At 63.5% G+C, this 57,671-nt stretch carries 44 protein-coding genes and 1 pseudogene (1 of these 45 running past the window's edge); 15 read left to right on the top strand and 30 right to left on the bottom strand.

The features are described 5' to 3' along the window. The 11 genes from Q358_RS0110390 to Q358_RS0110350 form a co-directional block, all read right to left on the bottom strand. Window positions 1-462: the 5' portion of an efflux RND transporter permease subunit gene (locus Q358_RS0110390; protein WP_027961970.1), read on the bottom strand. The gene continues 2,577 nt to the left of window position 1, outside the view; only the first 462 of its 3,039 coding nucleotides appear in the window; the start codon lies at window positions 460-462; its stop codon lies beyond the left edge, outside the window. Further along, window positions 459-1,520 carry an efflux RND transporter periplasmic adaptor subunit gene (locus Q358_RS0110385; RefSeq protein ID WP_027961969.1) on the bottom strand — a complete coding sequence of 354 codons (1,062 nt, stop codon included), beginning with the start codon at window positions 1,518-1,520 and terminating at the stop codon, window positions 459-461. Before Q358_RS0110385 ends, Q358_RS0110390 begins: the two co-directional genes overlap by 4 nt. Window positions 1,521-1,679: 159 nt before the next feature. Further along, a complete protein-coding gene (locus tag Q358_RS0110380) occupies window positions 1,680-3,905 on the bottom strand; it encodes an OsmC domain/YcaO domain-containing protein (protein ID WP_027961968.1) in 2,226 nt (741 codons plus the stop codon). Between the two features lie 207 nt (window positions 3,906-4,112). After that, complete coding sequence (locus tag Q358_RS17170; RefSeq protein WP_084286518.1) at window positions 4,113-7,151, bottom strand: DEAD/DEAH box helicase; 3,039 nt, start codon at window positions 7,149-7,151, stop codon at window positions 4,113-4,115. Beyond that, complete coding sequence (locus tag Q358_RS17165; protein ID WP_156940888.1) at window positions 7,141-8,970, bottom strand: EH signature domain-containing protein; 1,830 nt, start codon at window positions 8,968-8,970, stop codon at window positions 7,141-7,143. The genes Q358_RS17170 and Q358_RS17165 overlap by 11 nt, the downstream gene beginning before the upstream one ends. Next, window positions 8,967-9,731, bottom strand: coding sequence for an OmpA/MotB family protein (locus Q358_RS0110365; protein WP_027961967.1), 765 nt, complete (start codon window positions 9,729-9,731; stop codon window positions 8,967-8,969). Before Q358_RS0110365 ends, Q358_RS17165 begins: the two co-directional genes overlap by 4 nt. Continuing rightward, the gene (gene zorA / locus Q358_RS0110360) at window positions 9,731-11,701 is read right to left on the bottom strand and encodes an anti-phage ZorAB system protein ZorA (protein WP_169735512.1); all 1,971 of its coding nucleotides are present in this window, start codon (window positions 11,699-11,701) and stop codon (window positions 9,731-9,733) included. The genes Q358_RS0110365 and zorA overlap by 1 nt, the downstream gene beginning before the upstream one ends. A gap of 596 nt (window positions 11,702-12,297) precedes the next feature. Beyond that, window positions 12,298-12,423, bottom strand: coding sequence for a hypothetical protein (locus tag Q358_RS19050; protein ID WP_281172980.1), 126 nt, complete (start codon window positions 12,421-12,423; stop codon window positions 12,298-12,300). A gap of 223 nt (window positions 12,424-12,646) precedes the next feature. Beyond that, window positions 12,647-12,778 carry a DUF2628 domain-containing protein gene (locus Q358_RS19120; RefSeq protein WP_084286517.1) on the bottom strand — a complete coding sequence of 44 codons (132 nt, stop codon included), beginning with the start codon at window positions 12,776-12,778 and terminating at the stop codon, window positions 12,647-12,649. A gap of 194 nt (window positions 12,779-12,972) precedes the next feature. Continuing rightward, a complete protein-coding gene (locus Q358_RS18585; protein ID WP_156940887.1) occupies window positions 12,973-13,404 on the bottom strand; it encodes a hypothetical protein in 432 nt (143 codons plus the stop codon). A 2-nt stretch (window positions 13,405-13,406) separates the two neighbouring features. After that, entirely contained in the window at window positions 13,407-13,925 is a 519-nt protein-coding gene (locus Q358_RS0110350) for a hypothetical protein (protein ID WP_245598309.1), read from the bottom strand. Between the two features lie 624 nt (window positions 13,926-14,549). On the opposite strand from Q358_RS0110350, the gene Q358_RS0110345 reads away from it, so the two are divergent. Further along, the gene (locus Q358_RS0110345; protein WP_043488090.1) at window positions 14,550-15,050 is read left to right on the top strand and encodes a CIA30 family protein; all 501 of its coding nucleotides are present in this window, start codon (window positions 14,550-14,552) and stop codon (window positions 15,048-15,050) included. 2 nt (window positions 15,051-15,052) lie between these two features. On the opposite strand, the gene Q358_RS0110340 is transcribed toward Q358_RS0110345, so the two are convergent. After that, window positions 15,053-18,520 (bottom strand): DEAD/DEAH box helicase, encoded by a 3,468-nt coding sequence (locus Q358_RS0110340; protein ID WP_051530304.1) that lies wholly within the window; start codon window positions 18,518-18,520, stop codon window positions 15,053-15,055. A 358-nt stretch (window positions 18,521-18,878) separates the two neighbouring features. Between Q358_RS0110340 and Q358_RS0110335 the strand changes: the two genes are divergently transcribed. Next, window positions 18,879-20,186, top strand: a complete 1,308-nt coding sequence (locus Q358_RS0110335; RefSeq protein WP_027961962.1) for an NRAMP family divalent metal transporter — start codon at window positions 18,879-18,881, stop codon at window positions 20,184-20,186. Between the two features lie 98 nt (window positions 20,187-20,284). Here the strand turns inward: Q358_RS0110335 and Q358_RS0110330 are convergent, their stop codons facing one another. Further along, on the bottom strand, window positions 20,285-20,962 hold the full coding sequence (locus Q358_RS0110330; RefSeq protein ID WP_027961961.1) for a TVP38/TMEM64 family protein: 678 nt from the start codon (window positions 20,960-20,962) through the stop codon (window positions 20,285-20,287). A 149-nt stretch (window positions 20,963-21,111) separates the two neighbouring features. On the opposite strand from Q358_RS0110330, the gene Q358_RS17160 reads away from it, so the two are divergent. Both Q358_RS17160 and Q358_RS0110320 read left to right on the top strand, forming a co-directional pair. Then, window positions 21,112-22,701 carry a BCCT family transporter gene (locus tag Q358_RS17160; RefSeq protein ID WP_051530303.1) on the top strand — a complete coding sequence of 530 codons (1,590 nt, stop codon included), beginning with the start codon at window positions 21,112-21,114 and terminating at the stop codon, window positions 22,699-22,701. Between the two features lie 151 nt (window positions 22,702-22,852). Continuing rightward, complete coding sequence (locus Q358_RS0110320; protein ID WP_027961960.1) at window positions 22,853-23,563, top strand: SIMPL domain-containing protein; 711 nt, start codon at window positions 22,853-22,855, stop codon at window positions 23,561-23,563. Here Q358_RS0110320 and Q358_RS0110315 read toward each other — a convergent pair. The 7 genes from Q358_RS0110315 to Q358_RS0110285 all read right to left on the bottom strand — a co-directional run bounded on the left by Q358_RS0110315 (window position 23,560) and on the right by Q358_RS0110285 (window position 32,675). Further along, window positions 23,560-25,104, bottom strand: coding sequence for a glutamate synthase-related protein (locus Q358_RS0110315; RefSeq protein ID WP_027961959.1), 1,545 nt, complete (start codon window positions 25,102-25,104; stop codon window positions 23,560-23,562). The genes Q358_RS0110320 and Q358_RS0110315 overlap by 4 nt on opposite strands. 136 nt (window positions 25,105-25,240) lie before the next feature. Then, window positions 25,241-26,920 carry an MBL fold metallo-hydrolase gene (locus Q358_RS0110310; protein WP_027961958.1) on the bottom strand — a complete coding sequence of 560 codons (1,680 nt, stop codon included), beginning with the start codon at window positions 26,918-26,920 and terminating at the stop codon, window positions 25,241-25,243. Window positions 26,921-26,946: 26 nt separating this feature from the next. Continuing rightward, window positions 26,947-28,644 carry a mechanosensitive ion channel family protein gene (locus tag Q358_RS0110305; RefSeq protein WP_027961957.1) on the bottom strand — a complete coding sequence of 566 codons (1,698 nt, stop codon included), beginning with the start codon at window positions 28,642-28,644 and terminating at the stop codon, window positions 26,947-26,949. A 103-nt stretch (window positions 28,645-28,747) separates the two neighbouring features. Next, window positions 28,748-29,671, bottom strand: a complete 924-nt coding sequence (locus Q358_RS0110300) for a metal ABC transporter permease (RefSeq protein ID WP_027961956.1) — start codon at window positions 29,669-29,671, stop codon at window positions 28,748-28,750. Next, complete coding sequence (locus tag Q358_RS0110295; RefSeq protein WP_027961955.1) at window positions 29,668-30,876, bottom strand: metal ABC transporter permease; 1,209 nt, start codon at window positions 30,874-30,876, stop codon at window positions 29,668-29,670. The genes Q358_RS0110300 and Q358_RS0110295 overlap by 4 nt, the downstream gene beginning before the upstream one ends. After that, a complete protein-coding gene (locus Q358_RS17155) occupies window positions 30,876-31,688 on the bottom strand; it encodes a metal ABC transporter ATP-binding protein (protein WP_051530302.1) in 813 nt (270 codons plus the stop codon). The genes Q358_RS0110295 and Q358_RS17155 overlap by 1 nt, the downstream gene beginning before the upstream one ends. A gap of 3 nt (window positions 31,689-31,691) precedes the next feature. Then, a complete protein-coding gene (locus tag Q358_RS0110285; RefSeq protein WP_027961954.1) occupies window positions 31,692-32,675 on the bottom strand; it encodes a metal ABC transporter solute-binding protein, Zn/Mn family in 984 nt (327 codons plus the stop codon). Between the two features lie 168 nt (window positions 32,676-32,843). Between Q358_RS0110285 and Q358_RS17150 the strand changes: the two genes are divergently transcribed. From Q358_RS17150 to Q358_RS17145, 4 genes are all read left to right on the top strand, one after another. Further along, window positions 32,844-33,755: a ChaN family lipoprotein gene (locus tag Q358_RS17150; RefSeq protein WP_043488088.1), complete on the top strand. Its 912-nt coding sequence runs from the start codon at window positions 32,844-32,846 to the stop codon at window positions 33,753-33,755. 143 nt (window positions 33,756-33,898) lie between these two features. Further along, the gene (locus Q358_RS0110275; RefSeq protein WP_027961953.1) at window positions 33,899-34,291 is read left to right on the top strand and encodes a glutaredoxin family protein; all 393 of its coding nucleotides are present in this window, start codon (window positions 33,899-33,901) and stop codon (window positions 34,289-34,291) included. A 92-nt stretch (window positions 34,292-34,383) separates the two neighbouring features. Continuing rightward, entirely contained in the window at window positions 34,384-36,135 is a 1,752-nt protein-coding gene (locus Q358_RS0110270) for a chloride channel protein (RefSeq protein ID WP_084286515.1), read from the top strand. After that, complete coding sequence (locus tag Q358_RS17145; protein ID WP_245598308.1) at window positions 36,128-37,297, top strand: extracellular solute-binding protein; 1,170 nt, start codon at window positions 36,128-36,130, stop codon at window positions 37,295-37,297. The genes Q358_RS0110270 and Q358_RS17145 overlap by 8 nt, the downstream gene beginning before the upstream one ends. A 27-nt stretch (window positions 37,298-37,324) precedes the next feature. Here Q358_RS17145 and Q358_RS19045 read toward each other — a convergent pair whose 3' ends face one another. Both Q358_RS19045 and Q358_RS0110255 read right to left on the bottom strand, forming a co-directional pair. Beyond that, window positions 37,325-38,539, bottom strand: a complete 1,215-nt coding sequence (locus tag Q358_RS19045; RefSeq protein ID WP_027961951.1) for a methyltransferase — start codon at window positions 38,537-38,539, stop codon at window positions 37,325-37,327. A gap of 25 nt (window positions 38,540-38,564) precedes the next feature. Next, window positions 38,565-39,536, bottom strand: a complete 972-nt coding sequence (locus tag Q358_RS0110255) for a YbgA family protein (protein ID WP_027961950.1) — start codon at window positions 39,534-39,536, stop codon at window positions 38,565-38,567. 159 nt (window positions 39,537-39,695) lie between these two features. On the opposite strand from Q358_RS0110255, the gene rraA reads away from it, so the two are divergent. Continuing rightward, window positions 39,696-40,223 carry a ribonuclease E activity regulator RraA gene (gene rraA, locus Q358_RS0110250; protein ID WP_051530309.1) on the top strand — a complete coding sequence of 176 codons (528 nt, stop codon included), beginning with the start codon at window positions 39,696-39,698 and terminating at the stop codon, window positions 40,221-40,223. Then, a complete protein-coding gene (locus Q358_RS0110245) occupies window positions 40,224-42,122 on the top strand; it encodes a glycerophosphodiester phosphodiesterase family protein (protein WP_027961948.1) in 1,899 nt (632 codons plus the stop codon). Here Q358_RS0110245 and Q358_RS0110240 read toward each other — a convergent pair. Together Q358_RS0110240 and ppsA are read right to left on the bottom strand one after the other, a co-directional pair. Then, the gene (locus Q358_RS0110240) at window positions 42,119-43,963 is read right to left on the bottom strand and encodes a gamma-glutamyltransferase family protein (protein ID WP_084286513.1); all 1,845 of its coding nucleotides are present in this window, start codon (window positions 43,961-43,963) and stop codon (window positions 42,119-42,121) included. The genes Q358_RS0110245 and Q358_RS0110240 overlap by 4 nt on opposite strands. A 114-nt stretch (window positions 43,964-44,077) precedes the next feature. Beyond that, the gene (ppsA, locus tag Q358_RS0110235) at window positions 44,078-46,462 is read right to left on the bottom strand and encodes a phosphoenolpyruvate synthase (RefSeq protein WP_027961946.1); all 2,385 of its coding nucleotides are present in this window, start codon (window positions 46,460-46,462) and stop codon (window positions 44,078-44,080) included. 531 nt (window positions 46,463-46,993) lie between these two features. Here ppsA and ppsR point away from each other — a divergent pair. Beyond that, the gene (ppsR, locus tag Q358_RS0110230; protein ID WP_027961945.1) at window positions 46,994-47,827 is read left to right on the top strand and encodes a posphoenolpyruvate synthetase regulatory kinase/phosphorylase PpsR; all 834 of its coding nucleotides are present in this window, start codon (window positions 46,994-46,996) and stop codon (window positions 47,825-47,827) included. A 107-nt stretch (window positions 47,828-47,934) separates the two neighbouring features. Here the strand turns inward: ppsR and Q358_RS0110220 are convergent, their stop codons facing one another. The 5 genes from Q358_RS0110220 to purU all read right to left on the bottom strand — a co-directional run bounded on the left by Q358_RS0110220 (window position 47,935) and on the right by purU (window position 53,581). Beyond that, a complete protein-coding gene (locus Q358_RS0110220) occupies window positions 47,935-49,140 on the bottom strand; it encodes a CaiB/BaiF CoA transferase family protein (protein WP_027961944.1) in 1,206 nt (401 codons plus the stop codon). Window positions 49,141-49,391: 251 nt separating this feature from the next. Further along, window positions 49,392-50,573: an acyl-CoA dehydrogenase gene (locus tag Q358_RS0110215; RefSeq protein WP_027961943.1), complete on the bottom strand. Its 1,182-nt coding sequence runs from the start codon at window positions 50,571-50,573 to the stop codon at window positions 49,392-49,394. 99 nt (window positions 50,574-50,672) lie between these two features. Next, window positions 50,673-52,037 carry an MATE family efflux transporter gene (locus Q358_RS0110210; RefSeq protein ID WP_027961942.1) on the bottom strand — a complete coding sequence of 455 codons (1,365 nt, stop codon included), beginning with the start codon at window positions 52,035-52,037 and terminating at the stop codon, window positions 50,673-50,675. Window positions 52,038-52,042: 5 nt separating this feature from the next. Beyond that, window positions 52,043-52,714 (bottom strand): energy-coupling factor ABC transporter permease, encoded by a 672-nt coding sequence (locus tag Q358_RS0110205; RefSeq protein WP_027961941.1) that lies wholly within the window; start codon window positions 52,712-52,714, stop codon window positions 52,043-52,045. Between the two features lie 12 nt (window positions 52,715-52,726). Next, window positions 52,727-53,581, bottom strand: coding sequence for a formyltetrahydrofolate deformylase (purU, locus tag Q358_RS0110200; RefSeq protein WP_027961940.1), 855 nt, complete (start codon window positions 53,579-53,581; stop codon window positions 52,727-52,729). Window positions 53,582-53,803: 222 nt separating this feature from the next. Here purU and Q358_RS0110195 point away from each other — a divergent pair, with 222 nt between their 5' ends. From Q358_RS0110195 to Q358_RS17140, 4 genes and pseudogenes are all read left to right on the top strand, one after another. After that, window positions 53,804-54,559, top strand: coding sequence for an amino acid ABC transporter substrate-binding protein (locus Q358_RS0110195; protein ID WP_027961939.1), 756 nt, complete (start codon window positions 53,804-53,806; stop codon window positions 54,557-54,559). A 17-nt stretch (window positions 54,560-54,576) separates the two neighbouring features. Then, window positions 54,577-55,251: an amino acid ABC transporter permease gene (locus Q358_RS0110190; RefSeq protein ID WP_027961938.1), complete on the top strand. Its 675-nt coding sequence runs from the start codon at window positions 54,577-54,579 to the stop codon at window positions 55,249-55,251. Beyond that, window positions 55,248-56,009, top strand: a complete 762-nt coding sequence (locus tag Q358_RS0110185; protein WP_027961937.1) for an amino acid ABC transporter ATP-binding protein — start codon at window positions 55,248-55,250, stop codon at window positions 56,007-56,009. The genes Q358_RS0110190 and Q358_RS0110185 overlap by 4 nt, the downstream gene beginning before the upstream one ends. 157 nt (window positions 56,010-56,166) lie before the next feature. Further along, window positions 56,167-57,342 (top strand): annotated as a pseudogene (locus tag Q358_RS17140) (ribonuclease J); the annotation flags it as partial. Window positions 57,343-57,379: 37 nt separating this feature from the next. On the opposite strand, the gene Q358_RS0110175 reads toward Q358_RS17140, so the two are convergent. Next, the coding region (locus tag Q358_RS0110175; protein ID WP_027961936.1) for an integrase core domain-containing protein at window positions 57,380-57,671 on the bottom strand (292 nt) is incomplete at its 5' end.

Genomic DNA, 57,671 nt, shown 5'->3' with positions numbered 1-57,671 from the left:
CGGCATGCCCGGGGCGCTCAAGGCCGCCAGGGAGAAGTAGACGTCGCCGAAGTCCTCGTTGATCATCGGCCCCATCACGCCCTCGGGAAGACCGGGAGCGGCATCCTGCATCCGACGGCGCACCTGATAGAAGCGCTCCGTGATCGCCTGACCGGGCACGGTATCTTCGAACTCCACCTTGAGGTCGGCGCGTCCGGGTCGAATGGTCGTCTCGATGCGGTAGAGATCATCGACCTCCTGGATATCCTTCTCCAGCGGGTCCACCACGCTTGCCTGGATCTCCTGCGGCGAGGCACCGGGCCAGGCCGCGGAGACCATCATCACGCGCACGGTAAAGTCCGGGTCTTCCGCTCGCCCCAGGGAGGCGAAGGCATAGAGGCCACCCAGCAGCGCGATCACCAGGAAGAACAGCGTGACGGCGCGCTCGCGAACCGCCAGCGCCGAGAGGTTGGGAAAGCTCAAGGCGCGCCCTCCTCGCCCAGTGGCCGCACCGCCTTGCCGGCCGTGAGCAGATGGGTGCCCAGGCTGATCACCGCCTGCCCGGCCTCGAGTCCCTCGCCGCTGACCCAGGCGTATTCCCGGGTGACCCGCTCCAGGGTCACCGGCAGCGGCCGGGCCTCTCCCTCAACGATGCGCCACAGCCTGGGGCCGTCCCCGCGCTCATCCAGCGCCGCCACCGGTACCCGAAAGCGCCCCTGGGCGGCGGTGCTCGGCAGGGTAAACCGCGTCTGGACCACCTCCCCCAGGCTATGCGCCTCGAGCGGCGACTCGAGGCGATAGCGGGCGCGCCAGGTGCGGCTGGCGGGGTCGGCCGCCCCCGCCACCTCGCGGCGGGTCAGGGCGATGCGCTTCTCCCCTGCCAGCAGCTCACCCGCCTGGGGTGGCCGCGACCGGGCGGGGAAGTTGACCTCCACCTCCCGCGGCCCCTCCTGGGCCAGCCGGGCGACCGCCTGACCGACCCCCACCACCTGCCCCGGCTCGCCGCTCACATCGATCAGCACGCCATCGGCGTCGGCACGCAGGCTCGCATGACCCAGGGCGTTACGCGCCTGGGTGACCCTGGCACTGGCCGCCTCGCGGCGCGTCCTGTTCTCGCGTACCCCCAGCTCGGCACGCTCGAAGGCCTGGCGGCTGAGATACCCCTTCTCCAGCAGCTGCCGGTCGCGAGAGAGATCCGCCTGGGCCACATCCAGCGCCGCCTCAGCCGCGGCAAGCTCCGCCCGGGCGGCGGCAAGGGCCTCTTCCAGATCGCTGGGATCGAGGGTAAACAGCACCTCGCCCTGGCGAACCCGCTGCCCGGCATCGACGTGACGCGTGGCGATCTGGCCGCTGACCCGAAAGGCCAGGGGCGTTTCATAGCGAGCGCGCAGCACCCCGGTGAGCGACAGCGTATGCGCCGAGCTCGCCGCCAGCGTGGCCGTCTTGACCCAGCGCGGCGAGTCCGTCGCCGATGGCGCCGACGAGTCCTGGCAGCCGGCCATGAGTACCAGCGGCAACAATAGGAGGAGCAGATATCGCATTGGGCATCCCGGAATTTCAAACGATTATTTGAAACGATCATACCAGATGATTCCGGTGCCAACCGCTGGCCGGCTCGCCCCGGAGCTACAAGGCATCGCCCCACGCCAGGCAACCGACGCGGGGGATATCACTCGGCTAACACTGAGTAACTACGCTGACTAGGCCGGCGTCACGGCGATCCCGGCCCGGGCCGCGCGGGCGGCATGCAGCTTGCGGTAGCTCTCGATCAGGCGGTGGTGCTTTTCCAGCCCCTCCAGTGCCATGCTGGTCGGCGTGAGGCCATGGAAGCGCACGCTGCCGCTCACCGAGCCGATCACCGCCTCGATAGTCGCTTCGCCGAACATGCGCCCCAGGTTGTAACGGAAGTCCGCCACCTCGAGCGCGTCGTCCAGCACGATCTCCAGCACCGCCTGCACCGCCTGGTAGAAGAGATTGCGCTCCACGCTGTTGTCGTTGTATTGCAGGAACATCTCGACCCGCTCCAGCGCGTCCTCGTGCTGGCCCAGCGCCAGGTTGATCAGAAGCTTGAGCTCGAGGATGGTGAGCTGGCCCCAGGTGGTGTTCTCGTCGAACTCGATGCCGATCAGCGAGATGATCGTCATATGCTCGTCGAGCTGGCTCTCCTCCAGGCGCTCGAGCAGATCGGAAAGCGCCGCATCGCTCAACCGGTGCAGGTTGAGGATATCCTCGCGGTAGTCGAGGGCCATGTTGGTGTTGTCCCACACCAGGTCCTCCACCGGGTAGACCTCGGAGAAGCCGGGCACCAGGATGCGACACACCGGCGCGCCGAGCTCCTCGCGGACGGCGACATAGGCCTCCAGCTCCAACTCTTCCAGGATGCCGAACAGCGCCGCGCTCTCCTCCTCGTTGCTGAAGGTGCCGTTGCCGGTGAAGTCCCAGTCGCAGAACGCGATGTCCGAGCGCGAACTGAAGAAGCGCCAGGACATCACCCCGGACGAATCGATGAAGTGCTCCACGCCGTTGTTGGGCTCGGTGACCGCCATGGAGTTGAAGGTGGGCGGCAGGAAGTCGTTGAAGCCCTCGAAGCTGCGCCCCTGCAGCAGCTCGGTGAAGGTCCGTTCCAGGGCCACATGAAAGCTCGGGTGGGCGCCGAAGCAGGCGAATACCCCGCCGGTCTTGGGGTTCATCAGGGTCACGCAGATGAGCGGGAACTGGCCGCCCAGGGAGGCGTCCTTGACCAGCACCGGGAAGCCCTGGGCCTCCAGCGCCTCGAGGCCTTCGACGATCGCCGGGTAACGCGCCAGCACAGCCTGGGGGATGTCGGGCAGCACCATTTCCTCTTCGATGATCTGGCGCTTCACCGCCCGTTCGAGGATCTCCGAGAGGCACTGCACCTGGGCCTCGGCCAGGGTGTTGCCGGCGCTCATGCCGTTGCTGAGGTAGAGGTTCTCGATCAGGTTCGAGGGGAAGTAGACCGTCTCGCCGTCGGAGTGGCGCTCGAAGGGCAAGGCCACGATGCCGCGGTCCGCCCGGCCGGAATTGGTGTCGACCAGGTTCGAGGCACACAGCTCCCCTTCCGGATCGTAGACCTCGCGACAGTAGGCATCGAGGATGCCCTCGGGCAGGGCATCGTCGGGCCCCGGCTGGAACCACTTCTCGTTGGGGTAGTGAACGAACTCGGCATCGGCGATCTCCTCGCCGAAGAACTGGTCGTTATAGAAGAAGTTGAAGTTGGTCCGCTCGATGAACTCGCCCAGCGCCGAGCACAGCGCGCTCTCCTTGGTGGCGCCCTTGCCGTTGGTAAAGCACATCGGCGAAGCGGCGTCGCGGATATGCAGCGACCAGACGTGGGGCACGATATTGCGCCAGGAGGCGATCTCGATCTTCATGCCCAGCTCGGCCAGGATGCCGGTCATGTTGGCGATGGTCTGCTCCAGCGGCAGATCCTTGCCCTCGATCCAGGTGCCATCATCGCCGTCCGCTTCGCCCAACGCCTTGCCCATCAGCAGGGCCTGGGCGTCCTCGTCGATGTTCTCCACCGCCTCGACCTGGAACTCGGGGCCGGTCTGCACCACCTTCTTGACCGTGCAGCGATCGATGGAGCGCAGGATGCCCTGGCGGTCCTTGTCGGAGATATCCTCGGGCAGCTCGACCTGTATGCGGAAGATCTGCTTGTAGCGATTTTCCGGGTCGACGATGTTGTTCTGCGACAGGCGGATGTTCTCGGTGGGAATATCCCGGGCCTTGCAGTAGACCTTGACGAAGTAGGCCGCGCACATCGCCGAGGACGCCAGGAAGTAATCGAAGGGCCCCGGCGCCGAGCCGTCACCCTTGTAGCGGATGGGCTGGTCGGAAACGACCGCGAAGTCGTCGAACCTGGCCTCCAGGCGGAGGTTGTCGAGATAATTGACCTTGATTTCCATGGGGCACCGGGGAGCGTTGAGCGTGAACGAACGAAACCGCGCATTATCCCAGCTCTACCGCCGGGCGTCATGCCCAATCCCCCAGGTGCCAGGGCTATCGCAGATGGCCTGCATTGCTCGGGACCGCTCTGGCGGTGCCTGATTAGGCTTAATCATCCGCAACCGTGAGCGTGACTGCACCGTTGGCCAGTGGCTTGCTGGGTAAGTTCAATCCAGACCAAGAGACCTCATCACCTCACTTTCACTGACCACGTCTGTAGTGACAACTGCATCCTTCAAAAGCAGTTTTCCACTAAGCAGCCTATCTAGATGGACATCAAATGAAGCAAATTCAGGGTGCAAGGCGGTTGGAATATGGATGTACACGTCCTTTTTCTGACCAATCCGGTAAATCCTGTCAGTAGCCTGTGCCTCTTTGGCTGGATTCCAGTGGCGCTCCAGGTGAATGACATGGTTGGCGCCCACAACTGTCAGACCAACACCGGCGGCTACCGGCGACATGATGATGATATTAAAGCCGTCAACGGATTCGAACTGCTCGATCAGCCCCTTCCTTGTCAGGCTTTCACCTTTTCTTTCTACTGCGGAAGTGTCCCCATTGATAACGCTGACATCAAGGCCATAAATTTTATCGAGCCATACCTTCATAAAGCGCTGCACATTTTTTGAAAGTATAAATATAATAACTTTCTGCTGCGCTGACCTTATCTCATCAAGGACATCAAGAGTCACTTTCATTTTTGCCGACTCTGACATGATCATACGATATGAGTCAGGTTTGGAAACAAGAGATTGCAACGGTTCATTTGCTCGCGGATGAAGGGATATCGCCCTCATACTCTGAAGCGTTGACAGAGCAAATCCACGAACATCTTCTTCTTTTGCGCGACGCTTTCGATACAGGTCAATTGCCTCATTGTAAGCCGAGAGCTGGAAACCACTCATGGAGGAAGACAGCTTCGGGTTATAGGAAGCCCCATGGGAGGCATCGGGAACGCCACTAAAAATGCTTTTCGTAGGCAAGGCTGATAGCTGGTCTTCCTTAATACGACGCAGCATGAATTCACCGGCAGCCTTGCGTAAGTCGTTCCCAACCGACCCACGAACGGAATCTTTTTCGTTCTCCTCGGCACGAAGTATCGGAGTTATCCAACGATCCCTGAAATAGACCCAATCCCCCAGAAGCCCTGGCTGAGCAGTATCCATCAGGCACCAGAAGTCACCCAGCGAATTCTCAACAGGCGTACCAGTTGCCAGTATCTTGATGTCGCTATTAAGGCCTTTTGCCGCATGGGTCTGCAGGGTGTTAGGATTTTTTATATTTTGCGCCTCATCAAAGATCACCATGCCCCAATCAATGAGGCAGAAAGAGAATTGATAGTCACGAAGCGTTTGGTAGGTAGTAATCACGAGGCGCCTGTTGATATCCAGCCTCTTCACACCTGCATCAGGTCCTACATGAAGAGCAAAGCGTATCTTGTCGGACTCCATCTGCCCCTCCTCGTCCAAGAGTTCAGATGCCTGAACGGACTCCCGCTTCTCTCCCTTTTTTTTGAATTCAGCAAGATCCCTGCCGGCCTGCAATACCTTGATATCTTTGAAGGGGATGCTCTTGTAGGTCAGTGAAACCTCCTGTTCCCAATTCTCCATAAGGCTGAGGGGAGCAATGATCAGAATAGGTTTCTCCGGTAGACCTTGCAGTTTTCTGTGAGACAGATACTCATTGATGCCAACAAGTGTCATGTATGTCTTGCCCAGGCCCATGTCATCGGCGAGAATCCCTCCCTGAATGCGCTCAAAGTTCTCAGTGTCGTCGAGAGTACTTAGTTCAATTAGCCGAAGCATCCAATTCACGCCCTCTTCTTGATGAGGGAAGGGCTGCCTGGCATAAGCTTCCCAGTCAGGCTGGCGCTGAGGGTTATGGCGCTTGAGCTTATCTAATAATGTCTCGCCGATATCTCCGGCATCTTTTACAATAACACCAACCCGAGTTTCACTTGTCTCGGCAGAGTCTTTAGCAGCAGCTGCTGACTCCTCTGGCTTATTAAGCGAATTCGCCACCTTGCCAAGAATGCTTTTCACTATACCAGGATCAGACACATCGACATTCTCTCCTTGAAAGTCAACAGTCTGGGCTCCCTGAGAGTATGCTGTATCAATCTTACCCTGAAGTTCCGAAAGTTCTTCATGGCTTTTAACAAGTTTATTGATAATTTCAGGGGGTGAAGCCGAGCTTTTGACACCGAACCAGTCGCTTTCTCCTTGCCCCAGTCCCCCGAAGTCCATGTGCTTGATTTTACCTACCCCAAGCACCCGCACCGAGAAGCCAAGATCTAGATTAACAAGAGAGGCGTCAAGGAACGCAGAAGGAGATTTTATAAAATCGGCAACACTCTCTGAGGGAATTCGCCGATTATCCATAACCTCCTTGATGCCACTCATTTTCTCCTCGTCAAGTATTACAACGTTATTTTTTATTCTAATAACACCGCCACGTTCATCCAGGTCCAACTGACCTAACCGCCCCTCTATCTCATCAAGCCCATAACCATCACCTACACTGGGAAAAAGCTCCAGGCTGCCATCGGGCAATTGCTTGGCAATAACACCAACCTCTTCGGCCATTTCTACATTAATTCTTTCAAAGTGGCTAAGGTCAATATTCATTCCACTGCGTTTGGCCAATTGCAATGTTGCCAGAAGCAACAGATTCTCACTGCTTGTCTTCAAGGCTTCGGGAAGCAGTGAATGTCTATCAAGGGCCTGAAAAGCTTGAATCTGCGGCTGATCCAGCAGATAGCGGTGACCAGACCCAACTTCCATCAACGCACCTTTGCTACGACAAGGGACTTGGGCCCCATCATGCTCTGGAAATATCTTTACTGAGAAAACCTTGCTGTTGGAGTGCCCATCAATGGAAACTTTGAACTCACCAGAAAAACGTGGTGGAAGCCCCAGAATTTCTGCCTGTTCATTATCAAGAGAGCCAGCAACACTAGCATCAAGGCTAAATCCATTAGGAAAACGCGAGGCAAGACCCTGCTCTTCAAGCATCCGAAGGACAACGCCCTGTAGATTAATATTGGGCGCACCTCCTCCGGAAAGAAATCTTTCAAACTCCATCTTTTCAAGGTACAGCTTGACACCATCAGCATCAAATCTAATCTCAAAGCTTTCCGGTCCGCCTTGCTGATCGCCAGCGTCAGGAAGAAATCTCTTGATGATTTGAGCAAGTCTATTCTTCATCACCCAGCACCTCGCTATTTCTCAGCACTTTCTCGCCTTCTGCCGAGATGATCCAGTTAAAGTTGGAGACTTGTATACAGTACCCCTTCAGGTCCAAATGCATCACATGATTGATGGCCTTTAATGGAAGGCCAAAGTGCTTTGAAATATCCCTCGACTTGCTATCAGGATACCTATAAAGATAATATAATATCTTTATAGCTAGATCTGAAATAGAGCTCTGACCTTGACTCACACTTGAAGTATCACCATTTTTTTTAGCGTCAAAAGAAGCATGAAAAACACGTGCATCATTCTGTATTACAGGCCTCACAGTAGGTAGTCCAAACCTCGCAATATACTTCCTATAATCCTCCTTGCAAAGGAGAGCCTCAACATCGAGACTAATGCCATTTTTCGCTAGAAATTCAAAAACCTTATTCTGCCAATTCGAAGGACTGTGAACAACGGCAGCATACTCCAGGCTAGGGTTCTCTTGCTTGTAGACCTTAGGCACTATATTTGTTAACTCAAAGTGCGACAAACTGATCACCTCATAGCTAAGATGCTTAAGGCTTGGCGGAGCCAAGTATACCCAAAGCTTGAAGCTATGCGAGCCTTCAATCAAGTAAAAATCACCACAATCCAGATAGATAACTGCTTTATCAGAAAGCTGACCATCCAATTTTATATAATTTACTTTCAACTCATTTTTTAAAATATTCCTGACTGAGTACTCGGCCTTTTTTCCAAGCATCAGTCTGGTATTCTTGATCATCTTGAGTCGAAAAAGTCCTTCTAGAAAAGCTTTTCTAGCAGGGAACATTCTCTTCAAATCATCATTATTAGTTGACTCACCATACTGTTCTAACGCCTGAAGAAAAAGACGGAGATCCTGCTTGGAAAACCAGCCGCGCACTTTTTCCACCCTTTGCTCACCAAGGGGCGCCCACCATTCCCGGTAGCTCTTGACCCTACTTGAGACACGAGGGTCGCCGGCCAAGCTCAACATAAAATCCTGCCAAGCTTCACTAGCCTCTGTAACACGGTCAATCAACACCTCCAGAGCGGCATGGCCTATTCGCTTCCCTTCTCTTCCATATGGCGCCTTGGAGACATCGTGATGCAACAACTCATCAAAGACAGGAGACCATTCTTGTTCATCGATCTCATGAAGTTTTTCTATATAATAATATGCACGACAGACATCAGCATATCGACCGTTATCAAACCCCTTTAAGCCAAATCTTGAGAACGCATCCTCTAGTGTTATACCATTCTTTATGGCGACTCTGACAACCTGAGCCGGCCCATCAATCTTCAAAATCCAGCCGCCATATTGCTTGACAACTGAAATCAAATCATTTGTTAATAGCTCTTCATCCAGAAGTTCAACTTTCTCTACCTGGTCAACAAGGACACTCTCAAACTGTTCCCTTAGAGTGCCATCGCTTTGCGAGGCATAACGATCCAGTCTGTCAAATTCTTGAAGGTAGAGCTGGAGCATATTGAGAAGTGGCACCCTGCCTAGCCTGGGCCGCTGAGCTTCAACAATAACTTCAAGCAGCCTGGGGCTCATCAGCCTCTTGAGTACGTCCGAGTCATCGAGCCAAAGCTGGGTCAGGGCCCGAACGGACACCCTTTTCTTGAGCAAGGTCGGTAAAACTCCGAAATTTCGACTTCTTGCCACATCCAGTAACTTCTCTTCTGCCTTAAGGTAAGCATCACCGCGACCGACATCGTCTTCAATTTTCTTTGTCGATTCAATAAGTACTACCCAAGGCTCAAGAGACGAGGAACCCCAGTTTATATTGATAACTTCAAGAGGAGGCAATATCACTGAGAACCACCTACAAATGTATCCTGAACTTCTCGATAATCTTCCATCGTAGGGCGACGGATGGTAAATCTTATATCAATCCTCCTGTTAGCCCTGAGCTCTTCCTCAGTATCTTGAAACTCTGTGACAGAACGACTTTCGGCATAACCACTAACGGAAAATATCGGATGCCCATCCTGATTTATCAAGCTATCCAGTCGGCGACCCTCCGGAAGGACATCCAGCCAGTGTTGCCAAAGAGAAATGGCACGGAAAGCTGAAAGCCCCCAGTTACCCTTTCCCATCATCCCCTGATAAGGCCGATTATCGGTATGTCCCTCAACAAAAACGGTATCAATGTATTCTACTCGATTTTCCCGGAGGATCACGTCAGAAAGAACATTACCAATTTGAGTGGCAGTTTTCTGATACTGCGGACCAAGATCAAATTCAGCCGTCTCAAAGCCAAGAATATCATTGGGTATACTCAACACAGTGTCGTTTTCGCTGACGGAAACTTGTATTCCTCTCCGCTTCAGCTCCTCAGCAGCTTCATGCAATATAGTCCTCCTGACTTCCTCAGCCTGACGTAGCATCTGAATTTCTTCAGTAAACTCTTGCTGCTGCTCTTCCAGCTGCTCCCTAATCTCTATCAGCTGCACAATAAGAACGACCGACGCCAGTATGAAAATTATCAGCAGCACCGACATGATGTCTGAAAAAGACATCCAATATGGATTCTCTTCGTCTACTTGAGACTTTCCACGCCTATTAAGACTCATCAGCGACGCTCCAGGTCATCCACAACACCACTGATTGCTGTGACAGTTCTCTTCATCTGATCGGCAAACGATAGCGTATTGGTATTCCAAGCTTCCATTCTCTCCGAAACTTGCTCACGAACTTCTTGGCTATATGTCCTAAGCCACTCTTCAGCTTGCTTCTCAATATTTTCCACCTGTTCACTCAGTGAGTCACCCAGCTGCGTAAACTCATCACGCAACTTACGGATAAATTCGTCATTACTGCTTCCAAGCTCGCTGAACCCTTCATTGGCGAATTTAGCAGCAGCATCAAGCTGACGAGCAGCGTCACTGATGGCTTCCTGCATGCTCACAAGTGTGCGCGCGTGCTCGGAGATACCAGAAAGCACTTCACTATTCTTATCTGACACTTGCTCCAGACTTTCTGTAACGGAATTTATCCTCTCATCAAGAAGCACTGCGGTCTTGTGAAGATTGGCTGACAAGGTGCCTAGCTGGGCAGAGCTATTTGTCATGTTCTGGCTACTACGTTCAGCATAATGTGCCACTTCGCTTAGCGAAGTGGACAGCATTTCGTATTGGGACGATATGCTTGTCAAATGCTGATTGGCACTTCTGGATGCCTCCCCCACCTGTCGCATCAACTCTTGCTGTTCATTGACAAGCTTTTCTACAAGACCACCGAACCGTTCTTCGATAGCTTTTTGCTGCTCATCAAACTGAGCTGCACGTACCTGATCCCGCTCCTCTGCCAAGGCAACTTGATTTTTAATCGCTGCAGCCTGGTCGTCAGATAACTTCTGTAGACTTTCTTCATGTGCTCGCTTCCGTTGCTCATCCCGCTCAGATGCTTGATGAAACTGGGTGTCCATCGACTCTGACATGCGCTCCATGAAGGACTCAAACTTTTCCGCCAACGCAGACTGCTGCTCCAATGATGTCTCTCGCTGTCTATAAATCTGCTCAGCCAGCTCGCGCGATGTACTCTCGACATGCTCACCGCTTTTCTGTTGCTGCTCGGTTAGCTTTGTAAAGAGTTCGTCCATCCTTGTACTCATTGAATTAACCGCTTGGTTTACCTCCTCAGAAGCAGTTCCAAGCGCCTTGCTTTGCTCACTTCCAGCCGTCTTCATGCCCTCCATAAAACTGGAAACAAGCTTCTCAAGAGTTTCAGTTGACTGAGTGCTTGCATTATCAACAAGTGACTGTATGGCTGGAGCCATGACATTGTTAAGCGAATCTGAAATAGCCTGCTGCATGGCCTCGCTCATTCCAGACACGGTTTCCTGAAGCCTGTCTCCAATACGCTCGTGAAGTTCCTGGAGTGCCTCCTTGCTTGCCTGACTGGACTCGGCAATATGAATAAGGGAATGCTCGGCAGGCATACGCGGATAAAGAAAATCGATTTCATGCTGAAGCTTATTAATACGCCTCAACGCACGCCTTTCCACCAGTTTCTCTATAACATTCAAGAAAAGACTTAGCCCAACCCCCCATACTGATGTCAAAAAAGCAATAGCGGCTCCGTTTATCATGCTCGCGATACCCACCCTGAGGGTATCGACATCATCAGCGTCGACCTGAAGGCCTCTCAAGCCAATTGTTAGGCCAATAAAGGTACCCAGAACACCGATCGCAGTAAGAAAGGTTGGTGCGGCTGCCAGCAGCCGACTTGATGTCAATCCGTAAGCTAATGTTTTTCCATTGAAAAAATGGTCGGCGTCCAAAGTATTGTAAAGCTTATCCTTATCAGAAGAATATACTAGACTCTCGTCAAATTCTTCCCACAGATTTCCGGCCTTGATACCTGACCTTTGAGCCTTTTCAAGAATTTCCTGACGTTTCCAGGCCAGTTCTTCTCGTGTCTGCCCTTTTATTAAACTTTCAACAAGACTTACATTCTTTCGATATTTATTGCAATAGTATAAAATTGAAGAAGTGGCGATAACCATGATCACCATCATTCCCAGCCAGAAAAAATCGCTCACCACTAGCTCTTGGTACCGGGAAAGATTCATGGCGTAAAAATTGGGAAGAAGATGCGAAACTGACTCAATCATTCTGTATACTACCCGATAGCTTTAAAATAAAAATCATCCAATATTGATGTACAGTATCGAATTGATACTACCCTTCTCGAACCACCCTGACACATCCATGCCCTTATATCTATCTTTCTCACGCTCGCTAGCCACTTTACCCATGAACTCCCAGCGACCGTCGGTGCAGACATCGCTGAAAGCTATCGTAAGGTACGGAGTGGAGCCTGCCGGGTGTAAGGTGCCTGGCGCACCTCTTCCAGGTGATAGAGGCGCCAGCCAGCCAAGGTTGGCAGGATTGAGGATGCCTTGCCCTGTTCGTTCCAGATGCCCACTCTATACTCCAGTCAGGCAAGCTCGAAGTTCCCCACGACCTCCCTCCCCCCTTGCCATCCTCCACGTCCTACCCGATGACCGGCTCAGGCAGATCCTTGTCGACAATCCACTCTACAACAGACAGAGCCACCATATCGTCCAGGTGGTGCGCCCAGGTGGGAGGCACCACCAAGGGGGGTCATCAAGAATCTTTTAAGCCACATAGTGCCTCAGGTGTAGTGGTCAATTTCCTCGAACACTAGATAGCCGGCACGATTCCATACACATTCGCGCTGGAATCCGGGTAGAGCTGTCTGGCCGTTATCGATCTGGTCGAGTAGCGTCGAAATCTTCATGATGATCCAATTCCCTGCGGATCAGTTCTTTCCATAGTTATTAATCTGCATACCGCCCCTTCAAATAAAGAGCCACGGCCCTTCAGAGTTTAAAGCGGAGACGGTACCCACATGATCATAGCCACGGTTTGAAAGGTTCTTTTCCCTCCAGCAGTTGCCGTTGATCCCGCAAGCGACGTAGATCCCGAGCGAAACCATGGGAGCTAAGGCACCAATACTGCTGTCAACGGGTAACATAAGCCAGCACAATCACTGCGACAAGCAAACCGCTACCAAGACCCCACATCTTCTTGACCATGGCCCAGAGAGGGCCAAAGAAAAAGCCTGGCCAGGACCAGCCCTTTTTGATAGCCACTTTGCGACTCTCTAGGTACTCCTAGACCTCCTTCTAGTGCCAGCCTATGCACTACATCATGCTGACTCAGTTAATCTGTAAGCGGCCGCTGAACACATCTTCCGCAGAAGGCCAGTCAGCTCCACGAACTTCTGCCCCACCACTGGCAAAAACCCGCCTGATCATGCGCCGGCGGTGATGACCGTTCGCTTACGTTAATCTAGATACCGCACTGCTTTCAGCTGAGCTTTACCCTGCCCCCACGTAAAGGCCGTGATGCCTTGCTCCTCGACAGATTCCACGATAATGGCATCCGCACCGCATGCGCACGCATCAGCATGGGCATTATTGATGGCGGCAGAGGCGCTCTTGTCATGCCCCAGCGTTGTCCCGGTGCGCGAACTGATCGTGCAGGCCACCTCATAAGGACGTTCAATATCTCGATCGTTGACATATCTATCGAGTTGGCAGTTGGATGGCTTGGTCTCACCCATGGAAACAGGCTGTACACCAACGGAGCCGCAGCCGGTCAGGCTAATGGCTGCCAGACCGATAGCAGCGAAAGTGAGCACTCTTCTGGGTATCACCTTGGATTCTCCATCATCACACTTTAAGAATGGCATCACCCGAAGGCGATGCCAGTACAAGATTATATCTTGCCGAGGTACTGCATCTTGTCGAGCATGTTCGAAGGTACATCCTCGACCAGTACCAGAGTGATTTCGGAGTTACCATCTTCGGCGGTAGCTACGCTCTCACCCAGAGAGGCGTTAAGAGTATCCGGAGAGAGGTTATACATGGAACCGGTGAGCGGATCGACTATCAACCAACCGATCAGTCCACCGAAGAGCAAGTTGCCGCCGACGTACCAGCCGTTGGGGCTGGAGTTGATCATCATGGTGCGACTTTCATATCCATCCTTGGAAAGCTCGACGGTGTAGGTCTTGCCGCCGAAGTAGCTACCGTCCGACTTGCGCAGCTGCACAGTGGTCGGCGTGGTATCCGAGTGCACTTCCATGCTGCGCTCGTCGGTAACCAGCACATTTGCATTGCTCGGACTGCTATTAATCGTCACTGTCTGCTCTTTTTCACCGACGATTGAGGCACAGCCAGTCACCACGGATAGGGTGGCGATGGCAGCAGTCAGCTTAAGCATTTTCATTTTCATGTTCCCTTCTTTCCTTTGCGTTGTTTGGCAACATCATGTCACCGTCCGTTGCATGGCTCTTACGGCCGCGTATTTGGCATCATGCCAAATTCTTTTTTATCTCTTGCTCACACTCCCACAACTCGATAGTTCTCTTTCCTGCCAAGGCGAAAGAGCGGGATCCCAGACGCTATCGGGGAAGATGTTCTGGTCTCTCGAGGAGGCCCTACTTTCGTCACGACCCACGCTCAGGAGCTACCTGCGACGCCGAGAAAGGTAATGGCGAACCTGTCGGTGGGGCTGGCGGCAATCCCGACATCCTCTGTCTGTTGTGGTCAAGTGTAAAATTCTGCACCGCACCCTGGTGTCGCAAAATGGGGTCAACTTCAGGCGACTTGTCGTCCCTAGGGGACACTCTAATGCGTAGATTAGCATTCTCGAAGGGGGCAGCACAGTAAGGCGAAAGGGGAATATTCTGACTTGTAGCGTTCACTTGATTCAGGACGGCACTTGATTCAGGACAGGCGCGCATTGACGGACCGATGCTCGACAGTGTCTCTCCTTCACGGCGGCAAGGCGACAGAAGACAGAGAATGCCTTGGCAGGCAGACTGGGCAGTCGGCGACAAGCGACTCCGGAGACCCCATGACGGCAAACCTGATCGACTTTCAACACCCGACCGAAGCCAGGCGCTGGCGGGCCATCAACGATGACGTGATGGGCGGCGTCTCCCGCGGCGGCCTGCATGTGGAAGACGGCGTCGGGGTGTTCCGCGGCGAGACCTCTCTCGAGAACAACGGCGGTTTCGCCTCGGTGCGCCGCGAGTCCGAGGCCATGGACCCGAGCCATGCCCCGGGCCTGGTGCTCCGGGTGCGTGGCGATGGCCGCCGCTACCAGCTGCGCCTGCGCACCGACGAGCTGTTCGACGGCGGCGCCTACCGGGCGCTGTTTCAGCCACCCGCCGGCGAGTGGCAATGCGTTGCCCTGCCCTGGCACGCCTTCGAGGCGGTGTTCCGTGGCCGACAGCTTGAAGATGCCCCGCCCCTCGATCCCGCGGCGCTCCGGCAGGTGGGGTTGCTTATCGCCGACCGGCGGCCAGGGCCCTTTCGGCTGGAGCTGGCGTGGGTCGGGAGGATGGATGGTTAGGGCTACGCCACCGGCGCGAACAGCAGCGCCAGGTCCTCCTCGTCGAACAGCGGGCCATCGCTCTTGTGCTCGGCACCGCCCTCGAGGATAGAAGCGGCCAGGTCCGCCTTGCGCGCCTGAAGGTCGAGGATGCGCTCCTCCACTGTGCCGGCGCACACCAGTTTGTAGACGAAGACCGGGTTCTGCTGGCCCATGCGATGGGCACGCCCGGTGGCCTGGGCCTCTACCGCCGGGTTCCACCAGGGATCGTAGTGAATCACGGTATCCGCCGCGGTCAAATTGAGCCCGGTACCGCCGGCCTTGAGGCTGATCAGAAACACCGGGATCTCGCCCTGCTGGAAGAGTGCCACCCGCTGGGTGCGGGTCTTGCCCGGGGTATCGCCGGTCAGGGTGGTGAAGGGAATACCGTCCTTCTCCAGGGCCTCGCCGATCAGCGCCAGCATCTCGGTAAACTGAGAGAAGACCAGGATGCGCCTGCCCTCCTCCACCAGCGGCGGCACCAGCTCGCGCAGCTGCTCCAGCTTGGCCGAGCGCCGCGTCTTGCGCGCACTCTGAAGCTTGACCAGCCGTGGATCACAGCACACCTGGCGCAGCTTGAGCAGCGCATCGAGCATGACGATCCCCGAGCCGGCCAGGCCACGCTCGGCCACCGCCTGCTGCACCCGCTGGTGCTGGGCCAGGCGCAGGCTCTCGTAGAGTTCACGCTGGGCGCCGTTCAGGGTGATCTCGCGGCGGGTCTCGGTCTTCTCGGGCAGCTCGGTCAACACCTGCTGCTTGGTCCGGCGCAGCATCAGGGGCGCGATGCGTCGGGAGAGGCGCTGGCGCAATTCGACGTCGCCTTCCTTCTCGATCGGCGTGCGGAAACGCTGCCCGAACCACTGCTGGCTGCCCAGCGCTCCGGCCGCCACGGCGTCGAGCTGGGCCCATAGCTCACCCAGATGGTTCTCCAGCGGCGTGCCGGTCATGGCGATGGCGCGCTCGGTATCGAGTTCGCGCACGGCCCGCGCGGTCTGACTGGCGGCATTCTTGATCGCCTGGGCCTCGTCGAGCACCAGCAGCCCGAACCGATAGTCACGCAGGCGCTCCAGATCACGCATCAGCAGCGCATAGGTGGTGATCACCAGGTCCGCATCCGCCAGCCCCGCGTCGAACTGGCGCTCGCGCTGGGCCTTGCCGCCCTGCAGGGCCACCACATCTAGCTCAGGCGCGAAACGTGCCGCCTCGGCGCACCAGTTCCCCACCAGGCTGGTCGGCGCCACCACCAGGCTCGGCCCTTCCAGTGCGCCACGGGCTCGCTCATCGAGCAGGTGCGCCAACACCTGTATCGTCTTGCCCAGGCCCATATCATCGGCCAGGATGCCGCCGGTACCGAGCTCCGAGAGAAAGCGCATCCAGGCGATGCCGCGGGCCTGGTAGTCACGCAGCTCGCCGACGAAGCCAGGGGGCGCCGGCAGGCTGACCGGCAGTGCATGCAGGCGCCGGGCCAGGTCGGTGACATCCTCGCGCCCCGCCCAGCGCTCATGCTCGGCCAGCGGCGCGACCCTGTCGGCGGCGGTCACTGGCAGGCGCAGTGCCGCCTCCGGGTCACTCTCGTCGCCCAGCCAATCGAGAATCGGCGCCATCAGCGAACGCAGCCGGGCAAGGGGCATCACCAGGCGCCGGTTCTCCGATAGCCTCAGCGTCCAGGTGGCATCGTCCGCTTCATCCGCGGCGGGCTCCAGCGGAAACGCCGGGTCCCGGAACAGGCGGCGCAGGATCGGCAGCAGGTTGAGGCGCTCGCCCTCCACCTCGATATCCAGCGCCAGGTCGAACCAGCCGTTGCCCGCCGGCTCCAGTTCGCCGTGCCAGTCGTCCGGCGCCACATAGGTCGGCTCCTCGGGGAAGTCGTCGTCGAACGCGACCAGGCAACCCGCCTGGCGCAGCTTGCCGATCATCTCCCACCAGTCATTGGGGCCGGCCAGGTGCGTGGGCCACTCGGCGGCGGTGGCCGGCGGGGTCCCCTCCTGGGGCAGCAACAGCGTCCACTCGGGCAGCTCGAGATGGGCGGGCACCGCCTCGATCTGCTGCAGACGCTCCAGGGTCACCATACCGGGGGGCAATGATCTCACCAGTGCCAGTTCCGCCTTCGCGTCGCGCATCACGGTCAGCCGCTGCCCGTCGCGAAAGGCCCGCACGCTTTCGCCCTCCTCCGGCGGCACCTCGATGCCGGCGTAATCGAAGCTCACCACGGCGGCTCCCACCTCGACCCAACGAGGAACCGGAACGCCATCACCGTAGCCCAGTTGCCCGGATCCCACCTGCATGGTGACCTTCAAGCGCGGGGCGACGCCGTCCAGGGTGCGCTCTTCTATCGCCCGGGGTGCCGGCAGCGCCTCGGCCAACGCCGGTGTCTGGTGCAGGCGCTCGTTGAGCCAGCCGCTCATCTCCGGCGGCAGCGGTGGCGAGTGGCGCAGGCGCATCAGCAGGCCGGGGTCTCCCTCCAGACGCCCGAAGCGACCGCGGCTCTCATCGAGATAGCAAAGCTCGGTACCGGCGCGCACGATCACGGCCTCGTCGGAGATGACCTCGGCGGGGTCGGTATCGGCACGCAGATGCTGGTTGCCGTCGGCGTCGGGCTCCCAGGCAAGGGTCAAGCGGGCGGCCGGGCCAGGGTCGAGCATGGTGCCGGTCTGCTTGGGATGAAACAGCAGCGGCGCTGCATCGCTCTCCAGCAGCGACCATAGCGCCCGGGCCTGGAAGGCGTGGGTGACCGAGCTCCAGGTGTACTCGTATCCCGTGCCGGAGAGCTGGCGGCGCTTCTCACCGAGCATCAGCAGTTCCAGGGCCTCCTCCAGGTCGGGAGCCAGCCCTTGAGATGGCCTGGGCGTCAGGCCTCCACCGCGTCGCATATTGATGGGGCGCGGCTTGACCCAGCCATTACCACGGGCGCGCTGCTTGGTGGGCCGCACCCAGACCGGCGATACCTGGAGCGTCGGCGTGCGTGGGTCCGCGCCAACATCCAGGAACAGCGCCAGGCGGCAGTCCTCCTCAAGCTCTTCGACATATCGCTTGCCACCGAGCGGCGACTGGAGCTCGGCCAGCCACGCCTCCCAGCGCTGCTCCAGCATGGCGGCATCGTCCTGTGGCGGTATGCCCTCGGCCTCCATGGCATCGATGAAGCCCTGGATCACCGCCACCGCATGCTTGCATTGGCGCCCCACCGGGCAGCTGCAGTCGCTGACCACACCCATTCCGGGATTGTCGGGATCCACGGCCAGGCTGGTGAGATAGCGGCGACGCCCGCTGCCATTTACCTGGGCCCGCAGCACCAACATCTCGCCCTCATGCTCGATACGCGTGCCTTCGCGCACCTTGCCCTGCTGCGCATAGGCACGCCCGCGGGCAAACGATCGCATATCGAAGCTCTGTTTCCAGTGGCTGTCATTCAGGCTGTGGTACAGGCTCAGCTCGGTAAGGCGGGCATCCGGCACGACGATTCCTCGAGGCATAAAGACGAGGCCGGTATTGGAACGAAACTCGACACCCGAAGCAACGACGGGAGGCAAGACGGGCGAGTTATCTCATCCCTCACGGCGCGTTCAGGGCCATTGTAGATAGAGGCAGGCTCAGGGCATCACGGTAACGGCGATAGCCCTTCGGCGCGTCAAGCAAGCATATTCTCGCGCAGTTAAATTTAGTATGGTGAGCGACTTTATTTGCCTGCCTGGCCGCTAGCGTCGACCGGGCATTCACGGTCGTCTGACACGCGCCTTCGGTGCCGAGTCGCGTGTCTGAACAGCCTGGATCACTACCACGTCTGCCTTCGGATCAGCAGCCACAGGCCATCTCATGACCCAGCCCTCCCCTTCCGCCGCGCCGACCCGCACCATTCCTGCCAAGTACCTGGCGGCCCTCGGTCCCGGTTTCCTGTTCGCCGGCGCCGCCATCGGCACCTCCCACGTGGTTCAGGCGACCCGTGCCGGCGCCGAGTATGGCATCGGCTTGCTGGGCTTCATCCTCCTGGCCATCCTGATCAAGTATCCCACCTTCTTCTTCGGCCCCTTCTATGTCAGCGTCACCGGCAAATCGCTGATCGAGGGCTACCGCCAGACCTTCGGCAAGACCGTGGTGGCGCTCTTCGCGCTGGTGCAGCTGCCGATGCTGGCGATCATCATCGCCGCCATCGCCATCACCACGGCGGGCCTGGCCGGCAGCCTGCTGTCGCTGCAGCTGAGCGCTCCAACCATCGCCACGGCGCTGATTGCCGGCGGCTGCCTGTTCACCTTTACCGGCGGCTACCGAATGCTCGACTGGGTCAACAAGGTGTTCATCGGCATCCTGATCGTGACCACCCTGCTGGCCACGCTGGCGGCGCTGCCGATGGTCGACTGGAGCCTTTATCCCGCCACCGCCGTCTCGCCCCTGTTCAGCACCGCCACCCTGGTGACCCTGGTGGCCGTGCTCGGCCTGATGCCTTCGGACATCACCCTGGCGATCCTGAACTCGCTGTGGTCGGAGGCTCGCAACCAGTCCCGTGGCGAACGCTGTGATACCGAAGCGGAGAAGGTCGACTTCGATATCGGCTATATCGGTTCCGGCATCCTCGCCGCGTGCTTCGTGATCATGGGCGCCGGCGTCATGCACAGCCAGGGCATCACGCCGGCCGACGGCGCCGTGGGCTTTGCCAGCCAGGTTATCGGCCTGTACACCTCGACTCTGGGTGAGTGGAGCGGCTTTGTGGTGGGGGTCTCCGCCTTCACGGTGATGCTGACCACCCTGCTCACCGTGCTGGACGGCTTTCCGCGGATGCTGACCGCCGCCTACCATGCCATTACGCGCCCCGAGGCGGTCGAGGAGGAAACGCGCAGGACCGAGGGCAGCCATGCCTACTTGATCGCCATGCTTGGCCTGTCGCTGCTTGCCATCCTCATTCTCTTCACCCTGATGGGCAGCTTCCGGCTGTTCATGGACTTCGTGATGGTCTCGGCCTTCCTGCTCAGTCCCATTCTGGCGGCACTCAACCACTTCACCGCCAACGGCGCCAGCGTGCCCGTGGAGCAACGGCCTTCACGACTGATCAATGCCTGGAGCTGGCTGGCCATCGCCACCCTGGTGCTGCTCTCACTGGGCTATCTCTACGTGCGCTTTATCCATTGAGACCAGGAACGCCTCAGCATGCCGAGGGCCATCTGCCTCGGCGATCCACGTCGGGTGATATTCATGTTGTCGATGCGCGGGAACCGGGATAGGCCGTCCTAGTTTCGCGGGGCGTTTCGGGCCTCGAACCGGCGCCGTAGCCAGGCCCCCACGAGCAGCATCAGGGTGAGCGCTATCAGCGGCAGAAGCACGCTGAAGCTGATTGCCTCCTCGTTTTCTACCGCTTCCAGGGCGCCGTAGATGGCGCTGGAGTAGACCGCCCATTTCACCCCCAGGCCGAGAGTCGCCGCCATCACGAAGGTGACCAGCGGCAGGCGCAGCAGGCCTGCGGCGACATTGATCACGGTGTGGGGAAACCCCGGCAGCATGCGCAGGGCGCACTGGGTCAGGAAATCACCGCGCGCCTCGAACTTGCCCATTATCCTGCCGGCGAAGCCCCTTGACGCCCACCGTTCGCCGAGGCGAGAGGAGAGATAATAGGCGCCCAGGGAGCCCACCACGCTGCCCAGCGTCAGCATCGGGGTGGCAGCCAGCGGCGTATAGAAGGGGGCGATCAGCCACAGCCCGATGCTGCTGGAAAGCCCTATCGTCAGGGTGACCGCCATGATCAGGATCACCGCGACGATCACCGCGGGATGCTGGGAGGCCTCGGTAGCCCAGCGCTGCACAGCGGCCAGTTCGGGCGAGTGCCAGACAAATAGATAGCCGGCCATCAACAGCATGGCGGCGATCATCATCGCGTACCAGCGGCGACCCGGTGAAGTGTCGTTAAACATGCAATTCTCGTTGGTCCATCGACGTCATGGTGGAACACCCATTGTGCCATTCCCCTTTAGACCTAAGTAAAAGGTTGCTAGAATCCGTTCGCTCTGGTCGGCACTCCCCTCTCCCTGTGCCATCATTCTCACAACTAGAGCATTTCCCCATGCCTCCGAATCCTCCCTCCGCTTCCACGCGAAGCTCGGCACTGTCGTATCTGGGCGACCCCATTGTGCTGCTGCTGACGGTCGGCTTCATCGTCGCCTTCATCGGTCTGTCGATTTACGACATCGACATGGTGGCCAATGGCATCAGCGCCGGCTTCGCCTGGACGGCCGTGACCCTGGGTACCTACTTCCAGCTTCTGCTGCTGCTGACCTTCCTGATCGCCATCGGCGTCGCCATCTCGCCGGCGGCCAGCGCCCGGGTCGGGAATCTCGACAGCCCTCAGATCGGCACCTTCAAGTGGCTGGCGATGATCATGTGTACCCTGCTGGCCGGTGGTGGCGTCTTCTTTGCCGCCGGTGAGCCCATCTATCACTTCGTGGTGACCCCGCCGGCCTTCGATACCGAGCCGGGCACCGCCGATGCCGTCGCCGGCGCCCTGGCCCAGTCGTTCATGCACTGGGGCTTTCTGGCCTGGGCGGTGCTGGGCACCTTGAGTGCTCTTGTACTGGCTCATGCCCACTATGTGAAGGGCCAGCCGCTCCAGCCGCGTACCCTGCTCTACCCGGTATTCGGCGAACGCATCATGCGCGGCGCCCTGGGCAGCGTGGTAGACGCCTGCTGCGTGATCGCGGTGGTCGCCGGCACCGTCGGCCCGATCGGCTTTCTCGCCACCCAGGTGAGCTTCGGCCTGCATGAGATATTCGGCGTCAGCGAAGGCTATGGCACCAAGCTCGGCATCCTGGTGGTGCTGGCGGGGGTCTACATCACCTCGGCCATGACCGGCGTGCACAAGGGCATCCAGATCCTGTCACGCTTCAACGTCTTCCTGGCCCTGGCGATTGCCGCGGTGATCCTGATCGCCGGCCCGACCCTGTATCTGGTCAACGCCTTCAGCCAGGGCTTCGGCGAGTACCTGTCATCGTTCTTCAGCATGGCCACCATGAGCGCCGAGACCGCGCCGGCCTGGTGGATGCAGTGGTGGACGGTATTCTTCTTCGCCTGGTTTATCGGCTATGCACCGCTGATGGCCATCTTCGTGGCGCGCATCTCTCGCGGGCGTACCATTCGCGAGATGATCCTGGCCGTGGCGGTGATGGCGCCGGTCGCTACCACCATCTGGTTTACCCTGCTGGGCGGTTCCGGCATCCACTACCAGCTGATCGGGGCGATCGACCTCACCGAAGCACTGAACAACTTCCAGTTCGACGTGGCGACCCTGACCGTGGCCCAGGCCCTGCCGGGTGGCTCCATGATGGCATTGGCCATCCTGCTGCTGACCAGCATCTTCGTGGCGACCACCGGCGACTCCATGAGCTACGCCATCGCCGTGGTATGCGCCGGCCACGATGCACCGAGCCCGATAGTCCGCGCCTTCTGGGGCCTCGCCATGGCAGTGATGGCGGGTATCCTGCTCTATATGGGCGCCGGACAGATCGGTGCGCTGCAGCAGTTTATCGTGATCACCGCGATTCCCGTCTCGCTGGTGCTGTTGCCCTCGCTGTGGGCCGGCCCCCAGGCCGCCTACGCCATGGCACGCGAGCAGGGCGTTGTACCGCCTCGCTCGATGGCTACCGCCAAGACCAGCTGATTCGCCTGCGACGATCGGCATCATGCAAGGGAGGCACCCGGTCGGGTGCCTCCTTTCTTGTATCTACGCCCTGGGGCATCTTTAGCCCGGGATGGTTTGTGTATCATCTGGCGTTCCCGACCGGGGACATTCTTACGTTGAGGGAGTCATCATGAAGGTCTTTTCTGCCTTGATTCTCGCCGTCGCCACCATCGTGGCGGCTTCATTCATTGGCGATGGTCTTACCGACCTGCGTACCGGCGACCGCTATGTCACCGTCAAGGGGCTGGCCGAGCGGGAGGTCAAGGCGGATCTCGCCCTCTGGCCGCTGCATTTCGTGGCCTCAGGCACGACCCTGGAGCAGGCCCGGGAAGAGGCCCGCACCAGCCGCGAGGCCATCCTGGCCTTTATCGAAGACCATGGCATCGATGCTCGGAAAGTCGAGCTGCAGCGCCTCAACGTCAACGACACCGCCGCCGATCCCTATAGCAGCGGCGATGCCGAACAGCGCTTCATCATCAACCAGACCCTGATGGTACGCAGCACCGAGATCGAGCAGATTCGTGACACCGCCCAGGCGGTGGGTGAATTGCTCGACGCCGGCGTGGTGCTCTCCTCGAACTACGGTCCCAGCGGCCCGATCTATCTGTTCAACCGCCTGAACGAGATCAAGCCGGAGATGATCGCCGAAGCCACGGCGGCGGCCCGGGATTCGGCCGAACAGTTTGCCCACGACGCCAATGCCAGGATCGGCACCCTGCGTCGCGCCAATCAGGGGGTATTTGAAATACGCGCTCGCGACCAGGCGGCAGGCACCTCCGAAGAGCAGCAGCCGATCAAGACCGTCAGGGTCGTCACCACCATCGAGTATTACCTCGACTAGAGCGGCAACAGGCCGGCGAAGCGGACGCCGCTGAGCCGGGCCATCTCGTGCTTCCAGGTGGCCAGGTCGTCGACGCCGAAATCGGCCAGGCTGGCGTGGCCACAGGCCCTCGCCATCACCTGCATCAGTGCCACCGAGGCCTGCAGGAAGCGTTCGAGCTGAGCGGCGGAGCGGTCGACATCGAGACGCTGACGCAGGTCGCCGCGTTGGGTCGCGATTCCCGCCGGGCAGTTGTTGGTATGGCAGATCCGCGCCGCCACACAGCCGATGGACTGCATGGCGCTGTTGGCCAGGGCGACCCCGTCGGCCCCCAGCGCCAGGGCCTTGACGAAGTCCATGGGCAGGCGCAGTCCGCCGGTAACGATCAGGGTCACGCGCCCGCTGGCGCCCTCGTCGTCCAGGTAGCGTCGCGCCCGGGCCAGGGCCGGAATGGTGGGCACGCTGATATGGTCGCGGAACATCAGGGGCGCCGCCCCGGTGCCACCGCCGCGGCCATCGAGGATCAGGTAGTCGGCGCCGGCGTCGAGGGCGAACTGGATATCGCGCTCGATATGGTTGGCGCTGAGCTTGAAGCCTATCGGGATCCCCCCGGTGATCTCGCGCACCCGGTCGGCACAGCGGCGAAAATCGTCGACCGAGTGCAGGTTCTCGAAGGTCGCCGGTGACACGGCGGGCTCCCCCTCCTTCAGGCCTCGTACCTCGGCGATCCTGGCCGACACCTTGCTGCCGGGCAGATAGCCCCCGGCGCCGGTCTTGGCCGCCTGGCCGCCCTTGAAGTGGAACGCCTGCACTTTCGCGAGCAGGCCCTCGTCGAAGCCGAACCGACCGCTGGCCAGTTCATGGAAGTAGCGGGAGTTCTCGGCCTGCTCCTCGGGCAGCATGCCGCCCTCGCCGGAACAGATGCCGGTACCCGCGCGCTCGGCACCCCGCGCCAGGGCGATCTTGGCCTCCTCGGAGAGGGCCCCGAAGCTCATGTCGGAGACCAGCAGCGGCATCTCCAGGGTCAGCGGCTTCTGCGCCTCGGGGCCGACCACCAGCCGGGTCGCGACCGGGACGTCATCGAGCAGCGGCCGAGTGGCCAGCTGCGCCGTCATGATCTGCAGGTCGTTCCAGTCGGGCAGGCCGTGGCGCGGCACGCCCATGGCGTCGATGGGTCCCTGCGGCCCGACGCCGTCCAGCCCCTCCCGGGCCAGGCGGTGGATCAGCGCCACCGTGGGCTCCTCCTCGGTGGCCTTGGCCTCCGGCATCCGGTCGCCGCGCGTTTTTTCGGGTGCCGGCGCCTCCTGCCCCACCTGCTCCTTGCTGAAATTCTGGTGGGTACCATCGCAATAGGGGGCATTGCCCGTCTGCTTGCACTGACAGAGATAGGTCTCGCCGTCCTGTTCGGCGGTAAAGATCAGCGGCGTGAAACCGGTCCCCTGGTGGGAACCATCACAGAACGGCTGGTCGCTGGAGCGGCCACAGCGGCAGAAGGCGTACTCCTTGCCCTTCTCCAACATGACGTTTTTAGGCTTGTTGTCGGCGATGATCGGCTGGTTCATGAAAGGCTCCTGTGATCCGTGACCCACGTGGCGAGCCCGCTGCCGGGTCCCTACCCGGCAGACAGATGACCCCTATCAGTCTGGAAGAGGCCCCGCAAGGCCGCCAGTCACTACAGCCGCGTCATGCGCCATCGCTTCAGTGGACGAGACTCGACAAGGCTTCACCGCTGGCCCAGCCATTCTCGGATTGCATGGCCCGCTCCTCCGCTTCCAGCTTGAGCAGGTGGGCCAGCGCCGAGCGTGTTGCCAGTCCCTGTTTCGCTTCAGGCACGTCGTCATAGGCCAGCCGCGTCAATGTCTCCAGGGACACCGGCCCATGGCGCGACAGCGCCAAACGCACCTTGTGTTCGCGGGCCAGGCGATGGGTGATCAGGAAATCGATGGCACCATGGGCCTCACCGATCAAGAAGCCGTGGCCCGGGGCTATGGTATCGAACGCTTCCTCGCCCAGGGCGCTCAGGGCCGTGATATAGGCGGCCATATCGCCGTCCGGCGGGTTGATCACCACGGTGGAGCCCTGCATGACCTGATCCCCCGAGAAGAGCAGGCGCTGCGACTCCAGCAGATAACAGAGGTGATTCGAGGCATGGCCCGGGGTGTGCAGCACCTTGAGCGTACCCGCCGGTGTCGCGATGCGCTCACCGTGCCGCGGGCGATAGTCGGGCACGAAGGCGGCGTCCTGGCCGGCTCCGGCCGGTGGCGGCAGGCCAACCAGCCGGGCGCCGGTGCGGGCCTTGAGCCAGGCGGCTCCCGGTGAGTGGTCGATATGGGTATGGGTCACCAGCACACGGGAGATGTGCCCGCCGGCCAGGGTCAGCAAACGCTCCAGATGCCCGGGGTCTTCAGGACCGGGGTCGATCACCAGGTGCTCCCGGCCGTCGCCGAGCAGATAGCTGTTGGTACCGGGGCCGGTCATGGCGCCGGGGTTGGGAGCGGTCACCCGGATCACCCCCGGGGCCAGGGTCACCGCCCGGCCGGGCACGATCTCGGCGCTGGCCGTGGCATACCGATCGGGATCGAGACGACGCACCTCGGCATAGGCCGGCGCATCCGGCTCCACCTGGCAGGCCTCTCCCTGTCGCTGTGCCGGCCAGGGACGACCGGGCCGCGGCGTCGGCGGATTGGCGTGACCGTGACGCAGCAGTGACTCGGCGGTGGGGAAATCACCGATCAGTCGCAGGGTACGCAGGGTGGGATAGCTCAGCGCCATCTCCCCCCTCCGATGGGCCTGCAGGGCGTGCGCCACGCTGACCCAGGCGTGGTCGATGATCTCGCTGCCGTCCGGGACGACACACTGCCCCGGCGGCGCCAGGGCCACAAAGAAATGGGTATCGAAGCGCCGTGGCGGCCCCGGCGGCGTCACCCAACGTCCCAGATGGGCAAGACGGTCCAGGGGCAGACGCAGGCCGTGATGCTCGCACAGTGCCCCAAAGCTTGTCCGTTCACGACGCAGGGCCTCACGCCCCTCGGCAAGAACGGGATGCCTCCCCGTCGGCAGCGCGCCCTCGGCATCCCGGGCCAGTAATACCCCCGCCTCCTCCAGGCACTCGCGCAGAGCCGCAATCATGTAATCAACGCCGCCCTCATCCAGGCTCAGCACCTGGCTTATCTCGGCGTCATCGCGCCCTTCGACCAGGGCCCGCAGATCGGCGTCTCCCGCATCCACCGCGCCACCCGGAAAGACGTGGTAGCCGGGGAGAAAGGCCGCCTGCCAGGTGCGCTGAAGCAGCAATACTTCCAGGCCCGTCTCGCCATCACGCACCAACGCCAGGGTGGCGGCGGGACGAATCCTCTTGGCTCTATCATGCTGGGGCATATTCGACATGTTCTCTTTATGAGATATCAGGGCTGGCCGGGGCGGCCACTGTTCGCGGCGGCGCCCTCGGCGAGGGCCACATCGTGGCGGCCGATGGCGACCACCTCACGGGGCCACCATTCGGGATGCTCGTCGCGGATAAAGGCCAGCAGCTTCTCGCGCAGGTTGTTCTCGGCGACCCAGCCGCCTACAGGCTCCCGTGTCATCAGATAGCACCTCACCTCGATCGTCGCCTCGCGCTGGGCCGTCGCGTAGCAGCACAGCTTGTCCGGCTCGACCACATCCGGTTCCTGCTCGGCCAGCTCGATAAAGCGCTGGCGCAGGCACTCGATATCGGCACTGACGTGCAGGGTCAGCACCACCTGGCCATAGAGGCGCGCATCCTTGGCCGACAGGTTCTGAAAGGGCTGCGAGACGAAGTGCTTGACCGGCACGATCAGGCGCCGTCCATCCCAGCTGCGCAGGCGAATAAAGGTGTAGAAGATGCCCTCGACATAGCACCACTGCCCCTCGAACACGACCAGGTCCCCCATCCGGATCGGCTTGGCCAGGGACACCTGGAAGGAGGAGAGAATATTGCCCAGCACCGCCTGGCCGGCGATACCCACCAGCACCGTGAGCACGCTGGCCGAGGCCAGCAACGACAGGCCAAGGGTGCCGAACAGGTCGATCTCCGCCAGGATATAGAGCGCCACGGCGACGACCGTGACCAGGATGATGCCGCGCCTGAGCGCGTAGAGCGAGGTGAGCAGCTTGCGCTCATCCCGGTGGCGGGTGTCGTCGATCTCCCCCACCAGGCGCCGGGTCATTCGGTGCAGGAAGGTGTCCACCAGGCGCAGGGCGGCGAGCCCCATGCCCCAGGCCATGATCACGATCAGCAGGATGCGCAAGCCGGCGGTCGCGACACCGGAGAACGACACCACGCCGTCCAGCAGCACCTGGGCCATCAGCGACATGGCGATAAAGGTCAGCGGTGCCGGTATTCGATGCACGAAGCGCTTCGCCGTGCCCGCCGGCAGCCGGCGAGCCAGGGCCTCGGTCAGCCGATACACCGCCCATCCCAGCAGGCCGATCACCCCCAGGAAGACGGGAATCGCCAGCCACTCCCATAACCGCAGCATGCCCAGCGAGCGCTGGAACCGCTCGGGAATGTGCCGCTCGATCCAGGAGGACCCATAGGTCTCGTACAGCACGGGAATAAACGCCAGCGTATCGGGGGTGATCAGCCACACCGGCTCCCGTTCGCCGGCCCGGTAGCGGGCGATGCGAATCGCGTGGGACTCGCCCTCGGCCTCCAGCGAGGAGAGCAGAAGGTTGCGACGCGTCTGCCCCGTCCGGGGGTGCTGACCCGACATATCCTCGACCATGGCATCGCGCCGGCTGGAGAGGTCCGAGGGCTGCAGCCAGTCCCCCCGCCGCAGCACCGAGGCCAGTTGGCGCGCCAGCTCGCTGCCCCGGGCGGCCTGCTCCGTCGCCGGCAGATCGGCGAGATTGAGCAGGTGTGCCGCCGCCGAGTAGTTCTCCTCCCCGGTCAGGGTAAAGAAGCTACGCAGCGCCCCACGGGGCGTTTGACGGCGCACCTCTTCAGGCGGCTCGCCGAGCCCGCTGTTGATCGCCTCGACGGAAAACCAGCGGCCCCCGCCACTCTCGGAGGATTGCCCCGCCGACGCGCCGGCCATCGACAGGCCGAACAGCAGCAGGCACCAAGCAAGACAGCGTCTCATATCGACCCCTCCCTACCAGGCCAAGGCATCTCCCACCCGGCCATGCCGGGCCGGGCCCAGTGGCAGTACACCCCATGCTCGCCGCGCCGTCCACCCGTCGAAATCAGTCATGCTGCGCCGCGCCGGTACGCGCCCGGCAGGGGCCGAACAGGCAGGCGGCAAGCAGGATCAGGCCCGCCACGGTCGCGATCATCCCCGCGGCGCTGAGCGAGACCTCGAAGCCCAGCCAGAGCGGCGCCTCGCCGGCCAGCAGGTAGCCGGCCACCGCCGCCAGCAGGGCGAAACACTGGCTCCAGGCGATCTGGGCGCCGAGGCGATTGGTCATCAGCCGGGCGGCGGCGGCCGGGCAGATGAACATGGCGATCACGATGATCGAGCCCACCGCCTCGAAGGCGGCAATCGCCGCCACCGCCACCAGGGTCACCAGCAGCAGGTCCACCAGCGCCGGGCGGGCGCGCATGCTGGCGGCGAAATCCGGGTCGAAGCTGGCCAGCACCAGCGGGCGGCGCATGACGATCACGAAGGCCACCACCGCCAGCGCCACCCAGGCGACGCGCCCCAGCTGGGGCGGCAGATCGGCCAGGGCGACCGGGTCGATCAGGGCGGCGAGGCCCACGCCCTCGAACCAGATCAGGCTCTCCAGATTGCCGTAGAGGGCATGCTCGACGTCCAGGTGCACCCCGGCGGCGCCATGCCACTCCAGCAGCAGCACCCCCACGGCAAACAGGCTGGTAAATACCACGCCCATGGCCGCGCTGCCCTCGACCCGTCCCAGGCGCCGGATCAGCTCGATCAGCGCCACCGTCACCAGGGCGGCGACCCCGGCGCCGAGCATCATGGCAAACGACGCCAGGGTGCCGGTGATCAGGAAGCTGACCACGATACCGGGCAGGGCCACATGGCTGATGGCATCGCCGATCAGGCTCTGGCGGCGCAGCACCAGGAAGTTGCCGAGCAGCGCACAGGTCATCGAGATGATGATCGACACCGCGAGCGGCACCAGGCTAAAGACCATGAACTCATTCATTGTGCGACCTCCGCGGGCGGCAGCTCCGCCTCCAGGACCATGATGGCATCCGCCGAGAGCACCTGGCCGATGGGCGTCAGCCCGGCATGCTCGCGATGCAGGGCATCATCCGGATAGCGCCGCCGATAGAGCGCCCAGAGTCGCTCCTCGTGCACGGCATCCCTGGCCACCGCCCGGCCCGCCGGCGTGGCGACCCCGTCGCGACGCATCAGGCCGCGGCGGCGCAGCAGCGTCAGCGTGAGGCCGTCGAAGATGGGCTCGTCGCGCCCCAGGGCCAACAACCCCTGGCGCAGATGCACCCGGCGACGCAGGCGACGATAGGCAAGCAGCGATGCCAGCACGCCGCGGCGCGGCGAGAAGAGGAAGGAGACCAGGAACAGGGCGAAGGCCGCCAGCACGATCAGGGGCCCCGTCGGCAGCCCCTCACGCACGCTGGAGAGCGTCACCCCGAGATAGCCCGCCAGGGCACCGAGCAGTGCGGCCAGGGCCACCATGCGCATGGGCTGGTCGGTCCAGAAGCGTGCCGCCACCGGCGGAATGATGGTCAACGCCACGATCAGGATCAGCCCGGTGACCTTGAGGCCGATCACCACGACCGCCATCAGCAGCACCAGCAACAACAGGTCGAGCCTGCCGGTGTCGTAGCCCTGGGTGCGGGCGAAGGCCGGATCGAAGCACAGCAGCAGCAGGTCACGGCGCCATATCAACAGCGCCAGCAGCAACCCCATGGCGCACGCGGCGATCAAGAGCGCCTCGGAATAGAGCATGCCGGCGGTGGCTCCCACCAGGTAGCCGGTCAGACCCGACTGGCCGCGTACCGAGAGCGACTGGATCACGGTGATCAGCACCACCCCGAAGGCGAAGAAGGTGGAAAGCACGGCGCCGATGGCGGCATCCTCGCCCAGCCGGGTGCGCTCGCCGATGCGCTGCACCATCCATAGTCCGATGCCGGCGCTGCCGGCGGCACCGACGAGCAGCGCCGGCAGTACGCGGCCATCCCCCTGCCACACGCCCATGATCAGAAAGGCCAGCGCCAGCCCCGGCAAGGTGGAATGGCTGATGGCATCGCTCACCAGGGCACGCTTGCGCAAGAGCACGAAGCTGCCCACCATGCCCGCCGCCGCGGCCAGCAGCATGGCGCCTACGGTCACCAGGCTGGTGTTGTAGCCCAGCGTAAAGGTCAACGCTCGCCACCAGATCTCCATCAGCGCCTCTCCGTCCCTTCTTGCCACCCCGCCGGCGTCGGCTCGACCAGGCGTGCCAGCTGCACCGGGCTCAACCGCCCCCCGTAGGTGGCCTGCAGGTTATCCTCGGTGAAGGCCTCGTCGACCGGGCCGGCCGCCACACGGCGGACGTTCATCAACAAGACATGATCGAAGTACTCACGCACCGTGGCGAGATCATGGTGCACGCACAACAGCGTTCGGCCCTCGTCACGCAGCGACTTCAGCACCTGGATGATGGCCGCCTCGGTGGCGGCATCGACCCCGGCGAAGGGCTCGTCGAGGATGGTCAGGTCGGCCTCCTGGACCAGCGCCCGGGCCAGGAAGACCCGCTGCTGCTGGCCGCCGGACAGCTGCCCGATCTGACGCTCGGCGAAGCCCTCCATGCCGACCCGAACCAGGCTTTCCATGGCGCGCCGGCGCAGCTTCCGGGAGCCGAACTGCCACCAGCGCAGGTCACGATAGAGCCCCATGCCCACCACATCGATGACGCGTGCCGGGAAATCCCAGTCGATGCTGGAGCGCTGGGGCACGAAGGCCAGGTGACGGGTCTCCTGCTCCAGGGGGCGGCCGAACACCCGCACCTCGCCGGACAGTCGCCGGGTAATGCCCAGCGCCGCCTTGAGCAAGGTCGACTTGCCGGCACCATTGGGGCCGATGATCGCGCTCATGCTGCCCGGCGGCGTGACGAAATCCACCGAGTGCACCACCGGTCGATGATCGTAGCTGACCGTGACCCCCTGGAGCGCCAGGGGACTGGCGATCACCGCCTTGCCGAGTCGTGAATCGGGCATGGGTCATTCCTCCTCGTCGGTATGGGACGCATCCATGCCCAGGCGACCCTGCCAGCCGGCCTCCGGCGCGTCGCCGCCCAGGGCCCGGGCGATAGTGGTGATGTTGTGGTCGAGCATCCCCAGCCAACTCCCTTCATAGCTGCCTTCCGGTCCCATGGCATCGGAGAAGAGCTCGCCGCCGATGCGCACCTCGTGGCCCACGGCGGCGCTACCCTCGATCAGCGCGCGAATGCTGCGCTCCGATACCGAGGTCTCCACGAAGATGGCGCCGATCTCGCGCTCGACCAGCAGATCGACCAGGGTCTCGATGCGCGAGAGCCCCGCCTCGCTCTCGGTGGAAAACCCTTGAATGCCCATTACCTCAAGCGCATAGGCCTCGCCAAAATAACCGAAGGCGTCGTGGGCGGTGACCAGCGCGCGGGAGGTGTCGGGAATGCTGGCCAGGACCTTGCGAGCATAGGCGTCCAGATCATCGAGTTCTTCCAGGTAGGCCTCGGCATGAGCCTCGAAGGCATCGCTGCCCTTGGGGTCCAGCTCGACAAGGGCGTCGCGCGCCGCCACTACCGCATGGCGCCAGCGGCCGGGATCCATCCAGATATGGGGGTCGGGCTGGTCGGCGTAATCCTCGTCGGCGAGCAGCACCTCTCGAGGCACCGCCTCGCCCACGGCAAAGACGGGGCTACGCTTGCCCAGCCGCCCCAGCAGCTCGGCAAGCTGCACCTCGAGGTTCAAACCGTTCCAGAACACGGCATCGGCGCGGCTCATGGCGACCACATCACTGCGGGTCTGGCGATAGAGATGCGGGTCGACGCCCGGCCCCATCAGCCCCTGGACCTCAACCCGTTCGCCACCGATCTGGCTTACAATATCGGCGACCATGCCGGTGGTCGCCACCAGATTGAGGCGTGCGTCGGCGAAGGCCGGCACGCCGGTCAACATCAGCGAAAGCCCCAGCAGGGAGGCGAATCGATGGCAGAATCTCGGCACGGAAGGCTCCTGAATCATGGTCAAGACGGCATACGAACAACAATGTTAGCTTATATAATAACGCGAATTACTACGATTTGTAGTCGACCGCATTGGCTACCATATCAGACAAGTTCGTCGCTTTCTCTGGATGTCGATCGCGCGAGTTCTTCCCCCTCAGGAGACGCCATGCTGCGCCGCCCTCTGCTTGCCGCCCCCCTTCTCGCCTTGACCCTGGCGGGCTTACCCGCCCCGGGCCTGGCCAACGAATGCCCGCCGCCCGGCGAGTGGCAGCGCGACGGCGATGCCGTGCCCGCCGACGCCTTGATGCGCGAGCTGGCCACCCGGCGGGTCGTCCTGCTCGGCGAGCAACACAAGCGCCTGGCTCACCATCGCTGGCAGCTGCACACCCTGGCGGCACTGCATGCCCACCAGCCGGACCTGGCCATCGGCCTGGAGATGCTGCCCCGCAGCGCCCAGCCGGCGCTGGATGCCTGGGTGGCCGGCGAGCTCGATGTGGCAACATTTCTGGAGGACAGCGGCTGGCGCGAGGCCTGGGGCTATGACCCGGCGCTTTATCTGCCGATTCTGCACTTTGCCCGCATGCATCGCCTGCCGCTACTGGCGCTGAACGTCGCGCCGGCGCTGCGCCGACGCCTCAGCCAACAGGGTTGGGAAGCGGTCCCCCCGGCGCAACGCCACCACTTGACGCCGCCGGCACCGCCGTCTTCCGGGTATGTCGACGCGCTCACCGAGGTCCATGCCCGACACCCCGAGGACCCCGACAATCCGAACGGCCTCGAGGATTTTATCGACGCCCAGCTGGTATGGGACCGCGCCATGGCCGAGGCCCTGGCCCAGGCCACGGAACACGCCTCGCTGGTGGTCGGGTTGATGGGCGAGGGCCACATCCGTCACGGCCACGGCGTGCCCCACCAGCTCCACGACCTCGGCATCGAGGCCCAGCGCACGTTGCTGGCCTGGTCGCCGCCGCAGGAGTGCCCGCCGCCCGAGGCGGTCGCCGATGCCCTGTTCGGCCTGGGTGACGAAGCGCCCCATGAACCGGCGGCAGCGCTTACCGGCCGCCCCCCTGACCACTGACTGGTAGAGAGAAGAGCGAGAAGGGACTGCCCCCAGCGAGAAGGGACTGTGCGATAGCTCGGGTGGTCGCTCGCCAGGGGGCGTGGCATCATGGCGGCCCCTTGATCACCCGACTTGACCACCCAAGAGGATACCGAGACGCCATGCGCCCCCTGATTCGCCTCTTCTTCCGCGGCCTGCGCCAGGTACTGGCCCCGATCGTGCTGATTTCCGAAAAACTCTCGACGCCCAAGTCCGTGGAGCGCTCCCCGGAGGCCCAGGCCGAGATCGATCGCGCCTGTGAAGGCCTCGCTCTCTACCAGTTCCGCACCTGCCCCTTCTGCGTCAAGGTGCGCAAGGAGATCGCCCGTCTGGGGCTGCCCATCGAGGTCCGCGACGCTCAGCTGAACCCGGATCATCGCCGGGAGCTCGCCGAGGGTGGCGGACGCGTCAAGGTTCCCTGCCTGCGTATCGCCCAGGACGACGGCGGGGTCGAGTGGCTCTACGAGTCCGATGATATCAACGCCTGGCTGCAGCGGCGCTTCGCCACCGCCTGATCCTCCCTCCGGCGGGTCCGCCACGCCACTAAGGCGCGTCCCGATCACGCCCCCGGCTGGACCTCCATGGCCCTGGCGCCTACACCTTGGATATGGAGATCCATGGCCCACCCACACCGCGCGGCCTTGTGCCGGTGCTGCGCTTTCTGGGACTGGTGGTACTGGGCGCCACGGTGGGTGGCGTGGCGGCGCTGTTTGCCGCCGGTTTCGTGCGCGGCGTACTGTGGCTCAACGAGATACTGTTGATCTCGCCGCGCAGCCGCATGATGTTTGCCTGGCCGGAGTGGCTGACGCTGACCACCGTGGCCGTGCCTGCCCTGGGCGGGTTGATCGTCGGCCATCTGCACCAGACCCTGCCCGAACGGCGCCCCCACACGCCGACCGATGCCATCGCCGCCGTCCAGACTCGTCGCGGCCGACTGCCGGTCAAGGCCGGGGCAGTCTCCGCCCTTACCGCCATGCTCTCCCTGGGTGCCGGAGCCTCGGTCGGCCAGTACGGCCCGCTGGTGCACCTGGGGGCCAGCCTGGGCTCTTTCGGCGCACGGCTGTTGCACCTGAGCCGGTCCGACGACAATATCACCATCGCCTGTGGTGTGGCCGCGGCGATTGCCACCGCCTTCAATGCCCCCCTGGCGGGCATTGTCTTCGCCCATGAGGTGGTGCTGCGCCACTATGCACTGCGTGCCTTCGCCCCCATCGCCGCCGCGGCCCTGGTCGGCCATGTGATCGCCACCCAGGCACTGGCCCAGGGCGCCCTCTTTCATGTCGCCGAGACCGTGATCCCCCAGGCCTGGGAGTTTGCCCTGTTCGTCGCCATCGGCGGCCTGGGCGCCCTGCTGGCCGGTGGCTATATGCATGCCATTCTCGGCCTGAGCCGTGTCGCCCAGCGCCTGCCACTGCGCCCCGCGCTACAACCGGCCCTGGCCGGCGCCCTGCTGGGCGTGGCGGCACTCTGGGTACCCGATATCCTCGGCATGGGCCAGGAGACCCTGCGCTTCGCCACCATCGCCGGGGCCTTCGGCAGCGGCGAGCTGCTGCTGGTGCTGGGCCTGAAGGTGGCGGCCACCGCCCTCTGTCTGGGCATGGGTTTCAGCGGCGGCGTGTTCAGCCCCGCCCTGGTGGTCGGCATGCTGTTCGGCGCGCTCTGCGGCACCCTGGTGGCCAGCCTGACCGGCGCCTCCCAGGATACCTTCGTCTTCTATGCGGTATGTGGCATGGTCGCCGTCACCGCCCCGGTCATCGGCGCCCCGCTGACCAGCCTGCTGATCGTCTTCGAGCTTACCGGCAACTACGCCCTGACCACCGCGGCCCTGGCAAGCGTGACCCTGGCCAGCCCCATCGCCGCTCAGCTGTTCGGGCGCTCGCTATTCGATATCCAGCTGCTCGAGCGTGGCCTGGATCTCTCCTCCGGGCGTGGCCAGGCCCTGCTGATGGACACCCGGGTAACCGACTACCTGACCAAGGAGTGCGTCACCCTCTCTCTCGAGGCGTCGCTGGACGAGGCCATTGTCGATATCGCCCGGCAGCACCATGCCGAGGCCTACCTGGTGGATGCCAGAGGGCACTTTCATGGCTGCGTGACACTGGCCGGCCTGGAGGCGACGCGGCAGGAGACCGGCAAGCCCCGACGGGTTCGACAATGCCTGGACGAAAGGCGGCCGACGCTCCGCCCCGACAGCACCCTGTGGGCGGCGATGGCCCTGCTCGAGGAGGTCACCGGCGAGGCCCTGGCGGTGGTGGACGACACGGGCCTCTTCCATGGCGTGGTCTATGAGGTCACGATCGCCCACGCCTATCTCCACCAGAGCGAGGCCCTGCGCCGGGAGGAGCATGATCATGGGTAGGCTGGCCGTGGCTCTACTGCTGACGATGATCGCCTGGGGCTCCCCGGCCCTGGCCGAGCCCCTGCGGGTGCTCAGCTGGGGCGGGGCCTACGAGCGCGCCCAGCGCGAGGCCCTGTTCACCCCGTTCACCGTGCAGAGCGGGATCGAGATCGAGGTGGCCCGCTACGCAGGGGGCCTGGACGCGCTGCGCCGTGCCGTCGCCGCCAACGAGGTGCCCTGGGATGTGATCGACATGACCCGCAGCGAGGCCATGGCCGCCTGTGACGAGGGCCTGCTACAGCCCCTGCCGCCGAGCCTTGCCGCCCCGGCCCCGGACAGCACTCCCGCCGACCGGGACTTCATCTCCGGAGCCATGGGCACCTGCGCCCTCACCCATACGCTGTTTGCCACGGTGGTGGCCTATCGCGCCGACGCCTTCCCGGGGCGGCGTCCCGCCCGCATCGCCGACCTCTTCGACCAGCAGCGCTTTCCGGGTCCCCGGGCCCTGCAGCGCACGCCGGCGGTCAACCTCGAGTGGGCACTGCTCGCCAGCGGCGTCCCCCGGGAGGAACTCTACCGGCTGCTCAGCACCCCACGGGGCCTGCGACTCGCCTTCCAGCGGCTGGACAAGCTGGACACCATCCACTGGTGGGAAGAGGGCGAGGCACCCGTGGAGCTGCTCACCACTGGCCAGGTGGTCATGGCCTCGGGCTACAACGGACGCTTCTTCGAGGCGATGGTCCAGCGCGGCGTACCCATCGAGATTCTCTGGGATGGCCAGATTCAGGAGCACGAGACCTGGGTGATTCCGCGTCATGCCCGCCATCCCCAGGCCGCCCGCGACTTCATCCGCTTCGCCACCTCCACCGAGCGCCTCGCCGCCCTGGCCGGGCGCATTCCCTACGGGCCGGCCCGTGCATCGGCGGCCGTGCAGGTGGGCCGCCATCCGGAAAGCGGCGTGGACATGCGCCTGCATATCCCCACGCACCCACTCAACGACAAGCGCGCCATCATCAAGGACGAGGACTGGTACGCCCGCACCCTGACTCGCATGAACGACTACTTCGCGGCCTGGCTGGAAGCTCGAGAGGCCAGAGGCGACGATACTCCAACCGCTCCCGGGCCCAGCACGGCCGCGCCGGGTGAATCCGAGCCCGACACCCAACCCCAAAGGTTCCCGTAACCCTCCGAGGCCGAGTCGACCACCGCCTTAACGCGGACCACCGCGCCGCGCCCGAATCAGCAGGTTGCGTGGGGTAAGCTCGCGCTCGCAGAAGGTGCCGAGTTCGGCGACGTAGCCGGCCTCCTGGAGAAATACCAGGCGATCCAGCGCCAGCCAGACCTCCAGGGGGCGGCGGAACAGGTGGCGCACCAGCTCCAGGCGCGTTACCTCCGCCTGGCGGCGCCACCCCCAGGCCTCATGGCCGGCCCAGTCGATGCCATCGGGCAGCTCGATGCCCTTGCGGGCGGCAGCCCAGCGGCAGAAGTCCTCGAAGGTATCGGGCATGCGGCCATAGGCCAGGCTCGGCACCGGCAGATAGTCATCGCGGCCCCGTACCTCTCGCTGCAGCCGATCGAAGCCGAGCCGCCAGGCACCCGCCCGCCAGCGGTGGCGCCGGTGATGCCGCGGTGCGGTGACCGTCTCCTGCACCGCCATGGCCAGGTCTTCCCGGGTCAAGGCCAGGTGATGGCGTGCCATGGCCCGGGCGCCGAGCCGCGAGAGCGGCCGGTACCGGGTATCGGCGGTACGCTGATAGCAGCACGGCGCCAGGGTCACCGCCGAGCCCGCCGCGACCGCCTGCTCGAGCAGGCGGCGATGCAGGTCCCCGCAGGCGTGCAGGGCGCAGGCATGGGTGGTCGGTGCCAGCCAGCGCTCGACGCCGGGCGCCATGACGTCCTGTCGGGCCAGCACCACCGCCGCCCCCTGGGACTCGGCCAGGCCGGCACCGCTCTCGCACAGGCCGCCATCCCACTCCAGCGCCGTGACGCCGACCCCGTGCCGGCGCGCCAGGGTGCGGGCCAGGTGCCCCTTGCCGGCACACCATTCCAGGGGCGTCTCCTGCTCGCCCAGGCGCACCCTGGGCAAAAAGGCCTGGATCTGGCGCCACTTGCGCCCGCCCATCTGGGCCGCCCAGCGCTCCGGCAGGGCCTCCCCCTCCGACGCGAGCCGCGGCAGCTCGGCCAGCGCCTCGAGCTCCGCCACCGGCAGGCAGTCGGCCAGGGGTGAATCGCTGAAGGGGGCCTCCTGCAGACGCACCGCTTCAGCATCGGAGAGCGCCAGCAGCGCCTCGGCCATGGCGGACCACTCGGCCGGCCAGGGCAGCCGAGGATGCTGAAACGGCAGGGGCTGCCAGAGCGGTCGCCATTCGGCGAGCAGCTCGGTCAGGCGCTCGAAGCGCCGGGCCGGATTCCATGGGTGGGACACAGGCTCTCCCGAGACAGGCCGCGGGTCAGAGGGTATTGCGCAAGCCCAGTTCGTAGGGGTGCGGGTCGAGATAGGTCTGGGCACGAATATAGTCGGAGCCGTAGCGCTTGAGATAGTGATTGAGCAGGCGAATGGGCACCGCCAGGTGCACATGCCCCCGGCGATAGTCATCGATGGCCGCCAGCAGGTCCTGCTTGGTCTCCCCGTCCAGCGCCGTCTTGAGATAGCCGAAGACGTGCATCAGGGCATTGGCGTGGGTCTTGCGCGTCGCGGGGGTCGACAGGGCCGCCATGAAGCGTTCCAGATAGTGGGCCATGGACGCCTCGAGGGGGCGCTTGCTGGATTCGGCCAGATAGCGTCCCAGTGCCCGATAGGCCTCCACGTCATGGGCCATCAGCAGGTACTTCTGGCGGCTATGGAACTGCAGCAGCTCATGGTAGCTGGGCTCGGCCGCCACGCGGCGCAGCCAGTCGTCGTAGGCATAGACCCGGGTGATGAAGTTCTCGCGCAGCACGGCGTCGTTCATGCGCGCCTCCTCCTCCAGCGGCAGCTCGGGGAAGTGGCGGCGCAGCTCGCGCACGAAGGCCCCGGCATCCGAGTGGCTAGGCATGCCATTATCGGGGCGATAGACCTTGACCCGCTCCAGGCCGCAGCTGGGCGAGCCCTTCATCAGGATAAAGCCGCGCAGATGACGGTGGCGAGCGATGAACTCGCGACTCACCGTGGAGAGCCGTTCGGTGACATCCATCTCAGGGTTACGGGTGCCCACCACCCGGGGCGCCTCCCCCTCGACGCCGACCAGGCGGATGGGCTCGCGAGGCACCCCTAGCCCCGCCTCCAGCTCGGGGCAGAACGGCTCGAAGGCGAAGCGCTCGCCCAGCACCTCCAGGCAATAACGCGAACGCTTGTGGCCGCCGTTATAGCGCACCTCCTCGCCCGTCAGGCAGGCACTGATGCCCACCGGTATCCGCCGCTCATCCTGCACCGCGTCGCTCATGGTCGTGCTCCTCGATCACTCGCCGCCTACCACCCTACACCAGCCTGGCATCAGCCTGGCCTCGTGACTCCCATTGTCTCATAGCCGCTATCCCCATGCGCCTGACGCCCCATGGCCCCCAGGGCCATTCTTTCGATCGGTGATATTCCGGCGGTCGGTATGGCATCATCAGGACTCACTCATCAAGCAAGGAGTCCTGCCGTGGCCCAGATCGTCACCCCGGATATCTGCGACGCCCACCCCGAGGTACGCGTCCTCGATCCGCTGTTCATCAATGTCGGTGGCCGCGAGGCCTTCTGCGGCCCGATCCGTACCGTCAAGTGCTTCGAGGACAACTCCCTGGTCAAGCAGGCCGTGGCCGAACCCGGTGACGGCGCGATACTGGTGGTGGACGCCGGCGGATCACAGCGCTGCGCCATGCTCGGCGATATGCTCGCCGAACAGGCCGCCGCCAACGGCTGGAGCGGCGTGGTCATGTACGGCTGCGTGCGCGATGTCGACGTGCTGGCCGAGATCGAACTGGGCGTTCAGGCCATCGGGGTCCACCCCCGCAAGAGCGAGAAGCATGGCGAGGGGCGCCGCGATGTCCCGGTGACCCTCGCCGGCACGACGCTCACCTCCGGAGAGTGGCTCTACGCCGACAACAACGGCATCCTGGTCGCCGACCGGCGCCTGCCCCTCGAATAAATGCTGGCGTTCGCGAACCTGAGCCGTGATGTCCTGTATAACCTGCGGGAGCATCTTCGCCCCCTGGTGGCCTACCACCTCTTCTTCACCCTGCTGGCCTCCAGCCTGCTGCTGCCGGCGGTGGCCTGGAGCCTGGCCGGGTTCGTGGGCCGCTTCGGGCGCACGGTCATCAGCGGCGCCGAGCTGCTCGACCTGCTGCTGACCCCTGGCGGGGCGCTGTGGCTGCTGGCCGCCATTGGACTCGCCTTCCTGGTGCTCTACCTGCAGCAGGCGGGCATGATCCTGGTGGCAGCTCGCCCGCGGGACCGTCACCTGCGCCTCGCCCTCGAGGCATTATGGTGGTCCGTGCATCGCCTCCCGGCGCTGGCCGGCCTGGTCGTGATCCAGGTGGGCACTCACCTGCTGCTGGTGCTGCCGGTCGCCATCGGCCTGGTCTGGCTGTATGGCGTCCTGCTGGGGGATCTCGACCCCTACTATGTGCAACGCGTTCGCCCCGCGGCGCTGTGGCAGTTCCTCGCCCTGGCCCTGCCGCTGGTGGCGGGCTGGGCCTGGCTCGCCGCCACGCTTTACGTGCGCTGGATACTGGCGCTGCCCCTGGTGGCGCTGGAGGCGCTGTCGCCGCGTCGGGCCCTGACGCGTAGCGGCGAGCTGACCCGCGGCCGCCGGCGCTTTATCGCCGTGACCACCCTCGCCCTGCTGGCGCTGATCTTCCTCCTGCCGGTCCTGACGACCCTGATCTTCGACCGGCTGTTCAGCCCGCTGCTGTGGTGGCTGCCCGAGCGCAACGCCGTGCTGGTGCCGGCCACCCTGGCCTACCTGACCGCCTATGTACTGCTGACCCTGGCCATCACCTTCGCCGGAATCGCCGCCAACGCCCTGCTCTCGGCGAGTCTCTACCGGCGCCTGACCCATCGCGAGCCACGGCCGATCCCGCCCCCCCGCGATGCCCACCCGGGGCGCCTGGCCTGGGGGGTAGAACTGGGTGTGGTGCTGTTTGCGCTGTGGCAGGCGTGGCTGATCGTCAACAGCTTCACGTTGCACGACGAGGTGACAATCATCGCCCACCGCGGCAGCTCCCTGGATGCCCCCGAGAACACCCTGCCGGCGATCCATCACGCCCTGGAGGATGGCGCGGACATGGTCGAGCTCGACGTACGCCTGACGCGGGACAATCAGGTGGTGATCTATCACGACAGCAGCCTGCAGCGCCTGGCCGGCGATCCTCGGCGGCTGGGCAAGCTCGACCGCGAGGCGCTGGCCAACGTCGATGTCGGCAGCTGGTTCGGCGACGCCTATGTGGGGGAATCGATTCCCGGCCTGGATGAGGCCCTGGCCGCGGTGCGGGGCCGCAGCGGCCTGATGATCGACCTGAAGACCGACCTCGGCCGTGAGGCGGCGCTGGTGGAGGCGGTGGTCGCCGCCCTCGATGCCGAGCGGGCCGAACGCCTGCGCTGCCTGGCGGAAGCGGTGGCGGACACGACCCGGGCGCCCACGGCGGTGCGGGCCTGCGGCAACCCCGATGTCGCCGCCGAGACCCGCCTGGCGACCACCTCGCCCAGGCTGGCCCGCGTGATTCAATCGGGCCACCCCGAGCTGCGCGTGACCCTGCTGGCCCAGCTGATCCTGCCCGGCTCCCTGGAGCGCCGACACCTGGACGCCCTGGGGCTGCGCCATAATCGCATCGACGAGCGCGAGGTCAGGCTGGCGGCAGACTATGGCTACGAGCTCCATGCCTGGACGACCAACAGCCGCGCCCGGATGTCACAGCTGATCGACCTGGGCGTTGACGCCATTATCACCGACCACCCGGCCCGGCTCGCCAGGCTGGTCGCCGAACGCCGGGAGCTCGGCGATGGTGCCCTTCTGCTGATCAAGCTGCATAACTGGTTACGCCATTAATCCCCCATCACCACCCCTTCGCGGCGGGGGTCGGCGCCGCCGAAGAAGCCTTCATCGGTCCGCTGGATCGCCTGCAGGCCACTGGTCAGCTCTCTTTCCTCCACGTCATGACCCCGCTCGCGAAGCGCCTGCTGGATGGCCGACGGGAAGCGACCCGCTTCCAGGTAGACCGACCCGCCCAGGGTGATGGCGTGGGGCAGATCCAGCGCCTGCTGGGCATTCAGCCCCCAGTCGAGCATGGCCACCAACGAGCGGGCGGTGTAGTGGATGATCGCCGCGCCCCCCGGGGAGCCGAGGCTCGCCACCAGCTCGCCTCGCTGGTCACCCTCGCGTTCGAAGACCAGCGTCGGGCTCATGCTCGAGCGCGGGCGCTTGCCCGGCTCCACCCGGTTGGCGATGGGTGTGCCGGCGTCGTTCGTGGGGCTAAAGGAGAAGTCTGTCAGCTCGTTGTTGAGCATGAAGCCGCCCCGCAGGTCGGTACCGCCATCGGAGAGGATTCGCGCGCCGAAGGCCTGCTCGATGGAGCTGGTCATGGCCAGGGCATTGCCCTGGGCGTCGACGATGCTGATATGGCTGGTACCGTATTCCGGCTGCGTTGGCTGCACGGCCCAGGCGGTGGACAAGGTACCGGGATTGCCCGGGCTGGCGCCACCGCTGCCCATGCTCTGCTCCGCCTCGATCAGCTCGGCACGCTCTTCCAGGTACTCAGGCGCCAGCATCAGCGACCAGTCGCCTCCGGGCGCCTCGACGAAGTCCGGATCGGCGATATAGCGCCCACGATCGGCGAAGGCCAGCCGCGATGCCTCGAGGAAACGGTGCAGCCAGTCGACGTCGGGAAGCCCGTCGTCCAGCGCGACCTCGAGAGCGGGCAACTTCTCCAGGGTGCCGAGAATCTGCATCACGGTCAGGTGACCCGAGGAAGGTGGCGGAAAGCCGCAGACTCGATAGGCGCGCCAGTCGGTACAGAGCGGGTCGCGTTCCAGCGCTCGATAGGTCGCCATGTCCTCGAGGCTCAAGGTACCGGTGATATCGGGATGGTGGCGGACCCGAGCCACGATATCCTCGGCCACCTTGCCGGTATGCAGCGCCGGGCTTTTCTCGGCGGCGATCTTCTCGAGGGTCACGGCGAGCGCCGGGTTCGTGAGTCGATGCCCTTGCGGCAGCGGCTCGCCCTCTTCTGTGTAGTAGTACTCTGCCGCATGCTCGTCATCCCGCAGGGCATCGGTGGCGGCGATGCTCTGGTGCAGCCGCGGACTCACGGGAAAGCCTTCATCGGCCAGGGTAATGGCCGGCTCGAAGAGCTTGGCCCAGGGCAGCTTGCCGTGGGCCCCGTGGGCCATCTCCAGCATGCGCAGGGTGCCGGGCACGCCGACGGAGCGGCCACTGGCCACCGCCTTCATGAACGCCAGGGGCTCGTCGTCCCCGTCCAGGAAGAGGGTTTCATCCACCGAGGCGGGAGCGGTCTCGCGACCGTCATAGGCCCTGACCTCCTCCCCATCGTAGTACACCAGAAAGGAACCGCCGCCGATGCCGCTGGACTGGGGCTCGACCAGGGTCAGCACCATCTGTACTGCGATGGCCGCATCGATGGCCGAACCTCCCGCCTTGAGGATCTGGTAGCCGGCATCGGTAGCCAGGGGGTTAGCCGCGGCCACGGCGAACTCCTGGGTGGACCAACCGGGCTTCTCTTCATTGCCGGAGCTGGTTTCAGGCGAGATATCCGGACGCTGGTATTCAAACGCCGTCTCGCTCAGGGCGGTAAGCGGCAGGCCGAGGCTCAAGGCGGCGGTCAGCGTCAGCAGCCGCTGACGCCAGGGAAGAGCGGTGGGTCGAACGCGCATGGGACGAGCTCCTTGTCGCGATGATTGACGTAAGAGAGTCTGACAGCATAGACGAAAGACGCCCGGCCGAGGGGAGTCGGCCGGGCGTCTTGCCTGTCCGTCAACCGGCGCGGGCTAGCCCAGCGTTTCCCCGGCCAGCATGAACCAGGTCTCGAGCACGGCATCGGGGTTGAGCGATACCGAGTCGATCCCCTGTTCCATCAACCACTTGGCCAGATCGGGATGGTCCGAAGGGCCCTGGCCACAGATACCGATATACTTGCCCTGGGCCTTGCAGGCCTGGATGGCCATGGCCAGCAGCTTCTTCACCGCCGGATTTCGCTCCTCGAACAGATGCGCCACGATACCGGAGTCACGATCCAGCCCCAGGGTAAGCTGGGTCAGGTCGTTGGAGCCGATGGAGAAGCCGTCGAAATACGCCAGGAACTCCTCGGCGAGCAGGGCGTTGGCCGGCAGCTCGCACATCATGATGACCTTGAGGCCCTGGGGATCTTCGGAGCCACCGCGCTTGAGGCCGTTGGCGGCCAGCAGGTCGATCACCTCGCTGGCCTCCTCGGTGGTGCGCACGAAGGGCACCATGATCTCGACGTTATCCAGGCCCATCTCCTCGCGAACCCGCTTGAGGGCACGGCACTCCAGCTCGAAGCACTCGCGGAAGGTATCGGAGACGTAGCGTGATGCCCCGCGGAAGCCCAGCATCGGGTTCTCTTCACCCGGCTCGTAGAGCTTGCCGCCGATCAGGTTCTCGTACTCGTTGGACTTGAAGTCCGACAGGCGCACGATAACCCGCTCGGGATAGAAGGCCGCGGCCAGGGTGGAGATGCCCTCCACCAGCTTGTCGACGTAGAACTCCACCGGGCTGTTGTAGCCGGCGGTGCGCAGGTCGATGGTCTGCTGCAGATCCTCGGGCAGGGTGTCGTAGTCGAGCAGTGCCTTGGGGTGCACGCCGATCATGCGGTTGATGATGAACTCCAGGCGCGCCAGGCCCACACCGGCATTGGGCAGACTCGCGAAACCGAAGGCACGGTCGGGGTTGCCGACGTTCATCATGATCTTGAAGGGGATCTCGGGCATGGCATCGACACTGGTGACCTGGCGATCGAACTCCAGCAACCCTTCGTAGACATGACCGGCGTCGCCCTCGGCACAGGAGACGGTGACGTCACGGCCATCGGCGAGTACTTCGGTGGCATCACCGCAGCCCACCACCGCCGGGATGCCCAGTTCCCGGGCGATGATCGCCGCATGGCAGGTCCGGCCGCCACGATTGGTCACGATGGCCGAGGCACGCTTCATGATCGGCTCCCAATCGGGATCGGTCATGTCGGTGACCAGCACGTCGCCGGTGTTGACCTTCTCCATGTCATCCGGCGAGAAGACCACCTTGACCGTACCGCTACCGATGCGTTGGCCGATGGCACGGCCGGTGACCAGGTTGCGTCCCTTCTCCTTGAGCTGGAAACGCTCGAGCTGGCCGCCCTGCTGCTGGGAGACCACGGTCTCGGGGCGTGCTTGAACGATATAGAGCTCGCCGTCGTCGCCATCCAGGGCCCACTCGATATCCATGGGCCGCTGATAGTGCTCCTCGATGGTGACCGCCTGGCGGGCCAGCGCCATCACCTGCTCATCATCGACGCAGAAGCGCCCCCGCTCCTTGAGCGGCACGTCCACGGTTTCCACCGACTTGCCGGCGCTGGCCTCCTGACCATAGACCATCTTGATGAGCTTGGAGCCCAGGTTGCGGCGCAGCACGGCGGGCCGGCCGGCGGCGAGTGTCGGCTTGTGAACGTAGAATTCGTCGGGGTTCACCGACCCCTGTACCACGGTCTCGCCGAGGCCCCAGGAGGCGGTGACGAAAACCGCATCGCGGTAGCCCGACTCGGTGTCGAGAGTGAACATCACCCCGGCGGCCCCGGTCTCGGAACGCACCATTTTCTGAACGCCGGCGGAGAGCGCCACGTTCTCGTGGGCGTAGCCGCGGTGCACGCGATAGGAGATGGCGCGGTCGTTGAACAGCGAGGCAAACACCTCGTGGACGGCACGCTTGATGTTGTCGAAGCCCTCGATGTTGAGGAAGGTCTCCTGCTGGCCGGCGAAGGAGGCGTCGGGCAGATCCTCGGCGGTGGCCGAGGAACGCACCGCCGCCTTGAGGTTGGGGTGCCGGGCGAGCAACGTATCGTAGGCGCTGCGCAGGTGCTCCTCGAAGACCGGCGGCAGCGGGGTGTCGATCACCCACTGGCGAATCTGGGCACCGACACGCGACAGCTCGGCGACGTCGTCCACGTCCAGGGTCGCCAGTGCCTGATTGATGCGCTCGTTGAGGCCCTCGTGGGAGAGAAATTCGCGGTAGGCGTGGGCAGTGGTGGCAAAGCCGCCGGGCACGGTAACACCGGCACCGGCCAGGTTGGAGATCATCTCGCCGAGAGAGGCGTTCTTGCCCCCCACACGCTCGACATCATCCATGCCCAACTCATCGAACCACAGAATGTAATCGTCCACGGGACCCCCTTGGCTTGCGACGAAGATGCGTCATGCCGACGGACACGACGGAATGCTGGCGACTCTACCAAGCGATGGCCATATTCGCCATTGGTCTAATAGCGAAGTCACTGGAGGATTTTTACAACAGCGCCCACTTTCCGCCTCATCCTGTAGTCCGCTGCACGAGCATGAGTGGCGCCGGGCTGCCGTCAGGGCTATGACAATTACCGGAACCCAGGGTGCGCTGGGGATAAGCCGTAGAGGAGGTCCTACACCAGGGGTGAGAAGCACGGCTTCGAACGGGCTGGCCATGGATGGCCAGCACCGGTCCTGCAAGCGGAGCAGGACGCGAGAGCGAAGCAGGGCGTCGGTAGCGTACAAGGACGTATTCACAGCGCCTCCTCGAAGGCTTGTCGCCAGATCAGCCCCGAGCTACCGAGCTACCGAGCTACCGAGCTACCGAGCTATCTGCGATAGCACTGGGGGGCGGCTTGTCGCGGGAGGCATGGAGGCCGACAATGGGGCTTTTGTCGACCAAGCGATCCCACCATGACCCGCACCGCCTTCTTTATCTCCGACGGCACCGGCATCACCGCCGAGAGCCTGGGCCGCAGCCTGCTGGCACAGTTCGAGAACGTCGAGATACGCATGATGACCAAACCCTATATCGACACCCTCGAGAAGGCCCACGGCCTGGTGGAGATCATCAACGGCGTGGCGGTGCGCGACGGCGAAGTGCCGATCATCATCGACACCATCGTCGATAGCGAAATCCGCCAGATCATCAGCGACTCGGAAGGCTTCAATATCGATATCTTCTCGACCTTCCTCGCGCCTCTGGAACAGGAACTCAAGACCCACTCCAGCTACACCGTGGGCCGCACCCACTCCATCGGCAAGGATGAGGCCTATATGGACCGTATCCAGTCGGTGCACTTTGCCCTGGACAATGACGATGGTGCGCGCACTCACCAGTACGACAAGGCCGACGTGATCCTGATCGGCGTATCACGCTGTGGCAAGACCCCCACCTCGCTCTATCTGGCGCTGCAATTCGGCATCCGGGCGGCCAACTATCCGCTGACCGAGGACGACCTCGACGAGGACGGCAGCCTCAAGATACCCAAGGTGCTGGCACCCCACCATCACAAGCTGTTCGGCCTGACCATCGATGCCAGACGACTCGCGGCGATCCGCCACGAGCGCCGCCCCAACAGCCGCTACAGCTCCATGGACCAGTGTCTTCAGGAAGTGGGCCAGGCCGAGGGGCTCTACCGCCAGCTGCATATCCCCTTTATCGACACCACCCGCTTCTCGGTGGAGGAAATCTCCACCCGGATGATCGCCGAAATGGGGCTGACGCGGCGGTTTTCACCCCGCTGAGACCGAGCGCCGAGCGCCGAGCGCCGAGCGCCGAGCAAGATACTAAACGGAAACCTCCAGCAGACGACTCTGCTGGAGATTTTTCCTGGCCGCTTGGCTGCCGAATCCTAGTTTACCACCCCTGCCCTTCTCAGCCTGGCAATATCATCGGCGCCAAGGCCCATCTCGGCGAGCAGGGCATCGCTGTCCTGACCCAGGCGTGGCGGCGCCAGCTCGCTGGTCGCCGAAGCGCCATCGAAGCGCAGCGGGTTGGCCACCTGAGGCACCTCCAGCGCATCGCGGTGCAGGGTGCGATACATCTCGCGATGCCGCACCTGGGGGTCGTCGAACACCTCGCTGAGGGTATTGATGGGGCCACCGGGAATGCCGCGGGCCTCCAGTTCGTCCAGCCATTCGTCCCGCGGTCGAGTCACCAGGATCGCCTGGATCATGGGAACCAGCACCTCACGGTTGCCGACCCGGGCGGCGTTGGTGGCATAGGCAGGATCCCGGGCCCACTCCGGCCGTCCCAGCAGGGCGGCCAGGCGGGAGAACTGGGCGTCGTTGCCCACGGTCAGTACCAGGTGACCGTCGGCACAGGCGAAGGCCTGATAGGGCACGATATTGGGATGGGCGTTGCCATGACGATCCGGATCGTTGCCGCTGACCAGCACGTTGAGCGCCTGGTTGGCCAGCGTCGCCACCTGGACATCGAGCAGCGCCACGTCCACGTGACGCCCCACGCCGGTGCGGTTTCGCTCCTGGAGCGCGGCGAGGACGCCGACGGTGGCGTAGAGCCCCGTCATCACATCGGTGATCGCCACCCCGGTCTTCATCGGCTGGGCATCGGCGTCACCGGTGAGGCTCATCAGCCCGCCCATGGCCTGGATCATGAAGTCATAACCGGCACGATGGGCGTAGGGACCATCCTGGCCGAAGCCGGTGATCGAGCAGCCGATCAGCCGCGGATTGAGCGCCTTCAGGCTGGCGTAGTCGAGGCCGTACTTGGCCAGGCCGCCGACCTTGAAGTTCTCGAGCAGGATATCGGCGCCCTCGGCCAGCTTGTGCACCAGTGCCTGGCCCTGTTCGGAGGCGATATCCACGGCCAGGGAGTGCTTGCCTCGATTGGCACAGAGATAATAGGCGGCGACCCTGTCGCGCTCGCTCTCCTCGGCCAGCCAGGGAGGGCCCCAGCCACGCGTATCATCGCCGCGCTGGGGGTGTTCGACCTTGATGACCCGGGCACCCAGGTCGGCGAGCAGCTGGCCCGCCCAGGGGCCCGCCAGCACCCGCGACATATCGAGCACCGTGATGCCCTCAAGCGGTCCACTCATTTCGAGCTCCTTGCTCACTCTCGGCTCACTCGGGCTGATCCGGCAACCAGCTTGCGGGGAGGCGCTGTGAATACGTCCCTGTACGCTACCGACGCCCTGCGGCGCTCTCGCATCCTGCGCCGCTTGCAGGGCCGGTGCGGGCCATCCTTGGCCCGCCCGTTCGGAGCAGTGCTCCTCACCCCTGGCGTAGGACCTCTCCTTCAGCTGGTTCCCGGCGCCCTCGTCAGACGCATGTCATGTGACCTACCGGCTTAACCGGTAAAGGCCTGCAGGCCGGTCTGGGCGCGCCCCAGGATCAGGGCGTGGACGTCGTGGGTGCCCTCGTAGGTGTTCACCGCCTCGAGGTTCATCACATGGCGAATCACGTGGTACTCGTCGCTGATGCCGTTGCCCCCGTGCATGTCCCGGGCTACCCGGGCGATGTCCAGCGCCTTGCCGCAGTTGTTGCGCTTGATCAGCGAGATCGCCTCGGGCACGAGCTGGTCGTCGTCGATCATGCGTCCCACCCGCAGCGCCGCCTGCAGGCCCAGGGCGATATCGGTCTGCATGTCGGCCAGCTTCTTCTGGATCAGCTGGTTGGCGGCCAGGGGGCGGCCGAACTGCTTGCGCTCCAGGGTGTACTCTCGGCCGGCATGCCAGCATGCCTCGGCGGCCCCCATGGCGCCCCAGGCGATACCGTAGCGGGCGCGATTGAGGCAGGAGAACGGCCCCTTGAGCCCCTTGACGTTGGGCAGGCGCTGCGCGTCGGAGACCTCCACGTCCTGCATGGCGATCTGGCCGGTGATGGAGGCACGCAGGCTGAACTTGCCCTCGATCTTGGGCGCACTGAGACCCGGCATGTCCTTCTCGAGGATAAAGCCGTTGATCACGCCTTCTTCATCCCGGGCCCACACCACGAAGACATCGGCGATGGGCGAGTTGGTGATCCAGGTCTTGGTGCCGTTGAGGCGCCAACCATTGTCGGTGCGAACGGCTCGCGTCGACATGCCACCCGGGTCCGAGCCGTGATCCGGCTCGGTCAGGCCGAAGCAGCCCACCCACTCACCGGTGGCGAGCCTGGGCAGATACTTCTCGCGCTGCTCCTCGCTGCCGAAGGCATGAATGGGATACATCACCAGGCTCGACTGCACACTCATGGCACTGCGATAACCGGAGTCGACCCGCTCCACTTCCCGGGCGATCAGGCCGTAGCTGACGTAGTTGAGGCCGGCACAGCCATAGCCATCGATGGTCGCCCCGAGCAGGCCCAGTGCCCCCATCTCGCTCATGATCTCGCGGTGGAAGATCTCGTGACGATTGGCCTCCAGCACCCTGGGAAAGAGCTTCTCCTGACAATAGTCACGAGCGGTCTGCTGGACCATGCGCTCTTCTTCGGAGAGTTGGTCGACGAGGCGAAGGGGGTCGTCCCAGGTGATGGGGGTGATCTGGCTCATGCGGAATCCTCGGTGGCGTGGTGATGCTTTAATATCTACATTTTAACTAAATGTAGAACAGAAACCCTGCCCTGCCAAGTCCCCATCGCTAAAAATCGGCTAGCGATAACGCGCGAGCACCACGCGAATCTGCCACCAGGCGACCAGAGCCGTCAGCAGATTGGCCGTGAGCATGCCGACGAAGACCCCGGTGGTGTCGGCCAGGCGCCCTCCCAGCCAGGCCAGGGGCACGCTGAGCACGAAGAGCCGCACCACCGAGAGACGCATGGCCCGGGCCGGACGATGCAGGGCATTGCACGAGGAAATCGACAGGATCACCACGCCCTGGGCCCCGAGCCCCAGGGGCACCAGCCACAGGAAGTGTCGCAGTACCTCGCCGACCGCCTCGCGCTCGGCGTAGGCGTCCACCAGCCAGGGGGCCAGCGCCTGCAGCAGCCCCCAGACCAGCAGCTGCCAGGCCAGCACGAAGGCGAAGCAGCCGAAGATGGCGCGGCGCACTCGCGCATACTGACCGGCCCCGGCGTTCTGACTGATCAGCGGCGAGAGGGTCATGGAGAGCCCCAGCACGGCGATCTGGGCGAAAGCCTCGAGGCGGGTGCCGACGCCGAAGCCGGCCACGGCATCGTGACCGTGACCGGCAACAATGCGCGTCAGCAATCCCATGGCCAGCGGGGTGAAGACGCTGGTCAGCGCCGCGGGACCGGCGATACGCCCCAGCTCGCGCCAGGATTCGAGGAGCCCGTGTCGCGTCAGGCCGGCCAGGTCGAACAAGCCACGCAGTTCACGCTGGAAGACCAGGGCCACCGCCATCAATCCCCAGCTGAGTACCGTGGCCAGGGCCGCACCGGAGACGCCCATGGCCGGTAGCGGCCCCGCGCCGAAGATCAGCAGCCAGTCCAGCAATACATTGGACACGGCGGCCAACGCCATCATCAGCCCCTGGGTCGCCGTATTGCCATGGGCGCGCAGCAGGCTGTTGAGCACTCGCGGGATGATCACCACGGCGGCACCGAAGTACCAGACCCCCATGTAGTCACGGATATGCGGCATCAGGATGTCATCGGCGCCCAGCAGCCGAAACAGCGGTTCGAGGGTCGTCAGGCCGAGCAGGGTCATGATCAGGCCGACCCCCAGCGCCAGCAAGGCAGCATCGGTGGCTCGGCGACGCACGGTGTCGAACTCGCCGCGCCCCAGCTGTCGCGCCACGACCGCCGAGGTGCCGATACCCAGGCCAATGGCCAGGCTGATCACGGTAAACACCACCGGGAAGGTGAATGACACCGCCGCCAGCGGCTCGGTGCCCAGCCGGGAGATGAACCAGGTATCCACCAGGTTGAAGCTCATCATGGCGATCATGCCGCCGATCACCGGCAGGGTCTTGCGCAGCAGGGTGGCGGCGATGGGGCCGTCCAGCAGCTCGCGGCGGACCGGGCGCCGCGGCGAGGCGGTGGAGAAAGTGCTCATGGAACCTACTTGGTGTCGATATAGCGGTGGTCATTGAAGGTCGCCACCCAGCCCGGGTGATAGACCAGCAGGATGCTCAACAGCATACCGGTGATAAACGCCTCGGAAGGCATCAGCAGCGGCAGGAAACGCGCATACTCCAGCGCCTGATAGAGGGCGTAGGCATCATTGGCCCCGAGCCGCATCAGCCCCACCGCGGCAAGCCCCGCGGCAAGCGAGGAGAGCGCGGCGCCGAAGAAGCCGCAGACAAACAGAAACACCATCAGGTTATCGGGCAGGAAACGATCCACCAGTCGCCAGATGATCACCATGGTCAGTGCCGGCATGACACCGGTCACCAGCAGATTGATCCCCAGCAGGGTCCAGTCCACCCGGCCGGTCACCACCATCGCCAGGTTGACCAGCAGCAGGGAAAGCAGCGCCAGGGGCGCCTTGAACACCAGCACCAGCAGCGCGGTAAACATCAGGTGCAGGGTCAGCCAGTCCACCGCCTGGGCGCGCAGCTGCCACATCAGCAGTACCGCCACGGTGGCGGCCAGCCAGCGGTGCTGCAGCCCGGTATCGGCCAGCAGCAACCGCCAGGGGCGCTGGGCCAGCGCCAGCCCCAGGACGACGAAGGCCACCAGGCTGGTCACTACCAGCAGCCAGTGAGCCAGTACCGGCTCGGCGAAGGACATGATTCTCTCCCCTCAGGCGAAGACCACGGTCTTGTTACCGTGGATCAGTACGCGATCCTCGAGATGCCAGCGCAGGCCCCGAGCCAGCACCGCCTTCTCCACGTCGCGGCCGAAACGCACCAGGTCATCGGGCGTATGGCAGTGGCTGACCCGATGAATGTCCTGTTCGATGATCGGCCCGGCATCGAGCTCGGCGGTAACATAATGGCAGGTGGCACCGATCAACTTGACCCCACGCTCATAGGCCTGATGATAGGGCCTGGCCCCGGCGAAGCTGGGCAAGAAGCTATGGTGGATATTGATCACGCGGCCGGCATAGCGCTCGCACAACGCCGGGGGCAGGATCTGCATGTAGCGCGCCAGCACGATGCAGTCGGCTCGCAGCTCCTCGACCCGCTGCTCCACCGCCGCGAAGGCGGCCTGCTTCTCGTCCGGCGGTATCGGCACATGGTGATAGGGTATTCCATGCCACACCACCAGGCCACGCATGGTCTCGTGATTGGAGACAACCGCCGCGATCTCGCAATCGAATTCACCGGTGCTCCACCGGTAGAGCAGGTCTACCAGGCAGTGGGACTCCTTCGATACCATCAGCACCACCCGTGGCCGTTGACGGGTATCGGTCAGTGCCCAGGTCATGTCGAACTCCTCGGCAATGGGCGCAAAGGCCTCACGCAGCGTCTCGGGCGGCATGCCAATGGAGCCGGCCAGGATCTCGTAGCGCATGAAGAAGCGTCCCGTCTCCAGATCGGAGTGCTGGCTGGCCTCGGTGATCGAGCCGCCGTGCCCGGCGATAAAGCCGGAGACACGGGACACGATCCCCACGCGGTCGGGACAGGAAACCACCAGGCGGTAGTAATGTGACATCAGAGGCTCCAGGCTGGGTATTGCGGGCGCGACAGTGTAGCGAAAACAGCGGATTCCGGCACGCCTCCGCGATTGGGCTGAAGAAGGGCGATAGCCGGTGGCAAAGCATTTAATAACCAAACGCTATTTGAATTTAACACCCTTATTCTTTATTTTGGTCACCCTTAAACACCGTCGCCCTCATGGCCCACCACCCTTCAAGCCATTACACGGGAGCACGTCATGCTCAAGCATATTACCCTCGCCGCCCTGGCCGCAGGCATTCTCGCCGCCGGCCAGGCCCAGGCAGACGCTGATGTCATCAAGGTCGGCATGTCCGGCAGCTACTTCCCCTTCACCTTCGTCGAGCAGGACGAGCTCCAGGGCTTCGAGGTGGATGTCCTGGAGGCCATCGCCGAGGAGATGGGGGTCGAGGTCGAGTTCGTCACGGCCAGCTTCTCCGGGCTGTTCGGCATGCTCGAATCCGGACGGATCGACACCATTGCCAATCAGATCACCATTACCGAGGAGCGTAGCGCCAAGTACGCCTTCACCGAGCCCTACGTCTACGACGGTGCCCAGGTCGTGATCAAGGAGGGCAACGAGGCGGTCCAGTCCGTCGAGGACCTGAAGGGCAAGACCGTGGCCGTCAACCTCGGCTCCAACTATGAGGAGCTGCTGCGCGAACTCCCCTATGCCGACGAGATCGATATTCGCACCTATGAAAGCAATATCGAACAGGATACCGCCCTGGGCCGCGTCGACGCCTTCGTCATGGACAGGATAAGTGCCAGCCAGGTCATCAAGGACAAGCCGATGCCCCTGGCGCTGGCCGGAACGCCGTTCTCCGAGATCCGCAACGCCCTGCCCTTCCGGGATACCAAGGAAGGCCGTGCCCTGCGTGACCGGGTCGATACCGCCCTGGACACTCTGCGCGAATCAGGCACATTGCAGACGTTTTCGGAAGAGTGGTTCGGCACCGACGTCACCCGCCTCTAAGGTGCCGAGCGGCTCTCATGTCACTACTCGACCTCGACTACATGCTGGGGCTCGCCCCCATCCTGATGCGCTACCTGCCGTTGACCCTGGAGATGGCCGCGGCAGGGATGGTGCTGGCCCTGGCGCTCGCCTGTGGCCTCGCCGTGATCCGCGTCCTGCGGATCCCGGGCCTGAATGCCGCCACCCTGCTGTTCATCTCCTTCTTTCGCGGCACGCCGCTGCTGGTACAGCTGTTCCTGTTCTACTACGGCCTGCCGCAGTTGCTGGCCTTCCTGACCCAGATCAATGGCATCACCGCCACCATCATGGGCCTGACCCTGCACTTCTCGGCCTACATGGCGGAGTCCATCCGTGCCGCCATCGTCGGTGTCGACCGCAGTCAGACGGAGGCGGCGCTGTCCATCGGCATGACCAACGGCCAGCTGATGCGGCGCATCGTGCTCCCCCAGGCGACGCGGGTCGCCGTCCCCACGCTCATGAACTACTTCATCGACATGATCAAGGCCACGTCCCTTGCCTTCACCCTGGGCGTTACCGAGCTGATGGGCGCCACCCAGAAGGAGGCCGCCGGCAGCTTCCTCTACTTCGAGGCCTTTATCACCGTGGCCATCTTCTACTGGGTCATCGTCGAGCTGCTGGCCTGGTTCCAGCGGCGCCTGGAAACCCGACTTAACGAGGCCTATCGCCGATGATCAAGGTAGCAGGACTCATCAAGCGCTTCGGCGGGGCCGCGGTGCTCGACGGCATCGACCTGGCCATCGAGCAGGGCGAGATCATCGTGGTCATCGGCCCCTCCGGCACCGGCAAGTCGACGCTGCTGCGCTGCCTGAACTTCCTCGAGCGCCCGGACGCCGGCCGCCTGACCATCGGCGATCTCGACGTCGATGTCACCCGGGCCAGTCGGCGCGATATCCTGACAGCACGGCGGCGAACCGCCTTCGTGTTCCAGAACTACGCACTCTTTGCCAACAAGACCGCACTGGAGAACATCGCCGAGGGGCTGATCGTGGTCAACCGCTGGCCCAAGGAGAAGGCCCATGCACGCGCCCGGGAGATCCTGGAGCGCATCGGGCTGGCCGACAAGGCCGACGCCTACCCCGCCTCCCTGTCCGGGGGACAGCAGCAGCGCGTCGGGATCGGCCGCGCCATGGCGGCCCAGGCCGAGGTCATTCTCTTCGACGAGCCCACCTCATCGCTGGACCCCGAGTGGGTCGAGGAGGTCCTGGAGCTGATGAAGCAGCTGGCCAGGGAACGCCAGACCATGCTGGTCGTCACCCATGAGATGAGCTTCGCCAGGGACGTGGCGGATCGGGTGATCTTCATGGAAGGGGGACGCATCGTGGAACAGGGTCCCCCCGACCAGCTCTTCGGAACTCCCCGGGATCCGCGCACCCGGAACTTCCTGCGCAAGGTACTCGCCACCCAGGCGTCGCCGGAGGGCGTGAACTAGCGTCGGCGCGTTGTGGCCCCCGGTGGCCTTCCCGTATAGTGAAAGCGTCATATATCAGGAAGCCTCCTCCGCGATGCTCAAGCCCCGAGTCCAGATCCGCCCCCGACGACGCCCTCCCCTGCGCTTCTTGCCGCTGGGCGGCTGTGGCGAGATCGGCATGAACCTCAGCCTCTACGGCCACGGTGAGGGCCCGGAGGCTGTCTGGATCGCAGTGGACTGCGGCATGATGATCCGCCAGGACCTCCCCGATTCGCCGCTGCAGGTGCCCAACCCGAGCACCCTGGACGCGCTGGACATCGTGCCCCGGGCGCTGGTCATCACCCATGGTCACGAGGATCATATCGGTGCCGCTGCCTGGCTGTGGCCGAAATGGGGCTGCCCCATCCACGCCACCCCCCTGGCGGCCGGCCTGCTGCGCGCCAAGTTCAACGAGCGGGGCCTCGTCACCGACGCCATTCGGGTGATCGAACCCGGCGAGGCCATGGAGACGGGCCCCTTCACCCTGCGCTTCCTGCCGGTGACCCATTCCATCCCCGAGAGCTGCTCGCTGCTGATCGCCGTCGGGGAGCATCGCGTACTGCATACCGGCGACTGGAAGCTTGACCCGGACCCGCTGCTCGGCGCGCCGATCTCCCCGACGACCTTTCGCGCCCTGGCCCCGGTGGACCTGGTCGTCGGCGATTCCACCAACGCCCCGCTGCCCGGCGACTCACGCAGCGAGGGCGAGGTCGCCAGGGCCCTGGCACACACCATCGCCCGCTGCGAGGGCCGCGTCATCGTCTCCTGCTTCGCCAGCAATCTGGCCCGGATACTGGCCATCGGCCGCGCCGCCGAGCGCTGCGGACGCCGAGTCAGCCTGATGGGACGCTCCATGGAGCGCATGGTGGCGATCGCCCGCGGCCTCGGCTACCTGGACGACTTTCCCCCCCTGGTGCCCAGCAGCGACCTGGGCTATCTGCCCCCCGAGGAGGTGCTGGTGATCGCCACCGGCAGCCAGGGCGAATCACGCGCCGCCCTCCAGCGACTGGCGCGTGGCCGACACCGTTCTCTGGAACTGGGGCCCGGCGACAGCGTGATCTTCTCGGCCAAGGCGATCCCCGGCAATGAGCTGCTGATCGAACGCCTCAAGAAGGGGCTTCGCCATCAGGGCGTCGAGGTCCTCGACGAGTTCAATCACCCCGAACTGCACGCCTCGGGGCATCCGGCCCAGGATGAACTGCGCACCCTCTATGGCTGGATACGGCCCCGCTACCTGCTGCCGGTACACGGCGAGCCACGCCATCAGCAGGCCCACCGCGACATCGCCGAGGAACTGGGCATCCAGGCGCCCCTCCGGTAGTTGTCAAGAAATCTGTCGCCTCTGAGATCATTCAGGCCACCTGTTTTTCCGGTTCAGCGACGGTGACCTGGAGCTCCCGCTCCGGGTTAAGAGACACGGTGCCAATCGGCGTCCAATTGCGGGTCTTGCCGCTCCAACGAGCGGGGTTGGCCGCACGCGCTGCCTGATTGATGGCATGCCGCTTTGCCAGCACGCCGGTATCCTCGCCAGCATGTCGCTGTGCCGGTGTCACCAGGCGGATCCCGCTGTGGCGATGCTCGTGGTTGTACCACTGCACGAAGCTGGCCACCCACTCACGGGCGTCGTCGACCGTGGCGAACCCA

It is taken from the genome of Halomonas halodenitrificans DSM 735, assembly GCF_000620045.1.
In the GTDB taxonomy this organism is placed as follows: domain Bacteria; phylum Pseudomonadota; class Gammaproteobacteria; order Pseudomonadales; family Halomonadaceae; genus Halomonas; species Halomonas halodenitrificans.
The sequence above is the reverse complement of the archived record's forward strand: the minus strand, read 5'-3'. Positions and strand labels throughout refer to the sequence as shown.

What these genes read in the sequence shown, in the direction of transcription:
- Q358_RS0110385 (WP_027961969.1), bottom strand. Translation starts at nt 1,520, where the DNA reads ATGCGATATCTGCTCCTCCTATTGTTGCCGCTGGTACTCATGGCCGGC.
- Q358_RS0110380 (WP_027961968.1), bottom strand. Translation starts at nt 3,905, where the DNA reads ATGGAAATCAAGGTCAATTATCTCGACAACCTCCGCCTGGAGGCCAGG.
- Q358_RS17170 (WP_084286518.1), bottom strand. Translation starts at nt 7,151, where the DNA reads ATGAAGAATAGACTTGCTCAAATCATCAAGAGATTTCTTCCTGACGCT.
- Q358_RS0110365 (WP_027961967.1), bottom strand. Translation starts at nt 9,731, where the DNA reads ATGAGTCTTAATAGGCGTGGAAAGTCTCAAGTAGACGAAGAGAATCCA.
- Q358_RS19050 (WP_281172980.1), bottom strand. Translation starts at nt 12,423, where the DNA reads ATGAAGATTTCGACGCTACTCGACCAGATCGATAACGGCCAGACAGCT.
- Q358_RS0110350 (WP_245598309.1), bottom strand. Translation starts at nt 13,925, where the DNA reads ATGAAAATGAAAATGCTTAAGCTGACTGCTGCCATCGCCACCCTATCC.
- Q358_RS0110345 (WP_043488090.1), top strand. Translation starts at nt 14,550, where the DNA reads ATGACGGCAAACCTGATCGACTTTCAACACCCGACCGAAGCCAGGCGC.
- Q358_RS0110335 (WP_027961962.1), top strand. Translation starts at nt 18,879, where the DNA reads ATGACCCAGCCCTCCCCTTCCGCCGCGCCGACCCGCACCATTCCTGCC.
- Q358_RS0110330 (WP_027961961.1), bottom strand. Translation starts at nt 20,962, where the DNA reads ATGTTTAACGACACTTCACCGGGTCGCCGCTGGTACGCGATGATGATC.
- Q358_RS17160 (WP_051530303.1), top strand. Translation starts at nt 21,112, where the DNA reads ATGCCTCCGAATCCTCCCTCCGCTTCCACGCGAAGCTCGGCACTGTCG.
- Q358_RS0110320 (WP_027961960.1), top strand. Translation starts at nt 22,853, where the DNA reads ATGAAGGTCTTTTCTGCCTTGATTCTCGCCGTCGCCACCATCGTGGCG.
- Q358_RS0110315 (WP_027961959.1), bottom strand. Translation starts at nt 25,104, where the DNA reads ATGAACCAGCCGATCATCGCCGACAACAAGCCTAAAAACGTCATGTTG.
- Q358_RS0110310 (WP_027961958.1), bottom strand. Translation starts at nt 26,920, where the DNA reads ATGCCCCAGCATGATAGAGCCAAGAGGATTCGTCCCGCCGCCACCCTG.
- Q358_RS0110305 (WP_027961957.1), bottom strand. Translation starts at nt 28,644, where the DNA reads ATGAGACGCTGTCTTGCTTGGTGCCTGCTGCTGTTCGGCCTGTCGATG.
- Q358_RS0110300 (WP_027961956.1), bottom strand. Translation starts at nt 29,671, where the DNA reads ATGAATGAGTTCATGGTCTTTAGCCTGGTGCCGCTCGCGGTGTCGATC.
- Q358_RS0110295 (WP_027961955.1), bottom strand. Translation starts at nt 30,876, where the DNA reads ATGGAGATCTGGTGGCGAGCGTTGACCTTTACGCTGGGCTACAACACC.
- Q358_RS17155 (WP_051530302.1), bottom strand. Translation starts at nt 31,688, where the DNA reads ATGCCCGATTCACGACTCGGCAAGGCGGTGATCGCCAGTCCCCTGGCG.
- Q358_RS17150 (WP_043488088.1), top strand. Translation starts at nt 32,844, where the DNA reads ATGCTGCGCCGCCCTCTGCTTGCCGCCCCCCTTCTCGCCTTGACCCTG.
- Q358_RS0110275 (WP_027961953.1), top strand. Translation starts at nt 33,899, where the DNA reads ATGCGCCCCCTGATTCGCCTCTTCTTCCGCGGCCTGCGCCAGGTACTG.
- Q358_RS0110270 (WP_084286515.1), top strand. Translation starts at nt 34,384, where the DNA reads ATGGAGATCCATGGCCCACCCACACCGCGCGGCCTTGTGCCGGTGCTG.
- Q358_RS17145 (WP_245598308.1), top strand. Translation starts at nt 36,128, where the DNA reads ATGGGTAGGCTGGCCGTGGCTCTACTGCTGACGATGATCGCCTGGGGC.
- Q358_RS0110255 (WP_027961950.1), bottom strand. Translation starts at nt 39,536, where the DNA reads ATGAGCGACGCGGTGCAGGATGAGCGGCGGATACCGGTGGGCATCAGT.
- rraA (WP_051530309.1), top strand. Translation starts at nt 39,696, where the DNA reads ATGGCATCATCAGGACTCACTCATCAAGCAAGGAGTCCTGCCGTGGCC.
- Q358_RS0110245 (WP_027961948.1), top strand. Translation starts at nt 40,224, where the DNA reads ATGCTGGCGTTCGCGAACCTGAGCCGTGATGTCCTGTATAACCTGCGG.
- Q358_RS0110240 (WP_084286513.1), bottom strand. Translation starts at nt 43,963, where the DNA reads ATGCGCGTTCGACCCACCGCTCTTCCCTGGCGTCAGCGGCTGCTGACG.
- ppsR (WP_027961945.1), top strand. Translation starts at nt 46,994, where the DNA reads ATGACCCGCACCGCCTTCTTTATCTCCGACGGCACCGGCATCACCGCC.
- Q358_RS0110220 (WP_027961944.1), bottom strand. Translation starts at nt 49,140, where the DNA reads ATGAGTGGACCGCTTGAGGGCATCACGGTGCTCGATATGTCGCGGGTG.
- Q358_RS0110215 (WP_027961943.1), bottom strand. Translation starts at nt 50,573, where the DNA reads ATGAGCCAGATCACCCCCATCACCTGGGACGACCCCCTTCGCCTCGTC.
- Q358_RS0110210 (WP_027961942.1), bottom strand. Translation starts at nt 52,037, where the DNA reads ATGAGCACTTTCTCCACCGCCTCGCCGCGGCGCCCGGTCCGCCGCGAG.
- Q358_RS0110205 (WP_027961941.1), bottom strand. Translation starts at nt 52,714, where the DNA reads ATGTCCTTCGCCGAGCCGGTACTGGCTCACTGGCTGCTGGTAGTGACC.
- purU (WP_027961940.1), bottom strand. Translation starts at nt 53,581, where the DNA reads ATGTCACATTACTACCGCCTGGTGGTTTCCTGTCCCGACCGCGTGGGG.
- Q358_RS0110195 (WP_027961939.1), top strand. Translation starts at nt 53,804, where the DNA reads ATGCTCAAGCATATTACCCTCGCCGCCCTGGCCGCAGGCATTCTCGCC.
- Q358_RS0110190 (WP_027961938.1), top strand. Translation starts at nt 54,577, where the DNA reads ATGTCACTACTCGACCTCGACTACATGCTGGGGCTCGCCCCCATCCTG.
- Q358_RS0110185 (WP_027961937.1), top strand. Translation starts at nt 55,248, where the DNA reads ATGATCAAGGTAGCAGGACTCATCAAGCGCTTCGGCGGGGCCGCGGTG.